Annotated in this window: 61 protein-coding genes; 10 read left to right on the top strand and 51 right to left on the bottom strand. The window is 40.7% G+C overall.

Translation table 11 applies throughout. The annotated features are described in order from the left end of the window. Positions 1-492 precede the first annotated feature (492 nt). From AC4G3L_RS12965 to AC4G3L_RS12950, 4 genes are all read left to right on the top strand, one after another. The gene (locus AC4G3L_RS12965; protein ID WP_491077403.1) at positions 493-1257 is read left to right on the top strand and encodes an SGNH/GDSL hydrolase family protein; all 765 of its coding nucleotides are present in this window, start codon (positions 493-495) and stop codon (positions 1255-1257) included. A 164-nt stretch (positions 1258-1421) separates the two neighbouring features. After that, a complete protein-coding gene (locus tag AC4G3L_RS12960) occupies positions 1422-2006 on the top strand; it encodes a VanZ family protein (RefSeq protein WP_491077402.1) in 585 nt (194 codons plus the stop codon). A gap of 245 nt (positions 2007-2251) precedes the next feature. Further along, a complete protein-coding gene (locus AC4G3L_RS12955) occupies positions 2252-3745 on the top strand; it encodes an N-acetylmuramoyl-L-alanine amidase family protein (RefSeq protein WP_491077401.1) in 1494 nt (497 codons plus the stop codon). A gap of 1052 nt (positions 3746-4797) precedes the next feature. Further along, positions 4798-5478, top strand: a complete 681-nt coding sequence (locus tag AC4G3L_RS12950) for a TcaA second domain-containing protein (RefSeq protein ID WP_491077400.1) — start codon at positions 4798-4800, stop codon at positions 5476-5478. 506 nt (positions 5479-5984) lie between these two features. On the opposite strand, the gene AC4G3L_RS12945 is transcribed toward AC4G3L_RS12950, so the two are convergent. Next, positions 5985-6341, bottom strand: a complete 357-nt coding sequence (locus AC4G3L_RS12945) for a hypothetical protein (protein WP_491077399.1) — start codon at positions 6339-6341, stop codon at positions 5985-5987. A 197-nt stretch (positions 6342-6538) separates the two neighbouring features. Here AC4G3L_RS12945 and AC4G3L_RS12940 point away from each other — a divergent pair, with 197 nt between their 5' ends. Continuing rightward, a complete protein-coding gene (locus AC4G3L_RS12940; protein ID WP_491077398.1) occupies positions 6539-7471 on the top strand; it encodes a helix-turn-helix domain-containing protein in 933 nt (310 codons plus the stop codon). 165 nt (positions 7472-7636) lie between these two features. Here the strand turns inward: AC4G3L_RS12940 and AC4G3L_RS12935 are convergent, their stop codons facing one another. The 4 genes from AC4G3L_RS12935 to AC4G3L_RS12920 form a co-directional block, all read right to left on the bottom strand. Beyond that, complete coding sequence (locus AC4G3L_RS12935; RefSeq protein WP_491077397.1) at positions 7637-8281, bottom strand: M23 family metallopeptidase; 645 nt, start codon at positions 8279-8281, stop codon at positions 7637-7639. Positions 8282-8412: 131 nt separating this feature from the next. Continuing rightward, positions 8413-8913, bottom strand: a complete 501-nt coding sequence (locus AC4G3L_RS12930; RefSeq protein WP_491077396.1) for a VanZ family protein — start codon at positions 8911-8913, stop codon at positions 8413-8415. Positions 8914-9510: 597 nt separating this feature from the next. Next, positions 9511-9840, bottom strand: coding sequence for a hypothetical protein (locus AC4G3L_RS12925; RefSeq protein WP_491077395.1), 330 nt, complete (start codon positions 9838-9840; stop codon positions 9511-9513). Between the two features lie 182 nt (positions 9841-10022). Beyond that, positions 10023-10937 carry an LCP family glycopolymer transferase gene (locus AC4G3L_RS12920; RefSeq protein ID WP_491077394.1) on the bottom strand — a complete coding sequence of 305 codons (915 nt, stop codon included), beginning with the start codon at positions 10935-10937 and terminating at the stop codon, positions 10023-10025. Between the two features lie 128 nt (positions 10938-11065). Between AC4G3L_RS12920 and AC4G3L_RS12915 the strand changes: the two genes are divergently transcribed. From AC4G3L_RS12915 to AC4G3L_RS12905, 3 genes are all read left to right on the top strand, one after another. Further along, the gene (locus tag AC4G3L_RS12915) at positions 11066-12682 is read left to right on the top strand and encodes an SWIM zinc finger family protein (RefSeq protein ID WP_491077393.1); all 1617 of its coding nucleotides are present in this window, start codon (positions 11066-11068) and stop codon (positions 12680-12682) included. Continuing rightward, positions 12669-15485 (top strand): DEAD/DEAH box helicase, encoded by a 2817-nt coding sequence (locus tag AC4G3L_RS12910; RefSeq protein WP_491077392.1) that lies wholly within the window; start codon positions 12669-12671, stop codon positions 15483-15485. Before AC4G3L_RS12915 ends, AC4G3L_RS12910 begins: the two co-directional genes overlap by 14 nt. A 294-nt stretch (positions 15486-15779) precedes the next feature. After that, on the top strand, positions 15780-16394 hold the full coding sequence (locus tag AC4G3L_RS12905) for a DUF3920 family protein (RefSeq protein WP_491077391.1): 615 nt from the start codon (positions 15780-15782) through the stop codon (positions 16392-16394). Between the two features lie 32 nt (positions 16395-16426). Here AC4G3L_RS12905 and AC4G3L_RS12900 read toward each other — a convergent pair whose 3' ends face one another. The 3 genes from AC4G3L_RS12900 to ssb all read right to left on the bottom strand — a co-directional run bounded on the left by AC4G3L_RS12900 (position 16427) and on the right by ssb (position 17645). Next, on the bottom strand, positions 16427-16870 hold the full coding sequence (locus tag AC4G3L_RS12900; protein WP_491077390.1) for a CBS domain-containing protein: 444 nt from the start codon (positions 16868-16870) through the stop codon (positions 16427-16429). 206 nt (positions 16871-17076) lie between these two features. Beyond that, a complete protein-coding gene (locus tag AC4G3L_RS12895) occupies positions 17077-17265 on the bottom strand; it encodes a hypothetical protein (RefSeq protein ID WP_491077389.1) in 189 nt (62 codons plus the stop codon). Next, positions 17262-17645: a single-stranded DNA-binding protein gene (gene ssb / locus AC4G3L_RS12890; protein ID WP_491077388.1), complete on the bottom strand. Its 384-nt coding sequence runs from the start codon at positions 17643-17645 to the stop codon at positions 17262-17264. The genes AC4G3L_RS12895 and ssb overlap by 4 nt, the downstream gene beginning before the upstream one ends. A 258-nt stretch (positions 17646-17903) precedes the next feature. On the opposite strand from ssb, the gene AC4G3L_RS12885 reads away from it, so the two are divergent. Next, positions 17904-18335: a YwpF family protein gene (locus AC4G3L_RS12885; RefSeq protein ID WP_491077387.1), complete on the top strand. Its 432-nt coding sequence runs from the start codon at positions 17904-17906 to the stop codon at positions 18333-18335. A 34-nt stretch (positions 18336-18369) separates the two neighbouring features. Here the strand turns inward: AC4G3L_RS12885 and AC4G3L_RS12880 are convergent, their stop codons facing one another. The 35 genes from AC4G3L_RS12880 to AC4G3L_RS12710 all read right to left on the bottom strand — a co-directional run bounded on the left by AC4G3L_RS12880 (position 18370) and on the right by AC4G3L_RS12710 (position 50567). Continuing rightward, complete coding sequence (locus AC4G3L_RS12880; RefSeq protein ID WP_491077386.1) at positions 18370-18732, bottom strand: hypothetical protein; 363 nt, start codon at positions 18730-18732, stop codon at positions 18370-18372. A gap of 461 nt (positions 18733-19193) precedes the next feature. Further along, the gene (gene fabZ, locus AC4G3L_RS12875) at positions 19194-19625 is read right to left on the bottom strand and encodes a 3-hydroxyacyl-ACP dehydratase FabZ (protein WP_491077385.1); all 432 of its coding nucleotides are present in this window, start codon (positions 19623-19625) and stop codon (positions 19194-19196) included. 523 nt (positions 19626-20148) lie between these two features. Continuing rightward, the gene (locus AC4G3L_RS12870) at positions 20149-20430 is read right to left on the bottom strand and encodes a DNA-directed RNA polymerase subunit beta (RefSeq protein WP_491077384.1); all 282 of its coding nucleotides are present in this window, start codon (positions 20428-20430) and stop codon (positions 20149-20151) included. A gap of 12 nt (positions 20431-20442) precedes the next feature. Beyond that, on the bottom strand, positions 20443-21288 hold the full coding sequence (locus tag AC4G3L_RS12865; RefSeq protein ID WP_491077383.1) for a flagellar hook-basal body protein: 846 nt from the start codon (positions 21286-21288) through the stop codon (positions 20443-20445). A 36-nt stretch (positions 21289-21324) separates the two neighbouring features. Further along, positions 21325-22158, bottom strand: coding sequence for a flagellar hook-basal body protein (locus AC4G3L_RS12860; RefSeq protein WP_491077382.1), 834 nt, complete (start codon positions 22156-22158; stop codon positions 21325-21327). A gap of 168 nt (positions 22159-22326) precedes the next feature. Continuing rightward, entirely contained in the window at positions 22327-23328 is a 1002-nt protein-coding gene (locus AC4G3L_RS12855; protein ID WP_491077381.1) for a rod shape-determining protein, read from the bottom strand. 191 nt (positions 23329-23519) lie between these two features. Next, on the bottom strand, positions 23520-23786 hold the full coding sequence (gene spoIIID, locus AC4G3L_RS12850; protein ID WP_491077380.1) for a sporulation transcriptional regulator SpoIIID: 267 nt from the start codon (positions 23784-23786) through the stop codon (positions 23520-23522). A 347-nt stretch (positions 23787-24133) separates the two neighbouring features. Further along, positions 24134-24940 (bottom strand): stage II sporulation protein SpoIIQ, encoded by an 807-nt coding sequence (gene spoIIQ, locus AC4G3L_RS12845; RefSeq protein WP_491077379.1) that lies wholly within the window; start codon positions 24938-24940, stop codon positions 24134-24136. Between the two features lie 384 nt (positions 24941-25324). Further along, entirely contained in the window at positions 25325-26344 is a 1020-nt protein-coding gene (spoIID, locus tag AC4G3L_RS12840) for a stage II sporulation protein D (RefSeq protein WP_491077378.1), read from the bottom strand. A gap of 105 nt (positions 26345-26449) precedes the next feature. Continuing rightward, positions 26450-26623, bottom strand: a complete 174-nt coding sequence (locus AC4G3L_RS12835; RefSeq protein WP_491077377.1) for a hypothetical protein — start codon at positions 26621-26623, stop codon at positions 26450-26452. Between the two features lie 364 nt (positions 26624-26987). Beyond that, positions 26988-28289 (bottom strand): UDP-N-acetylglucosamine 1-carboxyvinyltransferase, encoded by a 1302-nt coding sequence (gene murA, locus AC4G3L_RS12830; protein ID WP_491077376.1) that lies wholly within the window; start codon positions 28287-28289, stop codon positions 26988-26990. A gap of 32 nt (positions 28290-28321) precedes the next feature. Beyond that, a complete protein-coding gene (locus AC4G3L_RS12825) occupies positions 28322-29032 on the bottom strand; it encodes a YwmB family TATA-box binding protein (protein WP_491077375.1) in 711 nt (236 codons plus the stop codon). 87 nt (positions 29033-29119) lie between these two features. After that, the gene (locus tag AC4G3L_RS12820; RefSeq protein WP_491077374.1) at positions 29120-29353 is read right to left on the bottom strand and encodes a DUF1146 family protein; all 234 of its coding nucleotides are present in this window, start codon (positions 29351-29353) and stop codon (positions 29120-29122) included. Positions 29354-29715: 362 nt separating this feature from the next. After that, positions 29716-31236 (bottom strand): NADH-quinone oxidoreductase subunit NuoN, encoded by a 1521-nt coding sequence (nuoN, locus tag AC4G3L_RS12815; protein WP_491077373.1) that lies wholly within the window; start codon positions 31234-31236, stop codon positions 29716-29718. 7 nt (positions 31237-31243) lie between these two features. Further along, positions 31244-32761, bottom strand: coding sequence for an NADH-quinone oxidoreductase subunit M (locus AC4G3L_RS12810; RefSeq protein WP_491077372.1), 1518 nt, complete (start codon positions 32759-32761; stop codon positions 31244-31246). Beyond that, the gene (gene nuoL, locus AC4G3L_RS12805) at positions 32758-34623 is read right to left on the bottom strand and encodes an NADH-quinone oxidoreductase subunit L (protein WP_491077371.1); all 1866 of its coding nucleotides are present in this window, start codon (positions 34621-34623) and stop codon (positions 32758-32760) included. The genes AC4G3L_RS12810 and nuoL overlap by 4 nt, the downstream gene beginning before the upstream one ends. Before the next feature lie 67 nt (positions 34624-34690). After that, positions 34691-35005, bottom strand: coding sequence for an NADH-quinone oxidoreductase subunit NuoK (gene nuoK, locus AC4G3L_RS12800; protein ID WP_491077370.1), 315 nt, complete (start codon positions 35003-35005; stop codon positions 34691-34693). Then, entirely contained in the window at positions 35002-35544 is a 543-nt protein-coding gene (locus AC4G3L_RS12795) for an NADH-quinone oxidoreductase subunit J (protein WP_491077369.1), read from the bottom strand. The genes nuoK and AC4G3L_RS12795 overlap by 4 nt, the downstream gene beginning before the upstream one ends. Next, positions 35544-35960 carry an NADH-quinone oxidoreductase subunit NuoI gene (gene nuoI / locus AC4G3L_RS12790; protein ID WP_491077368.1) on the bottom strand — a complete coding sequence of 139 codons (417 nt, stop codon included), beginning with the start codon at positions 35958-35960 and terminating at the stop codon, positions 35544-35546. The genes AC4G3L_RS12795 and nuoI overlap by 1 nt, the downstream gene beginning before the upstream one ends. Positions 35961-35995: 35 nt before the next feature. Further along, positions 35996-36991 (bottom strand): NADH-quinone oxidoreductase subunit NuoH, encoded by a 996-nt coding sequence (gene nuoH / locus AC4G3L_RS12785; RefSeq protein ID WP_491077725.1) that lies wholly within the window; start codon positions 36989-36991, stop codon positions 35996-35998. Beyond that, positions 36991-38091, bottom strand: a complete 1101-nt coding sequence (locus AC4G3L_RS12780) for an NADH-quinone oxidoreductase subunit D (protein WP_491077367.1) — start codon at positions 38089-38091, stop codon at positions 36991-36993. Before AC4G3L_RS12780 ends, nuoH begins: the two co-directional genes overlap by 1 nt. Positions 38092-38095: 4 nt before the next feature. Beyond that, positions 38096-39340, bottom strand: a complete 1245-nt coding sequence (locus AC4G3L_RS12775; RefSeq protein WP_491077366.1) for an NADH-quinone oxidoreductase subunit C — start codon at positions 39338-39340, stop codon at positions 38096-38098. Further along, positions 39341-39853, bottom strand: coding sequence for a NuoB/complex I 20 kDa subunit family protein (locus tag AC4G3L_RS12770; protein ID WP_491077365.1), 513 nt, complete (start codon positions 39851-39853; stop codon positions 39341-39343). Then, entirely contained in the window at positions 39844-40224 is a 381-nt protein-coding gene (locus AC4G3L_RS12765) for an NADH-quinone oxidoreductase subunit A (RefSeq protein ID WP_491077364.1), read from the bottom strand. The genes AC4G3L_RS12770 and AC4G3L_RS12765 overlap by 10 nt, the downstream gene beginning before the upstream one ends. 797 nt (positions 40225-41021) lie before the next feature. Continuing rightward, positions 41022-41429 carry a F0F1 ATP synthase subunit epsilon gene (locus tag AC4G3L_RS12760; protein ID WP_491077363.1) on the bottom strand — a complete coding sequence of 136 codons (408 nt, stop codon included), beginning with the start codon at positions 41427-41429 and terminating at the stop codon, positions 41022-41024. Between the two features lie 29 nt (positions 41430-41458). Continuing rightward, positions 41459-42880 (bottom strand): F0F1 ATP synthase subunit beta, encoded by a 1422-nt coding sequence (gene atpD, locus AC4G3L_RS12755; protein WP_491077362.1) that lies wholly within the window; start codon positions 42878-42880, stop codon positions 41459-41461. Between the two features lie 60 nt (positions 42881-42940). Then, positions 42941-43798 (bottom strand): F0F1 ATP synthase subunit gamma, encoded by an 858-nt coding sequence (locus tag AC4G3L_RS12750; RefSeq protein ID WP_491077361.1) that lies wholly within the window; start codon positions 43796-43798, stop codon positions 42941-42943. A 36-nt stretch (positions 43799-43834) separates the two neighbouring features. Beyond that, positions 43835-45343 carry a F0F1 ATP synthase subunit alpha gene (atpA, locus tag AC4G3L_RS12745; protein WP_491077360.1) on the bottom strand — a complete coding sequence of 503 codons (1509 nt, stop codon included), beginning with the start codon at positions 45341-45343 and terminating at the stop codon, positions 43835-43837. 24 nt (positions 45344-45367) lie between these two features. Further along, positions 45368-45904, bottom strand: coding sequence for a F0F1 ATP synthase subunit delta (locus AC4G3L_RS12740; RefSeq protein ID WP_491077359.1), 537 nt, complete (start codon positions 45902-45904; stop codon positions 45368-45370). Then, positions 45901-46425, bottom strand: a complete 525-nt coding sequence (atpF, locus tag AC4G3L_RS12735) for a F0F1 ATP synthase subunit B (RefSeq protein WP_491077358.1) — start codon at positions 46423-46425, stop codon at positions 45901-45903. The genes AC4G3L_RS12740 and atpF overlap by 4 nt, the downstream gene beginning before the upstream one ends. Before the next feature lie 142 nt (positions 46426-46567). Then, positions 46568-46786 carry a F0F1 ATP synthase subunit C gene (gene atpE, locus AC4G3L_RS12730; protein WP_491077357.1) on the bottom strand — a complete coding sequence of 73 codons (219 nt, stop codon included), beginning with the start codon at positions 46784-46786 and terminating at the stop codon, positions 46568-46570. Between the two features lie 52 nt (positions 46787-46838). Next, positions 46839-47549, bottom strand: coding sequence for a F0F1 ATP synthase subunit A (gene atpB, locus AC4G3L_RS12725; RefSeq protein ID WP_491077356.1), 711 nt, complete (start codon positions 47547-47549; stop codon positions 46839-46841). 7 nt (positions 47550-47556) lie between these two features. Further along, a complete protein-coding gene (locus AC4G3L_RS12720) occupies positions 47557-47937 on the bottom strand; it encodes an ATP synthase subunit I (RefSeq protein ID WP_491077355.1) in 381 nt (126 codons plus the stop codon). A 4-nt stretch (positions 47938-47941) separates the two neighbouring features. Then, positions 47942-48163 (bottom strand): AtpZ/AtpI family protein, encoded by a 222-nt coding sequence (locus AC4G3L_RS12715; RefSeq protein ID WP_491077354.1) that lies wholly within the window; start codon positions 48161-48163, stop codon positions 47942-47944. Between the two features lie 214 nt (positions 48164-48377). Continuing rightward, entirely contained in the window at positions 48378-50567 is a 2190-nt protein-coding gene (locus tag AC4G3L_RS12710; RefSeq protein ID WP_491077724.1) for a S8 family serine peptidase, read from the bottom strand. 224 nt (positions 50568-50791) lie between these two features. On the opposite strand from AC4G3L_RS12710, the gene AC4G3L_RS12705 reads away from it, so the two are divergent. Further along, positions 50792-51376, top strand: coding sequence for a hypothetical protein (locus AC4G3L_RS12705; protein ID WP_491077353.1), 585 nt, complete (start codon positions 50792-50794; stop codon positions 51374-51376). A 148-nt stretch (positions 51377-51524) separates the two neighbouring features. Here AC4G3L_RS12705 and upp read toward each other — a convergent pair whose 3' ends face one another. The 8 genes from upp to AC4G3L_RS12665 all read right to left on the bottom strand — a co-directional run bounded on the left by upp (position 51525) and on the right by AC4G3L_RS12665 (position 57623). Beyond that, positions 51525-52154, bottom strand: a complete 630-nt coding sequence (gene upp, locus AC4G3L_RS12700) for a uracil phosphoribosyltransferase (protein WP_491077352.1) — start codon at positions 52152-52154, stop codon at positions 51525-51527. A gap of 244 nt (positions 52155-52398) precedes the next feature. Beyond that, the gene (gene glyA / locus AC4G3L_RS12695; protein WP_491077351.1) at positions 52399-53640 is read right to left on the bottom strand and encodes a serine hydroxymethyltransferase; all 1242 of its coding nucleotides are present in this window, start codon (positions 53638-53640) and stop codon (positions 52399-52401) included. 113 nt (positions 53641-53753) lie between these two features. Further along, on the bottom strand, positions 53754-54317 hold the full coding sequence (locus AC4G3L_RS12690; RefSeq protein WP_491077350.1) for a TIGR01440 family protein: 564 nt from the start codon (positions 54315-54317) through the stop codon (positions 53754-53756). Between the two features lie 21 nt (positions 54318-54338). Next, positions 54339-54776 carry a ribose 5-phosphate isomerase B gene (gene rpiB, locus AC4G3L_RS12685; protein WP_491077349.1) on the bottom strand — a complete coding sequence of 146 codons (438 nt, stop codon included), beginning with the start codon at positions 54774-54776 and terminating at the stop codon, positions 54339-54341. Between the two features lie 50 nt (positions 54777-54826). Next, positions 54827-55270: a low molecular weight protein arginine phosphatase gene (locus AC4G3L_RS12680; protein ID WP_491077348.1), complete on the bottom strand. Its 444-nt coding sequence runs from the start codon at positions 55268-55270 to the stop codon at positions 54827-54829. Positions 55271-55347: 77 nt separating this feature from the next. After that, positions 55348-55908 carry a manganese efflux pump MntP gene (locus tag AC4G3L_RS12675; protein ID WP_491077347.1) on the bottom strand — a complete coding sequence of 187 codons (561 nt, stop codon included), beginning with the start codon at positions 55906-55908 and terminating at the stop codon, positions 55348-55350. 56 nt (positions 55909-55964) lie between these two features. Continuing rightward, on the bottom strand, positions 55965-57017 hold the full coding sequence (locus AC4G3L_RS12670; protein WP_491077346.1) for an L-threonylcarbamoyladenylate synthase: 1053 nt from the start codon (positions 57015-57017) through the stop codon (positions 55965-55967). Between the two features lie 171 nt (positions 57018-57188). Further along, the gene (locus tag AC4G3L_RS12665) at positions 57189-57623 is read right to left on the bottom strand and encodes a GNAT family N-acetyltransferase (protein WP_491077345.1); all 435 of its coding nucleotides are present in this window, start codon (positions 57621-57623) and stop codon (positions 57189-57191) included. Positions 57624-57671 lie beyond the last annotated feature (48 nt).

The raw sequence follows: 57671 nt of genomic DNA, 5'->3' as shown, positions 1-57671 counted from the left end.
TTATCTGTTTTATGGAAATTTTATTTAATTTTTTCTAATAAATTGTAATATGTAATCTATCTTCCATCAATAAACATTGGTTATATCCTCTAAGTGTGGAAAAATCACCTTTTTCAGATTAATATAAAATTAAGTTAAAAGAAAGTGGAAAAATATTCTCTATTTGTACTTATCTAAAATTTAAACAAATACCCACTCTTAGCACTTATACTGGTCAACCCTTTGCTCTACCTGAACATACACAAACTGGAGTGTATAAAAAATCTTATTTTACAGATCTACGAAACGATTTATACAATGGGATCTAAATCAGCATTCAAGTCAGACTCTTCAAAAAAGTAAAAGTCTGCGGTAAACTGTATCTGAGACTTTCTAATCCCTCTTTTTAGTATTCGTATTCCCTTAAATAGTGTTACGAAGAGGAAGTAAATTGACTCCTTTTTCATAAAAACCATAAAATCAAAATCTTAACTATCATCTGGAGGAAGCACAATGAAATATGTCACGATGTTTATAATCACACTATTCACCATCCTTGTTTTAGTTTTTGGACAAACCTACTGGAGCAATCAAATTGAACAAACCGTTGCAATGGAGAACGGAAAACAGCAACCGGAACCAAAAAAAGAGAAGGAAGTCTCCTCACCTTTTGAGAATATTAAAGATAAAGGACTTAAGAACGCGCTCGAAAAAGCTGTCAGCAAGCATGAAAAAGCGAATATTTTGATTGCGGGCTCAGAAGCATTAGGAAATCAGGATAGTGGATTAGGAAAAACAATCAGTCAGGAATTACAGGAAGCATTCGCGCCGGATGTGGCTGCATCGTTCATAGAGTTTACAGGCACGTCCATTCATTTAATCCAGGAAGGTAGAATCAGTGTTTATCAAGATGCAAAACCCGATATTCTTATTCTCGAAGCCCTAACACTAGCTGATAACGGGGAAGTTGCGGTAGAAGATAATCACGAAAATATATCAACAATCATTCAAGAATTGAAAACCATAAATGAAGATCTTTACGTGATTCTAATGCCCACTCACCCTATTCCAAATGCCACTATCTATCCAAAACAAGTAGAAGCATTGAAGGAATATGCAGCCGAAAATGGAATTACATATATAGATCATTGGGAAGCTTGGCCTGATTATATGAATGAACCTGAATTAATGAAGTACATTAATGAGGATAAAAGTGCTCCGAATGAAAAAGGAATTGAGATTTGGAGTAAAGAGGTTTTTAAATTATTTGGGATATAAGAGATAAATCCAGAGAGTAGTGATTATTCCGCTTCATGGAATAATCCGTTTACTGGAGTACCAGATTAACATTTTGTATTATTAGGAGTTCATTTGAAAATCTTCTTCAACTTAGAAAATGTAGCTTGTCGTAAATGGAACAAAGTGGTTTAAGGGGATAATTTATGGATTATACGAACGCTTATACTATTATAAGGCTACTGGTTGCCATAACTTTTATAGTAGCCTTATTATCTTTGAGATCAAAATTCAGGCCTTATATTACTAATAAAAATATAGATGAGTTAGATACAATTGATCGAAATATGGTCCTTAATCAGATACTTATACATATCTTGTTCTTGTTTGCTGTATTATTTATCATAACAATGACGTTATTGTATCCAGCGCCCCCTACTTCACTAAGTATTACTGATCCTATAGAGAATAATTATGTGCCTTTCTTTATGATTAGCGAACTAATAAGAACAAAACCATTTTATGAAATGGCATATAATATTATTGGAAATATAGTATTATTCATTCCTTTTGGATTCTTACTGCTACTAAAATACGAGAGGATGAAGAAATTTACGCAATGCATTATGGTAGGTTTGAGTTTCTCAGTAGGGATTGAATTGTGTCAGTTACTTCTTCCGCTCAGGCAAACTGATATTGATGATGTGTTGTTAAATACATTAGGAACCATTGTGGGGTACTGTTTGTATACAGGTATTATAACTATCAATAAGAATACCGTTATTAATTAATCCTATTATTATACGAGTTAGCACAATCACCCATATTCTGGGTGTTTTTTTATTGCATGTCATTTGTCAAATCTTCTAAGTTGAAATCTACTATTCTTCTATCTTATTGTAGTATAGGGAGCTTATTGCCCTATGAGCTAACCCCTATAAACCATCAGTTTCTTTTCATTTTTACCGAATGACTTTACATTTGATAGATTCATCCGATGAAAAGAACAGAATAAAGAATAAAGAGGTGAAGATCTTTGGGGAAATACTCTATTAAAGCTGTCAGCCTGTTGATAGCCCTATCATTCATCATTACCCTACTGCCGGAGAAAGCAGATGCTGCCAGCTATTCAGCTAAAGTTAACGCCAGTACATTAAATGTCCGCTCAAAGCCATCTACTGCATCCTCTATCATTGGAAAAATTAAGAAAGGCAAAACGGTAACTGTACAATCTGAGCAAAAAAATTGGAGCAAGATTTCGTACGATAAAAAAACAGGCTGGGTTACCACTTCATACCTAACCAAAACAAAGCCTGCTGCTAGTACAGCTGCTCTTGGTACCTATTATGTGACAGCGACCAGTTTAAATGTTCGCGCCAGCGCAAGTTCTTCTTCAAAAGTGATTGCCTCTGTGAAGAAAAACAACGCTGTGACTCTTCAGCAAAAAAGTGGATCCTGGGGGAAAGTGAAAACCTCCAACGGGAATGTTGGCTGGGTTTCTCTATCCTATCTTTCTACTACTAAACCAGCGACCACCACTGCTAATCTTGGTACATACTATGTGACAGCTACCAGTCTAAATGTTCGCGCCAGCGCAAGTTCTTCTTCAAAAGTGATTGCCTCTGTGAAGAAAAACAACGCTGTGACTCTTCAACAAAAAAGTGGATCCTGGGGGAAAATCAAAACCTCCAACGGGAATGTTGGCTGGGTTTCTCTTTCCTATCTTTCTACTACTAAACCAGCGAACACGACTACTAATCTTGGTACCTACTATGTGACGGCTACCAGTCTAAATGTTCGCGCCAGTGCAAGTACTTCTTCCAAAGTAATTACCTCTGTGAAGAAAAACAACGCTGTAACGCTTCAACAAAAAAATGGATCCTGGGGGAAAGTCAAAACCTCCACCGGCAAAGTCGGCTGGGTTGCGATGCAGTATATCTCAACGAAAAAAGCAGCCAGTACAACTCCAGTAGGACCAGTGGCCAAAAGCGTAAAAGGAAAAGTCATTGTCCTTGATGCAGGTCATGGCGGATCTGATTCCGGAGCCCTTGGTGTGAAGTTAAAAACAAAGGAAAAGGCTATTACTCTTAGTGCTGCCAAGCAATTGGAAACCTTACTAAAGAATGCTGGTGCCACAGTCATCATGACACGCAGCCATGACACGTATATTTCGAAAGAAGCTAGGGCACTTCTCAGTAACTCAAAAAAAGCGGATGCGTTTGTGAGTATTCATTACAACTCGGCAACTAATGTACCATCAGCTACTGGTATAGAAACGTTTTATTATCAAAATAGCAGTCTGGCAAGTGCTATACACGGTGAATTAATTAAAGCTACCGGTTTAAATAATCGAAAAGTTAAACAGGATAGTTTTGTAGTCTTAAAGAATAATAAACAACCATCAGCCCTGCTGGAACTCGGATTCCTCTCGAATCAAACCGAAGAAAAAAAGATATCCCAAACCAGCTACCACAAAAAAGCAGCACAGGGAATCTTAAATGGGTTGAATGTGTATTTCAAACAAAAATAAACTACTTTCCATTCAAAGCCTCCACATCGTTGGAGGCTTTTTGTTTTTCCGCAAAATCCAATCATAACCACATCTTTTGAATACACTAGTGCTGTTCTATCTGCCGTCGGTCAACAGCTTGAGGAAGTACAAGAAACACAAGGAGCTGGCGAATAAGAGCATGTCCTCACAAGAGAGGACAATTACATAATAAATTTGATTGGTTGTAATTTATGCAGGAATAAATGCCGGTTTCTCTCCATTTCGCAAACTTGAGGCTTCTATTCTTGAGATTTAATGAATACTCAATGAATCAGGGAGGAAATACAATTGAATGGCATAATTCTTCTTTTAAAACAAGCTTTCTTTCTCCTAATCTAACAATAAACTAATTTTTATAAAAAATTCTATCGACATCTCATGCCTTTCTGATAGCTGTTTTACATGTTTCCCTATCACTTTTACGCACTTGCTGGCTAACTGTTTAGTTAATGAATAGTATTTGTTGGTATTTGTTTTGTTTCATTATCTTTGTTTTACGGTATAAATAGAGTACAACCAATCCAAATTATGTGTAAAAAAGGAGGACGCAGAAATGAGAATCCGAGCAGGCAGTTGGAGAATGCTTTCCAAACAAGAAAAGATCTTTATCCTGAATGCAGTCAGTCAGCGTCGGATATTTTAATCCTCGCCAATCGGTATTCCGTCACCTCTTTGAATGAGGGACAGAAATAGGTTAAGGATCTTTTCCCCCTTTCACCTCAAAACAACTTAATAAATCAGCCATCTTTTATATAAGCCTACCCACTTTTCCTCAATCATTGCATGCAAGTAACCGATCATCCGTACCTTGACGGGTGATTATTTTATTTCTGTTCATTAATCGATTGACTAATTTAACCTTCTAGATAATCTGGCTGTAAATATACTACCTATATAGGTGCAAAGCCGTCTTACATACCATGAAAAAAATTACGGACATATTAGTTGAAAATTCGTTCAAAATGCCGATATAGTTAATGGTAATTGACCATTACTTAATACCCAATCCAAAAAAAGGTGGTGTGAAAATAATGAAGAATCAACAAGGAGCCCCTCTCTATAAAATATCCCTGATTATCCTGCTTTCTATCCTTTTATTCGTTTGCGTTTATTACATAAAAGGCCCCTTTCATAACAAGGATGCTCTAATCAAAGAGGTTGAATCTGCACTTGCCGATCAAGATGCACTTCAGCTTTCCCAAGTTTTGACCTCATCTGATGAAAACCTGGTTATTAACGAACAAAATACGAAAATCCTGCTTGATTATCTCCAAAAAAACCCTGAATACACTCAATCCCTTCTGACTGTTCTAAACGAGCAATCCCGTTACTATGATGACGCAGAAACATCCGAAAATGGAAACGAACCGCCCCGGATTGAAGGATTTTTAACACTGAAAAAGGAAACCCACTCCTGGCTCCCGAACAGCTATACAATTGAAATCGATCCCGTCTATCTGACCGTCAGGACGAATTCCAAACACGCCTCATTAAGGGTGAATGGAGAACAAGTCATAAAAGCTAACGAAGTCATATACAAAAAGAAAGTCGGCCCCCTTCTACCTGGAGAATATAAAGTAGAAGCCACCCTAAAAACAAACGATACAAACATCAACGAAAAAAAACAGGTTGTTTTGTGGAATAGTGATGAAGATATAAGCCTGAATTTAAAAAGCGAGGAAATTGGATTGGAATCAACCTCTGGAGATTAATAAAATCTCCCAAGTAAGCATACTGGATTAAATAATACAAAAGACTCAGATTAAGCAGGAATGATTGTTTCCTGCTTTTTTATATAAACTCAAGTCCAAATTCACTTTTAACAGGCATCATCATTTATATAATTTATGATGAGTCTTCCTCTTCAGTCTCCGATTGAGACGAATCCGTATTTCTCCACCATTTCAATTTCCAATTGAACTCAGAAGTACCGTGATGAGATAAAAACTTCGACCCATAGCTTTCTTTATTCACGAGTAAATACTCATATTTTACTTGTCTGATTCGAATGTATTTATACTTTTTTATTAAAATATTAATCTCTCATAAATAGGCATATGTAATCACGAAAGGATATTAAGGATTAGATATGATTGGTATTAAGTGTAATTTAAAGTCTTCTCTCTGCCAAAATTATTTGTAGTATAAGATCCATTTAATCAATACAGTAAAAACGAAAATACAGAGAGATATTTAATCCCTCTGTATCATAAAAACATTATGTTAATGTAGATTTTGTACTATAAAGAGTCGGTAATTCTGCTACTGTGTTTTTTACTTTGTACAGGGTTGGCAGTTCCGCTACTGTGTTTTTCACTTTATACAGTGTCGGTAATTCCGCTACTGTGTTTTTTACTTTATAAAGAGTAGGCAACTCTGCTACTGTATTTTTCGCTTTATATAATGTTGGCAACTCTGCTACTGTGTTTATTTTGTATAGGGTTGGGAGCTCAGCTACTGTGTTTTTTGTATTATACAAGGTTGGTAGCTCTGCTTCACTCTTAAATGGTAAAACGCTAGATATGATTAATACCACTAACAGACCAATACCAACTAATAAAATGCTCTTTTTCATACATATAATCTCCTTTTCATACTATTTTTTATAAGTGTAATAGATTTCTTTATATCCTTATTAAAACACAGTTCAAATATCTACCAAAATTGTTTAATCAAGGACTTTTGACACATTTTATATAGAATACACGATGAAACATTAACTATTCACAAAAAATATAACTCTAGGAATATTTTAAAGGGGAGGGGAAAAGCTTGGATTTCTCCGCAATTGGACAGAGGATTAGAGAACTTAGGAAATCCTTACAACTTTCACAGGAACAATTAGCTGAGGGCATTTGTACCCAGGCACAGATTAGTAAAATTGAAAAAGGCGATGTATATCCATATGCTAATACGTTATATTTAATCTCCCAAAGATTAGGTGTCGATGTCAACTACTTTTTTGAGATTGGGTCCACACCGAGGCTGGATTATGTGAATGAAGTAGCCAGGCAACTGAAAATAGCCAGAAAAAAATTGAATTATGACGATATGTTTAAAATCATAAAGGCCGAGGAAAACAATCCTCTTTTTACACAAAACGGACGAAATCAGCAAATCATTCTTTGGCATAAAGCCATATGCGAAGATGCTATTCATCAAAATCCAGAGAAAGCAATTGAATTGCTCCAGGCCGCCATTAACATTACACATAAATTAGAAAAAGTGTGGACTGAAAGAGAAATTGAGTATTTATTATCAATGGGAGCTGTCTATTTTAGAAATAATCAAGTTGAAAAAGCACTAGAGATTTTTACAACAGCAAAAAATCACTTAACACACCTGACATTTATAAGCGATAATACCCTTATGCCCCGACTAAATTACAATATTGCCAGAGTATATACACGGCAAAATGAATATGAAAAATCCATATCTATTTGCAAGCAGGGGATACAATTCTGTATTGATAAAGATAACCTCTTTCCGATTGGCGAGCTTCATTACCAAATCAGCTACAATTACGAAAAGCTCGGGGAAGTTCCAAAAGCCTTTTCTTATTTAAATAAAGCTATTATGATATTTGAATTACTTGAACTAGAGACCTATCTGGCCTTTTTAAATGAAAAGAAAACCAGCATGGTTGCTAAGTATGAATTCAATAAAATGACTGATCATGAAACTAATCTTCCAACTATTAAGTAAGTCTGGCTCATTATAAAAAAATTATTCAATTTAAATACAGTATTCCACAGCCTTAGGTTGTTTGCCTTTTTTTAAAGAAACCCAAATAAATAGCCTCTTTGGATAAAACAGAATTTTTTCTGCCATCCGCAAAAGGCTTATTTTTTCCATTTATTCAGTTCACGATTATATCGTAACAATCTTCGCACCTGTTGAAGGTGCTGCGTAAATATTTACTTTTCCAAATGAGCTTGTCTGAATGGTATACACATCTTTTTGGGGATTTCCAATTATTTCATAAGTTAGGCCGCCGTATTTTTTAGGATTAAGAAAGCCAACTTCATTTCCTACAGTTGGTGGTTTAGACAACGGATAAACACGCCATGAGTCTACACCGGATGGTAAAACTACAAACCTCTTCTTCGGAGCCGGCGACACATTTTTATCTATATAGTTTCGTGGATTCACTGCATTTGTTTTATTGCTGTTCCATCGACCTTTATGAATCTCGAAGTGAAGATTCTGGCCAGTGGCATTTCCTGTGGAACCCATATATCCAATTACTGTCCCCTGTTTGACTGTATCACCTACTTTATACTTTCTGGAATTTCGTCGCATATGACCATAAACGGTTTCGAATGTTTGTCCTTGTATATTATGCACAATGAAAATAACTTCTCCATAGGTTGTAGAGGAATACGAACGACTAACCACTCCATCTGCGGAAGCTTTTACAGATACATTGCCAGACATTGCAATATCCACCCCAAAATGCTGACCGGGTATAAACCCCTGTGTATAGCTACCAAGTGACGGTTTAATAAAATCCATTTTTTCCTCTCCTCCTGCTTGTCTACCATATCTTTATGCGGACAAGCAGAGAACGGATTGGGTAGTTGCGTATATACAAGCATAAGATAAGAGCCTGTTTTTCAACTGACATGAAAAACAGGCTCTCTAAATTATTGGGGATTTCGATATCTTTTCCATAAAAAATATAAGGCGATTCCTGTTAATCCCCCGACTGTATCAATGATCACATCCTGAAAGAGCGGAGTTCGTTCACCCGTAAATGACTGGTGCCACTCATCGGAGCAAGCATACAAAAATACGAGTCCCAATGTAATCGCCGTGATTTTTCCTGCCCGCTGCACCCATATCCTAACGATACTTGCCAATACGAAAGCCATCACTAAGTAAACGCTGAAATGGGCACCTTTCCGGATGAAAAACTCAATAAAACCTGGCAATCCGGCTGCTTCCACACTGATCTCTGTACCAGCATACGTAAAGTTAATTTTCGAAAGCAAGGCCACTACCGAATCGGGTAGATTCAAGTTCTCACCTAACAGTGGCTGGATATTTTGTTTAGAATATGGCTGTGAGGAAGAGTAAAATACGACTCCCACAATCACCAATAAAGGTATTAAACGGTATATAATCTTTTTTCTAGTATTATTCATATTCCTATCCTAGCGGAATTCATCGATCAGGTAAATGCTAAAGAATCAAATAATGGCCATTTTCTATTAATCAATCGATTGATTAATAGAAAATTATTGTTAATGGTGTACTTTTTTGTAGCTAATGTCCATAAAAGGGCATTAAAATACTAAAGTTAATAACAATTGGGCTGTAACAAACATTCCAAGGATGACCAGTACCCACCCTATAGGATTAGCTCTTTTAAACGCGATTTCATTCATATAAATGAAATATATAGTAGCTAGGGCTACTGAGACTAAAAGGAACCACATTGATACTTACCCTAATTGTGGGTATGAGTTATGTAAAAGGGTGCCAAAAAACGATAGGAACATCACGACGTTCATGATTGATAAAAAAGTCATGTCTCTTACAAATCGTTTCCTTGCTCGCACATCTTCTCTATTCTTCAAATGATATCACCTCCGTTTCATGCCTATCATTCTACATTCTCAGAGAATTTTCCTTCAAAATAAGGAAGTCATTTTACTTAGCTTTTATAAATAATGATTACTCTATCCCATATAAAAAGGCCAAATCCCGCCTTCTCAAGCGGAATTTGGCCTTTTATGAAATTATGCCATGTTGGCTAGTTGATGATCTTGGTATCGAATTTTTTGAATTCCAATGACGTCCAGGAATTTTTTGATTTCATTGATTGCGGCTGTTTTATGTCCGTCCATGATAACTAGATCCGTGACAAAGGCAATTTTCGGGTAGTTTGTTTCACGCTTTTTTGGGTTTAGCATCGGCTTTTCTTCAATAAGTTGAGCATCCATTTCCTCTTCGCAGGTCAGGATAACCGCTTCACCTATTTTCGTGTTTTCCCGGTCAAACGAGAACGAAAATTCAATAGAACACTCACCGTCTATAAACTTTGGTTGTACTTTTACGTTTAAATCCACTATGCCCAGCCTCCTTCATTGGTTATTTGTTCCCAGTTTAACAGGAGTACCATTGATGGTGGTCTGGCCATTTAGGGGCAAAATATGTATTGGACTGCATGTTCATGCAGTCATGCTCGTTCATTTGTCTTTTTTTATAACTACAGGAATATTCCTAGATGAATATTTTGTCTATCCTAATCCTACTCCTCACCTCCATTATATTCCATATGCTTTCTTAAAATCCTTTTAATTCGTTCTAGTTCATCTGGACTGATTACTTCATAAAAGATCCCATTTATTTTCTCCGCTGTGCCCTCCATATCGATATGACCGATATCCTGTACGGCCTCCTGGTAGTTATTTTTTATTTTAATCATCTCTGCTAAGGTGATATTCGTTTTTACATTATTCATCAGAGTGGTGGCGATTTTATCATAGTTCGTTAAGCTGTGAATATTGGCACCCGTTTGAATGACCTCTTTTATGACCTCACGCTGCCGCTTCTGCCGTCCTTCTTCCCCATTCGGCTCCAGTTGGCGCATACGCATATAGGCCATTGCCTCTTCTCCATTCAGCCGGATTTTACCTGTAGCAAAATGTTGGCCATCATATGTAAATTCCAATTGATTTTCGACCGTAATGCCTCCGATGGCATCAACCAGATCCTCCACTCCACCCGTATTAATGCTTACATAATAATCGATTGGAATGTCTAATAAATCCTCGACCGTCTCCATTGACAGTTCAACTCCACCTGTTTGATACGCATGGCTGATTTTATCCCATGTCCCGGACCTTGCCACTTGCACTCTTGTTTCCTGCGGTATACCAAGCATTTTAATCGTATGTTTCCCTGGATTAACGGTTATGACCATCGTCGTGTCTGTTCGGCCATTCGGTTCAATCCCAAGCAGCAATATTGAAAAGGGGTCTTTTTGGGTTAAATTGACCTGTTCTTTTCTCAGGGATGATTTGCGTTCTTCCAATGGATCTGATATCGCTTGAAATGCTCGATAAATGGGGTATCCCACAATCAGTATAATGATCATTACGAGCCCGGTGATCCATATCCATCTGTATTTCTTTCGCTTTTCTGTACCTCTATTTACATTCATCGCATTCTCTTCTTTTGATTTTTATCTTTAGTCTTCTACTTCCTGCTCCCTTTTCATACGTTTTTTTGGCCAGTTTTGTTACAATTAAGAATAAACTTGGTTAAACTGTCTCGTAAGGAGAATGATGTATGCAGGAGCAACTAAAATTCTATGGGGAGCGTATTTCGGACATTCTCTCCCCAAAATCAATTAATGACGTTAATTTAGTTTCGAAGGGATTGGTTCTTTATCGTCAGGGGGCGGTTGGGAAGCTATCGGTTGATGGGGATCTCATTCATGGTATCGTACAGGACGTAACAAAGGTAAACGTCACATTGGATTTGAGTTTTCCCAGCAATAGCTCGTGTTCGTGCCCGGCCATTGACCTTTGTCGGCATCAGCTTGCTGTTTTCTTCGCTGCCTACAGTAAGGAAGCCAGTGTAACCGAATGGGTGGATAACTGGAAGAACAAGGAGAATCCTTTGTACCGTTTAAATAAATCACTTGAAAATGGGCCTGTCTTTAAGGATAAAAGCCTACCTGCTAAACCGGATCATCAGTACAGTTCCTGGAAGGAATTCTTTATCCGTTCTGCGCGGGAAGAGTTGATGATTCCACCTTTCTTTATGGCCGGGATGAACCGATCTGCGTCTAATTATCAACGTGTGATTCAGCGCAGCGAGCCATCCAACCGTCAGTGGGTGCCTTTATATCGCAGTATTGCGTATTACATAGGCTTAATTCATTTATTTGATCTTCAGGGTGACATAAAGGATCATTTCCAGGAAGAGACGCTGGATACGATGATTCACGAACTATTTTTAGCCTTTAAGGATGAGGTCCATCGGTTCGAGTCGTCCATACGGCCATTTGATTCTGAGGAGTTTATCCAATCCTGGATTGCTGAAACGAAACAGCTGACATCAGGAGATATTAAAGGCGGATATTATCGCTGGGAGATCTATCGCCTAGTATGGTCCACGATCATCACGACAAAAGAAGAGCGTACGGCTGAACTTGAACGTTTATCTGCCAAACTTCCAACTCTCAACAACTCTTTTCAGATTGAGTTAACCTATTGGATGATGATTCATTTATATATGATTGATGGTAAGGATGAGCATGCCTTAGCATGTCTGAATAAACAGGGGTCCATCGCATGCTATTTCCTTCTCTTTACATTGGAAGAAATGCTGGATGCTAAGGAACATGCGCGAATGATTCCTTTTGTTGAATTCTTTTCGAAAAATATCAGGTCCTATTTATATGACTATCAGACTCAGGAGTATAAGCGAACGCGCTTTTTATATAATGCCCTGCAGATTATTCGTCCATTTTGCTCTGCTGTGAAACGTTTCGATTTACTCGAGCGTATACTCAGGGAAACGATTCCTTATTCCCTTATCCCTTATTCACATTACTTATATGAGAAAAAGGAGTATAAAAAATGGGTCGAGCTCCAGGTTGCCGAACGAGTCGACGTCCTGTATGAATGGGCCAATCAAACGAAGGTCATTCAAAAGGAACAGCCTGAAGTCCTCCTTCCCATTTTTCATGTGCAGGTGATCAACCTGATTGCGGCTAAAAATCGTTCCTCCTACCGGGAAGCGGTCCGTTATTTAAAAAAACTGCGGACGATTTATAAAAAAATGAAGCAAGTGAACATGTGGGATTCCTATATTCACTATATTAGTGATACGAATAAGCGATTACGTGCTTTTCAGGAAGAACTAAAGAAAGGAAAGTTAATTGATGCAGCTGATTGAGACTCTTCACATTCAAATTGAATTACTTGAAGGCGGACGCGTCTTTATTTACGGAACGGATGAGGGTGAGCCTGTTCCTGCCGAATTATGGGCGACTAGCTTCTTTCTTTGGGACGCGGATAGTTTCTATGGAACGAAAGTGAATATTGAAACGCTTGATGGCAAAAGCGGCGTCCTGCTCTCCGCACATAAATGGATGAAGGTGCTCGCAGAAGAGCCTTTCAACAGCTTTATCAATTGGTCCTGGTCCAATTGGGCCTCCATCTGTTTAGCCTTGGCGCAATCCTTATATGAAACGGTAGAAAATGACACGGTTATGCCTGATTTTAGCGCTACCAATCCAGGGGCCATCACATTCCCTCTCCCTCAGGAAATCCTTGAGGACTTTCAGGACTCCTTCTGGGAACAGGAAATGGCCAGACATGAGGGTGACGGCACGACAACCATCACAGTTCGAAGCTTTGCAGAGGAATGGTTAAATGAAGCGATTAAAGATCGTCCCGGCAATCATCGGGTAGGTGATTTACTACATCTATTTGCCGAGAAAAATATTTCCACAGTGGCTCTCAGCCGCTTTTTTGACAGGGACCGCTGGGAAATCTGGACCGGTGCCAAAGAAAATGAATTACCTTTTACGCTCGGTATGCGCCTGAGCGAGCCTGATTTTGCCGCGGGGGATGAGGTTGACCAGTGGAAGCTTGAACCGTTTATACGCGGTAAGCGAAATGAAGACCATTTTTTCCTTTGGGAAGATCGCACTAAAATTCCGTTTGCCTGGAGGAAGTATTTGGAGAAAGCTGAAGAGGAAATCGCCCGCTGGAAGGACCTGTTCCCGTGGATTAACGATATCGTCACAGAGGATCAGGCCTGGGATTTCTTAACGGATGCCTCAGAAGTCTTGCATATGCTCGGTGTTGAAATATTATTACCATCGTGGTGGCAAGCGATTAAGGATGCCAAAATATCCATGAAAGCGAAAGTGAAAAACTCACCAAGCCGGAGAAAATCATTTGTGGGCATGAACGCTCTGCTCGACTATAATTGGCGTTTCTCCGTTAATGGCGACGAGGTTTCTGAAGAGGAATTCAACAAGCTGGTCGAGGAAAAGCGGAAGCTCGTCTATATACAGGGCCGCTGGGTGAAACTGGACCCTGCCCTGATGAGACGGATGCAGGAGTTAAAGAGGGAAGCAGATGAGCGCGGACTGCGCATTAATGATTTACTTCAGCAGGAACTTGCACAGGATGAAGACCTTGAGGATGAAAATGAAGCAGATTATGCACGAATCCAATTCGAACTGAACAGTGACCTAAGGCGCTTTATGACACGAATTAACTCGCTGAAGGATATCCCGCTCATTCAGGTACCGTCGGCCTTCCAAGGCGAATTACGGCCGTATCAGCAACAGGGAATGAGCTGGTTGATGTTCTTACGTGAATATGGATTTGGCGCCTGTCTGGCCGATGATATGGGTCTAGGGAAGACAATTCAGCTTATCGGCTACTTGTTAGCAGTCGAGGCGAAGAATGGACCGGCGAAATCTCCTTCCTTAATTGTCTGTCCCACTTCCGTACTTGGGAACTGGCAGAAGGAAATTGAAAAATTCGCTCCATCCATGAACGTCCACTTGCACTACGGACCTTCCCGCATGAAGGGTGAACAGTTTAAGGAAGGGCTTGGCAATGCCGATGTGGTCCTGACTAGCTTTGGACTGATTCATCAGGATGAGGAAGACTTTTTATCCATGCACTGGAATGCGGTAGTGCTTGATGAAGCTCAAAATATCAAGAATTCCCATACCAAGCAATCCCGCTCAGCCCGTAAGCTTGAAGGGAACCATCATATTGCCTTAACAGGGACTCCGATGGAAAATAGGCTGAGTGAGCTGTGGTCTATTTTTGATTTTACCAATAAAGGGTATTTAGGCTCTCAAACGCAATTTGATAAAACCTTTGCCGGGCCAATTGAACGGAATGGCGATAAGAAAAAGATTGTCACCTTACAGAAGCTGATTCAGCCATTCCTGTTGCGGAGAACGAAAAAGGATGAAGAGGTCGCCCTTAATCTGCCTGATAAATTGGAGCAAAAGGAATTTATCAGTCTGACAACCGAGCAGGCCGCTTTATACGAACAGCTTGTTAAAGATACGCTCGAGAAAGTTGAAAGCTTAAGCGGATTTGAACGGAAAGGACTTATTTTGCAAATGCTGACCAAGCTGAAGCAAATCTGTAACCATCCCGCCCTTTATTTAAAAGAAGAAGCACCAAAACATATTCTCCATCGCTCCGGCAAAATGGAGAAGCTAATCGAATTGCTTGATATCATTTACGAACAAGACGAGAGTGTGCTCATTTTCACCCAGTATATTGAAATGGGCAACATGATTAAACAAATTGCAGAACGCCGTTACGGCCATGTCGTCCCATTCCTGAACGGCAGCTCCGGTAAGAAACAACGGGATACGATGGTGGCAGATTTTCAGGAGGGCAAGTTCCCGATTCTTCTGCTTTCCCTGAAAGCCGGTGGAACCGGACTTAACCTAACCGCGGCCAACCATGTTATCCACTATGATCGCTGGTGGAATCCAGCCGTTGAAAATCAGGCCACCGACCGCGCCTACCGGATTGGGCAAACCCGTTTTGTGCACGTGCATAAGATGGTCTCCTCCGGCACACTCGAGGAAAAAATCGACGTCATGCTCGAGAAAAAACAATCGCTTAACGACGAAATTGTCCAAAGTGACAACTGGATCACTGAGCTATCCTCAGATGAATTAAAGGATTTACTCGTGTTAGAAAGATAAGTTACGGAGATAAAAATGAATACAGGTGGAGATAAACTAAACTCGTTTTTCTCCACCTGTTTTTTGTTTTGTGGATTGGTGAGGAGCGCTGGCCTATGAGATCATCCCACTTCGTTCAATAGGAGGTTCTCTCTCCTTTCAGCCCACTTTTACGGGATATTAATCCTTACATTTTCTTCGTTTTTCTCAACATTTTTTGACGTACTGTAATGTGAATGTTTAGTCAGGGCTTGGCATATACTGAAATACACTAGGGTTGACAGCCAGATTAATGAACAGGAGGTGCTTGTATTCATGATAGCTGAAGAAAAACCATCTCTTGAACGTACAGTAAGTCACCCTGCCAAATTGGCCAAGACCATTTTACGTAACCATTCAAAGATCCTTTCAGATTTTCAGCTGAAGCAAATCCTCCACTTACTTCATGACGATTATACCTATTTAGGAATGACGGTTTCCATTTACGATCATCCAGATCAAGTTATCACCGATCGCAGGAATTATGGGAAGGAATTTATGGATGATGGGTGTTATGAGGATGCATTAAACGGCACATTGGGCGGATATCATAAACATGGAAAGATTGCTTTGTTCCCCTTTAACCACACGGTGAAAAACAAAAAATATGAGTGCGGCCTTATGCAGCTTTTTTTACTGCAGGATCTCTTTCATGAAATACGCCATGCTTACCAGCGTGTCCATATGAAAAAGCACTATAATAGGCCCTATATTAATACGGACAGCAATGGCTATCAATCACAATGGGTTGAACGTGATGCCAATATGTTTGCTCAAAGAATGATGGAAAAGTATCGGGATACTATTAATACTCTATTGAACATAGTCTTCTTATGGCAAAGCTGCTGGGGACGTTTTTATGTAACCAACATCCATCCATCATGCATATGAAAAGGAGACCTATAAAAAGGCCTCCTTATTTTTTAGATTTTATCAAGCATTAACTCGCCTAATTTACGAATCATGTCTCCACGGCTGATTACACCAACAACTTCACGATTATCATTGATGACGGGTATTTTTTTAAAGTGGTGGGTTGCGAGCAGTTTAAGGATATCCTCGAGTTCATCTTCTTCGCGTACAAAGATTACTTTTTTAGTCATAATTGCTTTGGCTGGAGATTCACTTTTTGATTTTAAGGTTTCATCCAACTCCTCTATGTAGGTCACATAATAAGAAATGAATGCTTTCGGATTCAAATATCTCAGGACATCCCCATCTGAAATAATCCCTAACAGTTTATTATTCTGATCTACTAGAGGAAGTCCTCCGATTTTATGTTTCATCAGTACTTCCAGCAATGTTTTTACACTTGCATCTTCATTTAAGCTAATCACGTCTTTAATCATAAAATCTTTTGCTTTCACCTTAAAACCCTCCAGGCTGTAAATCTAGATTATGTATCTTTATTATTTTACCAATAATTTCATATGAATTTCTAATAGAAATTTACCCTGAATCTTATAAATTATCCCAAATCCTGAAAAAAGCCGCGCATTGGCGGCTATCGAGAGGGTGTACTTCATTATTTGTATTGGAGGTATTTTGCCTGTAGGTTATGTTAATGGAGGAATTAATGTTCATGGAGCTGATACGTTTGTTCACATAATTGATATTGCAATTCCTTCATACTCGATAATTCTTTCATGAGTATTTGGAGGGTTTGTTCAATTCTCCTTAAATCCGATTCATTGCTGGATACTCGGCTATTCACACTGCCAACGATTCTGATTAAATCTGCGATTAACTCACGCTCATTCATAGGATAGGTGCTGTGTCTGCTTCCAGATTGCTTTCTGGATTCACATGATTATCTTCCACTCGTTTACGATCTAAGAAATTTACACTTTCCACGATAACTTCTGTTACATACGTACGTTTCCCTTCAGGATTTTCATAGTTACGTGTATGAATCCTGCCAACAATACTGATTACAGAGCCTTTTTGACAATAAGAAGCTGTATTTTCGGCCGCTCGATTCCAAATCGTGCAGTTTACAAAATCCACTCCGTATACTCCATCTGCATTCTTAAAATTCCGGGTAACGGCCAAGGTAATATTGGATACAGCTTTTCCTTCCGGTGTATAGCGCAGATCAGGTTCTTTAGTGAGCCTGCCTACGAGCGCAACTTGATTCAACATCCTCTTCACCTCTCTTTTAGGTAGCTTACAGGGGTATCATAAAAGATTCGCCGCTAAAAGTAAAAAAGAGAATTTGGGACTTTGAAAGAATATTCTAGATTATTTTTCCTCTTTCCCTATGTAAATGTTGTATTCTTACTGGCTTTTTTTGATTTGTGATTTATTTAACAAACTTTTCGACAAACACAATATGTATTATTTCTTATTTTTACCATGTTATACTTAAGTTACTTTAAATTAATCATTGGAGGTAAGTTGATGAAAACCTTTAAACTCGTTTCCTTGCAGTTACTTCCAGAAAATCAGATTCCGGCAGATTTACGTCTTTTGGATGGATTAATTATTAATAAAGAAAATGAAGCCAGCACTTGGCTTATTGAGGTACTGGTTAATTATGATCAGTTCCATCTTTTTGAAACAGTCACCGCTGATCTTGATGAGTTTACAGTCAGCTGTGTTATCACAAAGAAAGAAAACATCCCCGCCTATTTTAACGCTACCATCGCCGCTGTCCGCAAAATGGATCAATTCGTCAGCATATTACTACGAGCAAAAATTAGAAATCGCAGAAGGGAAATGGCTGAATTCCTGCTGGATACGTTAGTTGATGAGGGATACAACGGAGAAGAACTAAAACTAGCCTTTAAAGAAAGTTTACGCGAACAAGGTACTTTATATAAAAAGAAATAAAAACTGGCGGGTTCAACCCGCCAGCTCTTCAGTCTTAATTGTTTCTGTCGTCCTTTTTATTGTTATTATTATCAAGGATGTCATTCGCATCTCGATCTGCATCATCAAGAATGTCATCGCCACCATCTCTTATGTCTGTATCTATGCTGTTATTACCCAAATCCGAACCATCTCTTCCACTATTATGGTTGGTTCCATTATTACCGTTGGTACCTTGACCACTATTCATTCCATTTCCATCCGTGCCTTTATTTGTATCTACACCATTATTGTTATTTTCCTCTTGGTTCATATTGTTATCTTCAGGAGGAGGGTTATTATTGTCGTTATTATTACAACCCACCATTAACACGGATGCCAAGGCAACCCCCATAATCGCTTTAAAAAACTTCTGCATTCGGCATGCTCCTTTCATACTTTTGTGGACCTCAATAGGTCTTTTTTAGAGTACCCAGAAGAAGCCAGATTATGAAGGTACAAAAAAAGCAGGCCCAAGCAAAAGGACCTGTCTAAAAAGGGAGAAGTGATATGGATATCCACGTGCCGGCGTTTTCCACCAGCTAATACTCTTTTAATAGCACATTCAGGTAAATTCTAAACATTTTTCTGGAAATTCCCTTTTATTTAGCCTTGCATCGAATCAGATCTAAACGAGAGGAACTTCTCATTAATGAAAATATCACAAGTTGAACATATTAAAGATATAACCGATTGGCAGCATGCAGCAAAAAATAAAAAAGAACACAAAAAAGCAGAGACCTGCTCTGAATTGAACCCTAAAAATTAACATTTATTGGTACAGTCCATTCAAATTAGTCATCTGCTTATGATTTATTCTTTTTTGAAAAGGAGTAAACGTTACTGTTGATCACCTAAAGCAAACGTAATTTCAGCTTCACAAGCCAATTCACCATTAACCGTCGCTCTCCCTATCCCTTTACCAATCGGACCGCGTACTCTGGTTAATTCCACTTCCAGATGCAGCTGATCGCCCGGACGCACCTGTCTTTTAAAACGGCATTTATCGATTCCCGCAAAAAAAGCAAGCCTTCCCTTATTCTCCTCTTTAATCAGAACAGCGACCGCTCCCACCTGAGCCAATGCCTCCACAATCAGCACGCCAGGCATAACCGGATAATCCGGAAAATGCCCATTAAAAAACTCCTCATTCCCCGTCACATTCTTCACACCCACTGCCCGTTTCCCTTCCTCAACCTCCAAAATCCGATCCACCAACAAAAACGGATACCGATGCGGAATAATCTCCTTAATCTGCTGAATATCTAACATAAAAATTCCCCCTTATAATTAAAAAGCTGAGACGACTGTTCAGGAGCGACAAGCATAAGACGAATACTCGGAAGGAGGGTTCTTCTCCTGCAGAGTATTTGCTTATGACTCGAGCTCCTAGGAGTCGAAGCTAGATTGCATAAGAAGCTGAAGGGCCTTGCTCAGGAGTGAGGAGCATAAGACAAAGGCATGGAGGGATGCTCTCCCCCGCAGTGGCTTTGCTTATGTCCCGAACTCCTAGGCCCTGAAGCTAGATTGCATAGAAAATCTGAAGGGCCTCGTTCAGGAGCGACAAGCATAAGAGGAAATGCATAGGGAGTGCTCTTTCTCTCCCACAGCAGCTACACTTATGTCTCGAGCGACTAGGCCCAGAAGCTAGTTTCCGTAAAAAGTTGTAACGGCGGTAGTCCCATCCCTACTTGTGGCATGACCACTATTTCCAAACCCATTTTGTCCCTCGAACCATTCAACATCCCATCTAAATAAAAAAACAGGAAGGGGACTTTTTGCCTTCCTGCCCGTATTATTTACCTTGGTCCGGAGTATCTTTATTAACAAGATCTCCGATATGGGTCCATGTAGATTTCTTGAATACATCCAATGCTTTCCCATCACCCATGACGGAATATCCTACCATGGCTCCTCCAGCGAGTGCCATGAACACAAGCACAAGGACAATTATAATACGAGCCCAAAGTGGCACTAACCGGATTCTGACCTTTTGGTCTTTATCCAAGTTTTTTTTCTCTATCTGACTATTAGGTTCAGACGCCGCCTGCTCACTCTTATTTTCCAACACTTGCATTCTTTTGCTCCTTTAACGAATCCCGTTGACCAATCCCATCATCTGATCGGCCATGCTAACTGTGCGCGATTGAAACTGGTAAAGCCTTTGAGTTTGCATCATTTCTGTCATCTCTGTACTCATATCGACATTAGATTGCTCCAGATTTCCTTGCATTAGGGAAATCTGACCTCTCGTAGCACCCGTTAGCTGGGTATAGATGTCATTTTCTGTTACATTTAATTGTGCCATATTTTTCGGAAGAGCGAAAGTATTATTATTTTTCATCTCCATAAATTGAGGTTTTTCCATAGAAATGATACCTAAATTAAATGATTGCATCCCGTTTTCAGTCGAGACATTAAGCTGGCCATTCTCGGTAAACTTTATGTCGGTCGGTTTGCCGTTTATCCTAATTTCCTGGTTATTCTCGTCTAATACCAAATGGCCATTGGAAGTGACTAAACGCATTTGGTCAGAACCTGGAGTGACTGGGCTCAGATTAAAAGCTCCATCTTTTGTAAAGCGAAGCTCTCTGCTATTTCCGTCTGTGGCACGAATGGAGAAAAACAAATTTTCATTTGTAAGGGCGACATCTAAATCACGTTCCGTTTTTTGCAGATTCCCTTGTGCCAAATTCAACTGAGACTGGCTCATTTTAGCCCCTACTCCTACACGGATTCCATTTGGTGTTAATCGTCCTTTTTCTTTTTCCACGCGCTCCTGATTATTGAATTCCTGAGCCAGCATGTCTGAAAAATATGTTTCCTTCTTTTTAAAGCCCGTCGTCGATGAGTTCGAGATATTATCGGAAACTGTCTCCAGTTTCTTTTGCAGCTGCCCCATCGTATTGGACGAGGTGATCATCATTCGATTCATTCTCTTTAGCCTCCTATTCAATGAGCTAAGGAAACGTCAAAGCTTTCCTATTTCATTCACTGTTTTTTGCATGCTCTGATCATAAGCTTGTACCATTTTTTGATTGGCTTCAAATGTACGATAGGCAGCCATCATATCCGTCATCGTTTTAGATGAATCTACATTGGACTGTTCAATAGATCCCTGTTGAATAGCAAATTGAACATCATTTACTGTATAGGCAGAAGGTAGTTCCCCTTCATTGAATCGGAATAATCCATCGCCTTCTTTTATCAGCTGTGCAGATGGGTTCGAGCTAAAGCTCATTCCAATCCGTCCGTTTGCTACCGTTCCCTCTGAAATCTCACCTTCAGAGCTGATCGCAAAGTTTTCGGAGTTTAAAAGGATACGCTCCCCGTTTTCATTCAGAACATAGTACCCATTCGACGTTGTTAAATGCCCTGAGCCGTCAAGCGTAAAATTACCGTTTCTCGTATATCTCAATCCCTCGGGAGTTTCAATTGTATATAAAACAGTACCTGTCTGATTCGTTTCAGGATCAGTTGGCATGGATTGATCCACAATCGCCATGTCAGTACTATTATCCGTTGTTTTCAAATCCCCTTGTGAAAAGGATGGAATGGTCTCTTGTAAATAAACTCCTGTATTCAGGGAGCCCACATATTTCGATTTTTGGACCGATAATGACTCTTCAATGGGAAGATTCACTTTCTCATAACTACTAAGCAACATAGCTGGAAAGGCGCGTACGCTTGATTGATCTTCTTTATACCCGACTGTATTGGCATTGGCTAAATTATTGGAAAGAAGCTCCGTTCTCCGTTGCTGCGCGAGCATACCGGATGCTGCCGTGTAAAATCCTTTAAACATTCCCCCACCTCCAAAAAGGCTAATAAACACCCATATTACCATTATATAGGTAATAACTTTATTAGATACGGACTTTATTCCTAAAAATCACGATCTCATCATGATTAGTGAATATATATACAAAAAGACCGGCTTTATTTAAAGCCAGCCTTTCCCTCTTGTATGTTGTTAGATTAATTTACGGCGAGTCATGCGATCAATATTATCCAGCATCATACCTGTACCAATCGCAACGCAGTCCATTGGATTTTCTGCTATTAAAACAGGCACCTTTAATTCTTCGGCCAATAGCATATCCATTCCGTGAAGTAAGGCACCGCCGCCAGTCAAAATCACTCCGCGGTCAATAATATCAGCAGATAATTCTGGAGGTGTTTGCTCTAATACAGATTTTGCTGCATGAATTATGACTTGTATCGATTCACGCAATGCCTCTTCGATCTCTTTTGAACCAACCGTGATCGTTTTTGGAAGACCTGTAACCATGTCACGTCCGCGAATATCAATCGTTTCATTACGGGAATCTTTAAACACAGTTGCTACTTTTATTTTAATATCCTCAGATGTGCGCTCTCCGATTAAAAGTTTATATGTACGTTTAATATAATTCAGGATTTCTGCATCAAATTTGTCACCAGCCATTTTTATGGATGCTGATGTCACAATATCGCCCATTGACAATACTGCGATATCCGTTGTTCCTCCACCTATGTCAATGACCATGTTCCCGCTTGGCTGGAAGATATCCATGCCTGCGCCAATCGCTGCCACCTTTGGCTCTTCCTCAAGGTAGACCTTTTTACCGCCGCTCTTCTCTGCTGCTTCACGAATTGCCTTTTGTTCCACGCTTGTAATATTAGTTGGACAGCAAATCATGATGCGTGGCTTTGATAAAAATCCTTTTACGTCCAATTTGTTAATAAAGTACTTTAGCATAGATTCCGTTACATCAAAGTCAGCAATTACGCCATCTTTCAACGGACGAATGGCTATAATATGCCCTGGAGTACGCCCAACCATACGACGGGCCTCTTCTCCAACAGCTAATACACGGTTCGTATTTTTATCCAGAGCTACAACGGACGGCTCATTCAGCACTATTCCCTTGCCCTTTACATATATAAGTACGTTTGCCGTACCCAAATCGATTCCAATATCTTTCGAAAACATAAACTTAAATCCTCCTCAAGGAACACGACTGTTTCCTTCTACTGTACTAATTAAAAATTTTATCATATTTTGTAGAACAAAAGGAACTATGTTACCAAAAAAATTGGGATATATAGGAACCACATGAGTAATATGACATAAATTTAAAAGGCCGTTGATTATTCTCCGGCCCCTCCCTACTCCTTATTCCATTACTTAACCGGTTCTTCCTCTGTTTTTTTGTATTTCTGCTTTGTTGCTTCTCCGCCTCGTAAATGCCTGATTGATTTATGATAATCAAGTATCTCCTTAACCTCATTAGCCAATTCCGGATTTATATCTGGCAGTCGCTCAGTCAGATCTTTATGGACAGTACTTTTGGAGACACCAAACTCCTTCGCTATTACACGAACTGTTTTTCTCGTTTCCACGATATACTTTCCAATCTTGATAGTTCTTTCTTTGATGTAATCGTGCAATTCCCTCGCCCTCCCTATTTTTTTGAGAAGTACGAGATGGAGATTCGCTGTGCTGAAGCCATAAGTATGATTTTTTTTATATAAATGAGTAATTTCTCTTCATCGATTCCTGATATGATTTAACGAGTCCTCACCTCTGGCATTCTCTATGTGTCAGGTTTTTAAAAGTTTATTAGCTTGGTTCCACTTTTATGCACGAAACCTACATTAAGGACGAGTCTTTTACGTTTTTTATTGAATGTATATATATTCGACAAACAATTTTTCCTCATTATTTCCCGAGAAATAACTCTCATTACGTCGAAAAAAATACCTCCAGACGAAATGGTCTGAAGGCATTTTGATAATTAATTACCTGATTCTTGATTTTTTTCCGGGTCTTCAGTTTTCTCTGGATCTTCAGTTGTTTCTTCGTTTGGATCCTCTTGATCAGCTGAATCTTTAGCCTTTGTATCAGCTTTTATTTTCTCATCTTTCAGTGAATTGATCGGTTTATCCAAATACTCTAATGGATTAACAGCCACATTATCTTTTCTTACTTCAAAATGGACATGAGTTCCGGCATCTTCGTTAATGGCACTAGTTCCTCCGGTAGCAACGGTTTCACCTTGTTTAACGGTGTCTCCTTCTTTTACCTTAATATCTTTTACAGAGGAATAATGGGTTTCTACCCCTTTTTCATGCTCAATCACTACTAGATTACCCAACAATGCGTCTTCTTGCACCATTTTTACCTTCCCGCTCATAGATGCGACAACATCAAAGCCTTTCCCATCTTTCATGGCGTAATCGATCCCTGTGTTAGGTTGATACGTGTTATTATAGACAACCAGGGATGCTTCCTGTTGCTTCGTATCTCCATTCACATCATAGAATTCCTTTTTGATGACCGCAGAATCAGCTTCGGCCATTGGAATAGAGAACGTTTCCAGCGAATTGTTTACTTCAATGGATGGCTCATTATTTTCAGACGTAATATTTTGTTTGTTCTCAGATGGATCTTGCGTAAAATCATTATTGCTTGCTTGATACACTAAAATGCCTGTCAAAAGAATAGCTGCACTTAAAATGTAGACTGCCGGTAGGAACCAACGCTTTTTCACCATGCTTTTCAATTTTGACTGAGAAGATCGTTTCTTTTCTTCCTCTCTCATTTTCATCACCTCTGCCATCATTCTGAACACTTTTCAGAAAATATATACATGGATGACGAAAAAATTTATATCTTTTGTTAAATAGGCGAAAATTATGCATGAACTAAAGTTTTATTTTCTCGAAAATCTATTGTACGGCATCTCTTTTATAATAGAAGCATATTCGATTTAAGGTGAATTCACCTTTCAGCTGAGTACTATCGTATACTTCATTCATATTGGTCTTTCTGCTTTTATCAACACGTCCACCCCGGCATAAAAGAAAGCACTTCAATAATGATAGACACAAAAAATCTCCACTCACACCCAATAAAAAACATAGGGAGAAAACGGAATCGTTTTCTCGTTTTCTCCCTATGTCTTACTGGACTGACCAGCCGAACTTCATTTCTTTGCAGTATATGTAGGCAAGTAGGCTGTCGCTTCTGAAATTTTTACATCTTTATAGTAATACGAAATAATGTCCTTATAGGATTTGCCGGCCTCTGCCATTCCATTTGCCCCATATTGGCTCATTCCCACTCCATGGCCGTATCCTTTTGTCGTTATGATGACCTGGTCGCCTTTTTTGTACCAGGAAAAGTCACTTGATTTTAGTCCGAGTAACTCTCGCACATTTTTCCCTGTCAGGCGTTTACCGCCTATTTCAATCTCTCCAATTCGGTTTCCATCTGTACGGCTAATAATTTTTCCTACATCCTTATTGCTGCCAATTGTAACATTCAGGAGACGTTCAAACTCCGATACAGGGATGGTCGTTTCGCTCAAATATTTTGGGGATTCCGCGTCCCAGGGACTGGCCACACTGCGCAGGTAAGGAAGTGCATTCGGCCAATAATCTTCTGAGTTCTCTGTAAACCCGTTACTGGTAGAGAAGAAGGATGGAGTAATTAATTCTTGATTATAAGTCAAAAGCTGCCCTTTCGTTGCAGAAACGGCCTCTTCAATCTTTTTCATATTCATTTGATATTTATTTCCCCAGGAAGCTTTTAACTCCTTAGCATTCAAATAAACCTGATCATTCACGGTGTCCGTTATATCTGCACCCTCTGGTATATCCTTTTTTGTTTTGGATGTTAGTGCCTTTACGATGAAGGTTCGGGCTGTGAGTGCTTGAGCCTTTAATGCTTCCAGTTCAAAATTGGCAGGCATTTCAGCCGCTACTACACCGGCTACGTAATCCTCCAGAGCAACCGTTTCTATTCTTTTTTGACTATGTCTGTATACTTGAATGGTCGTTTGCAGATCCGCTTTATTCTCCGGCTGCTGTTTCGGTTCTTTTAACACCTGCTGTTCAGCCTCCACTCCTTCTTCCTTAAAAGGCGCGACCATGATGGTGGGAATGATAATAGTAACAGCTGCTACAAGACTAATGGCAAAAATAATCGGTTTCCAATGCTTCATATAGTAGTCTCCCCTCTACTTCAGTTAACTGTCCAACACTCTTCAGTGTATGAACGTAATCTTCTGAATATGTGTATACCTTATAGAGGGAATGAATTTTTTCTGTCAGGAATGGTTTTTCTTTTTCTTTTCATAGTTTCTGTAGAGATTAAATAAAATGTATAGAATAATGCCAAAAAGCAAAAGGTCCAGCAAAATTTTAGCCACTTTAAAAATTAAAATCGCCAAACAAACGATTAAAATGATTTTGATGATGGTTGACCCATTTATCTCTTTCATTCTCGTACTCTCCTTTCGATTTCATTATCAACAGTCTACCAAACTTTCAAACTATTTAGTGAGTTTTCCCCAAAATCCACGAAATGTGGATAAGTCTGTGCATAACTTGTGATTGATTATTTTTTTTCTAAAAATTCTCTTAAAAACTTGATAAATATGGTTTTATATGTTTAAGACTGGTTTTTAATGTTCTTACTGTGGGTATATATGTGGATAAGCATATCCTTTCTGTGTATAACTTGTTGTTAATTTGTTTATATGTCTGTGGATAAGTTGGTGAGTGAAGGATTTTACGTAAAGTATCCACATGTTATGAAAACGTAAAAAAGCCAGACAATTATGCCTGGCTTTTAAAATCTACAATTTAGGCGTTTTCAGCAATAACAGTTGTTTCTTCTTGATCAGAAGATTCTTTAATTCGCTCGATATCCGCACCTAGTGCAGCAAGTTTACCATGGAAATTCACATATCCACGATCCAAATGCTTAAGCTCCGTAACACGAGTTACACCTTCAGCAACAAGGCCGGATAAAATCAAGGCTGCTGCTGCACGTAAATCTGTAGCTGCTACTTCAGCTCCCTGAAGATTTGCTCCTCCGGAAATAATGACAGAACGGCCGTCAATTTTGATATCAGCATTCATGCGGCGGAACTCTTCCACATGCATGAAGCGGTTTTCGAAGACCGTTTCAGTGATCATGCTAGTTCCATTGGCACGCAACAGCAATGCCATCATTTGAGATTGCATATCCGTTGGGAATCCTGGATGCGGCATTGTTTTAATATCCACTGCTTTCAAGGATGATGGCCCAATTACTCGCAGTCCGTCTTTTTCTTCTTTGATTATAATGCCCATTTCTTCCATTTTGGCAACTAGAGAAGATAAGTGCTCCATTAAAGCACCTTGTACCAATACGTTACCACCAGTAATGGCAGCAGCAACCATGAAAGTACCTGCTTCAATACGGTCTGGAATAATATGATGTTCTGTGCCGTAAAGTTTTTCTACACCTTCAATACGGATAGTAGCTGTTCCTGCACCTTTAACTTTAGCACCCATTTTATTCAAATAGTTAGCCAGGTCAACGATTTCCGGTTCTTTTGCACAGTTATCCAAAATAGTGACACCATCAGCTAATGCTGCAGCCATCATGATGTTTTCAGTCGCACCAACACTTGGGAAATCCAAATAGATTTTTGCGCCTTTAAGACGACCTTCAACCTCAGCTTCAATAAAGCCATTACCAACTTTAACGTCAGCACCCATTGCTTCAAATCCTTTTAAATGCTGATCGATCGGACGTGAACCAATTGCGCAGCCGCCTGGTAAAGCTACGCGAGCTTTTCCGTTTCTAGCCAATAATGAGCCCATGACAAGAACTGAAGCACGCATTTTACGAACGTACTCAAACGGTGCTTCTTCTGCTAATGGTTTAGAAGCATCCACTGTTACAGTATTATTGCTAAATTCAACTTCTGTATTTAAATTACGAAGTACTTCATTTATTGTATATACATCGGATAGCTCCGGAACGTCTTTAAGAACGCTTTTTCCTTCACTTGCTAATAATGTTGCAGCTAATACAGGTAAAACGGCGTTTTTAGCACCTTCAACTCGAACTGTACCTTCTAACCTGTTTCCGCCGCGGACAATGATTTTTTCCAAAGTTATTCCCCTCCGCGTTCAATATCTCTATATTAGTATTCAAATGCTATTATCGGTGTGCCAATGGTAAACTGTATCCCATTGTCCATTCGATCGTCTTTCTGTTCTCGAAAGGCCAATTGGAGGTTGACTCCATTGGTCAGATTATTTGTAAATTGTTTGCTTTTTGCAGCAACAGAAATAAAATTGCTTTCTATTGCACGCTCCATTGACTTAGCTTCAAATTCATTCATCCAGTTTTTTAGTAAGACCTTATCCATATTAGCACCGGTTATCCCTTTGATACAAGAGAAATATTGGGGCTTGTCCTTAAATATGCCCTTAGTACCAGTTTTGAGCCAGTTCTGAATAAAGTCCACGTGTCCACGTGTCCACTCAGTTCCCTCAATGCTAAAAATCAGAACTGTTTTTTGTGAATCACTGGACATGATTTTAATAGTAGACGTAGTATTCAACTTTTCATCCAGATATGTACCAACCAATGTTTTTCCATTGCTGCTTTTATCTTCGTTCCAAACATAATTGGTATATTTATTCTGTATGTCAGCTGTTACGACAGGGAATTGATCATCCACATTTGCACGAGCTAAAACAATCCAATCCGTTATTTCTGCTGCTGGATCTACATGTTTTATGCCCTCTGCCATTAGTATCAAATCGTGTTTAGACAAAGCTTCTGTCGTCTTATTCCCTACATATAAAACCATCAAACCAACAATTATTGAAAGAATCACTTTTTTCACGTATACCACTCTCCCCTATTGCTTTAGTCTTACCTTGGGGATTCATAAGCATACCGTAATCTGTTCGTCACTTTCTGACAACTTCGATTAATTAAAGAGATTCGTTAATTGCTGAGCATAACTCCAGTACTCAAGAAAAAATCCACTGACAGCTGAACCAATCGTGATGGTCAGCAAGATATACAGCACTCTTGCCTGAACCACTCTTCCCGCTCTCAGCAACTTATCAAAGTGTAAGGCTTGTAATGCCCACCATGTCACCGCTATAAAAAACAAATGGCTCACTATGCTGAGTAAAGCTTGCATTCCGAATGAATTCATGACCTTTTTCCTTTCATACAAAAAGATATACTTTTACAGTGTAACATATTTAAAAGGAAGGTTCCTCTTTTAAGACAAATAATCGACTATTTCTAACAAAAAAGTCAGCATCGGACAAAAAACGCGAATTTTTGTCATTTCATCTGCATGATTTGCCTATCGAATTCAGCTACCTATTATTTTACAAAAAATAAACATAGATATCTATGTTCACTTTTTCACAATTTTACAGGTATTTATTGGGTATCACTGTTCACCAACAACTATTCAGGAGAATCTTTTCTACCATTACACTATGTCAGGCTCATTTATTCTCCCTGATAAAAAACCAAGAGGCTCATTCACCTCCTGGTTATGTAGATCTATTTCAGCATTTTGTATATATCCGTAAAATTCTGGTGGAAGAAATCGAGCAAGTAATGAGGGAATAATCCAAATAGGATCGATCCTACTGCGCAAAGACCAATTATATAATGAACGATAGATATGTTCCTGCTGGCTTTCCCTTCTTCACCAGACCTCATAAATAACTGAACCATGATGTTAAAATAATACATATACGAGATCACTGTGGTTATTAACATAATTCCTGCCAGCAGATAATGACCATTTTCTTTTGCAAAAAGGGTCATGAATATATTCAGCTTTGCGATGAATCCCGCCGTACCTGGAATTCCTGCCATGGATAGGATGAAAATACTCATCGAGACAGCTAAAAATGGCGCTTTTTTATACAAACCGGCGAGCATATATTGATCCTCGTCTCCAATCTCCCGGTCTTCCGCGATCAATTGAATGACGGCAAATGCACCTGTCATCATTAACATATAAGCGGCAAAATAGTACCAGACAGATTCAATCGTATATTCTCCAAAGGCCGCAACTGCGGCAAGCAAGTATCCCGCATGAGCAATACTTGAATAAGCAAGCATCCTTTTAAGATTCTTTTGCCTTAATGCAATCACATTTCCGGCAATCATCGTGAAGGCGGCAAGAACAGCCAGATAATTTTGATTGGCCGTAAAAATCGATAAGAATCCGATATCATCCATTGTCGCTGTTAAATAGACCGTAACCACGATACGTATTAAGAGCGCAAAGCCTGCTGCTTTAGAAACGGTACTTAAAAAGGTAGTGACCGGTGTTGGTGATCCCTCGTATACATCCGGAGCCCACATATGGAATGGCACGGTAGCCAGTTTAAAGGATATTCCAATCACAAATATCAGGAAGGATAGTCCGGCAATATATTGAAGCTGGGAATTATCCTGTGTGGCGAATATAGTACCGATTTCAAAAATATTAGTCGTTCCGCTCACGCCATACAAGTAACTCAGAGCAAACAGGATAATCGCCGTTGAAATCCCGCCATTGACTACATATTTCATGGCAGCCTCAGCAGATTTCAGGTTATTCTTCTGCATTCCCGCAAGGATATAGGACGAGACGGACAATAGTTCAAGCCCAACAAACAATGTAATTAAATCTCCGCTTGATGTCATCATCATCGCACCCAATAAAGCAGTTAAGAATAAATAATAAAATTCAGCCTGGTATGGCTGCATTCCGGCTCTCGGCTTATGCTCAATAGCCAACATCATAACGAACGCAGACCCTGCCAGAAGAATGAGTTTAAACGCTTTGGCAAAGGAATCCAGGCGGAACGTATCATATAATATGGATTCTGCCTCCATTGGTATCAAACCCAATAAGGTAATGATAGCCAAAAGGATACTGCCAAACGCAAACCAGCCAAGTATCTTTCGTGCAAACTGTTTAGGCATGCAAAGATCCATTACCGAGAGAATGACCGCCGCACCAAGAATGATAAATTCCGGTATTAATAAATTCCAGTTCATTGACATTAACGTATCCATATCCATATGGCGATCACCTCCCTATCCCTGTCATCAAGTCAGCAATTTCAGCCTGCAGCGGTCCTTCCAGGATAGCCGGGCTGATGCCAATCAAGATAATGAAACTAAGTAATACAAATGCCGGTACTGCTTCTGCCGCTCTTAAATCGGCCAGAGGCAGCGTATCCTTTTTGGTACCAAATGTAATAGTCAGAACGGCGCGTAATACATAAACAGCTGTTAACACAATTCCAAGCGTACCAATGGCAGCAAGGATTGGTTCGTTTTGAAATAATCCCATGAACGCCATAAATTCACTGATAAACCCGGACATTCCCGGCAAGCCAAGTGATGCCATCCCGCCTGCCAATAAAATACCGGAAAAAATCGGAATGGATTTAGCTAATCCACCAAGCTGATTCAAATCCGTCGTTCCGGTTCTTTCATAAAGGAAACCGACCAGCAAGAATAGCAAAGCGGCAATCAATCCATGAGAAACCACTTGAAACAGAGCTCCCTCTATCCCCGCAGCATTTAACGCACCCAGTCCAATCAGGACAATCCCCATATGAGAGATAGAGGAATAGGCAAGCACGAGCTTGAAATCCGTCTGGAGTAAAGCAAGCCATGCCCCGTACAGGAGATTAATGACGCCAAGCAAGGCAATCAGGAAGGAAAACTCCTTAAATTCTTCCGGAAACAATCCCATTCCAAACCTGATTAGCCCATAGGCACCAATTTTTAATAATACACCGGCATGCAGCATGACAATCGCCGGCGGAGCCTGCACATGGACACGCAGCATCCAGGAGTGGAACGGAAAAATCGGCAGCTTGATGCCAAAGGCAAGGATGATTCCGGCAAAGAGGACATATTTTAATTCCTGGCTGATTGGAGCGAGCAGCGTCTGCCCGCCAACCGATAAGATTTTCCCCAATATCTCCATATTGGCTGTACCAGTTCTCGCAAAAAGAACCATAATCACAAACAGGAGAAAACCAGAACCTAACCCGTTATAGATCAAGAAGCTAAAGGCAGCCTTCTCTTTGTCAAAATACCCCCATCTCCCTATTAAAAAGAACATCGCCACCAACGTAACCTCGAAGAATAGGAAGAATAAAATTAAATTCTCTGCCAGGAAGACACCAAGCATGCCAACCTCTAATAAGAGGAAAAGGAGAAAATAGCCCTTCCATTCGTTTTTAATTTGAAGAACAGAAGCAATGGCTGCGAGCGTACACAGAATGGCCGTCAATAGGACCATGACAAGTGAAATCCCATTGAGACCTAACTCAAAAGGCACCGCATACAGTTGACTTTGTCTGATTCCCCCATCTCCTAATTGAAACCATTTGTGAAAAACCGCAAAGGCTGAAAATTTCACACCGGATAGATACTGGCTATATAAATAGAAGCTAAGGAGCAGTGGAGGAATAGTTCCCAAGACCCCTAATCGTTTCAACGCTTTTTCATTATCTTTTGATACAAACAGCAATCCCGCTATCCCTATGAATGGAGAGAAAACTAGCAAACTAAGAATATATGAATTCATCTGACGTACCCTCCTGTCCATGCAAAGATCACAAGCACAGCAGCCAGGCCAAGCAGAGCAATCGTTCCGTATAGTTGTATTTGGCCATTATGGGCTTCAGATCCCTTGACCGAACCGAAATGGACTACGTATTGAATCGCTGCCAATATTCCCTGGAGGATATATTTTTCAATCCAGAAGAGGAGAACGCCGAAGGATTTTACGCTACGTACAATTGTATACTGATAAAATTCATCGACATAAAACTTATTGGCTACCATTTGATACAACGGTCCAGGCACTTCCTCCTCCAAACGGACATGGCCTCCTCTTCGATAAAGCAAGTAGGCAGTTCCGCTCCCAATCAAAAAGGCAAATGCGGCCGCGATGGGGATCCATATGGGCCCGTCTGCATGTACATGGCCAATGTATTGATTTCCCTCCACCAGCCAGTCTCCAAGAAATGTGCCAAACCAAGGAGTGTTCACGTAACCTGCGAAGATTGAAAGGATGCCAAGGATCATCATCGGAACCATCATGGAACCAGGTGACTCCTGCACGTCCTTTGTTTCATATCGGGAAGGCCCGGTAAAGACGAGAAAGAAAAGGCGGAACATATAGAAGGCTGTTAATATAGCAGTTAAGAAAGCGAGAATAAATAGGACGTAATGGCCGCTCTCCCATACAGATACAAGAATCTCATCCTTACTAAAAAATCCTGAGAAGAACGGAAATCCGGTAATGGCCAATGTTCCAATTAAAAATAGTGGCCCGGTACGCTTTAATTTTTTCCACAAACCACCCATCTCGTGGATATTCTGGGTGTGAACGGCATGAATGACACTGCCGGCTGCCAGGAATAAGAGGGCTTTAAAAAAGGCATGTGTTGTTAAATGAAAGACACCGGCTACATAGCCTGCTGTCCCGAGTGCGAGCATCATATAGCCAAGCTGGCTAATGGTTGAATAGGCCAAAATTCGCTTAATATCCTTTTGGACCGTAGCAATGACGGCAGCAAAGATGGCTGTAAAAGCACCGATAATCGCTACTGTCAGCAAGGCTGTTTCACTCGCCGCAAACAGAGGATACATGGTCGCTACCAAATAGACTCCGGCTGCCACCATTGTAGCGGCATGGATCAAGGCTGAGACAGGAGTCGGGCCTTCCATTGCATCAGGAAGCCATGTGTGTAAGGGGAATTGACCGGATTTCCCGATGGCGCCAATAAAGATCAGCAATGCAGTGGCCGTAATCCAGCCTGGTGAAAGGTTACCATTTTCTACGGCTGCAAAAATGACGGCGTACTCAAAGCTTCCCGTTTTCCAGAATAAGAGGATGATGCCAATAAAAAGACCTACATCGCCAATTCTGGTCATAATGAACGCTTTTTTAGCTGCGCGCCGTGCCGCATCCTTGTAAAAATAAAACCCGATCAAAAGGAAGGATCCCAACCCGACCAATTCCCAGAATATATAGAGCTGCAGGAGATTCGGTGAAACAACCAAACCCAGCATGGCAAACGTAAACAGTCCCAAATAAGCAAAGAAAACGGGTACTCTTTGCTCACCATGCATATACCCAATTGAATAAATATGTACTAATAAGCTGACCAGTGAAACAATGACCAGCATTAAAGCATTTAGCTGGCTTACCTCTACTCCCATGGTCACTTGTACGTCTCCGATTTTCAGCCAATCCACCACAGAGCGATAATCAGGTGTTTGAAAACGGGCAAAGAGTACCAGCAGAGAGCTAAGGAAGGTAAGAAACGTGAAGCCAATCCCTATATACGCGCTCGATGCCTTCAGCCTCTTTCCAACCACAAGCAAAAGAACGAATGACAGGAGCGGGAAAAGAGGGATGACCCATACAAGTTTCATCATAGTAACATTTCCCCTTACGATTGAAGAACGGCATTTCCCCTCTTCAATTCGAGATTATCCATTGACGTTAATTTTTCAATGTATCCATTTCATCTATATGGACGGTCTTACGATTCCGATAAAGCGAGAATAAAATCGCTAGTCCCACTGCAGCTTCAGCAGCTGCCACCGCGATAGCAAACAGGGCGAATACTTGCCCTGTAATCGCAGGGGCCGGTCCAAGCTTACTAAAAGCAACCAAATTAATATTCACCGCATTGAGCATTAATTCAATAGATACAAGAACAATGATTATATTACGCTTTGTTAAAGCTCCATAAAGCCCTATGCAAAATAACGTTAACGCCAGCGTTAAATAAGCAGGAAGCGGAACAGAATTCATTTTTCCTCCTCCTTTTGATCGTCTTTTCTTGCCAGTACTACAGCACCAACTAAGGCAACCAGCAGCAATACAGAAACCAGCTCAAATGGAATCACAAATTTCGTAAAGATTGCGAGTCCAATTTTCTCCGTATTATTGATATGCAAGGTGCTCGGTTGATTCGAATCATTGGTGCCTGTATGGACTGACTCTGTAAAGTTTAAATTATAGATACCGGCATAGACTGCACCCGCAAAGCCCAAGATCCCGACTATGACAAAGGCTTTCCTCCATATGCCTGCCTTCGATACACTGGGGTCACGATGATTGGTCAGCATAATCCCAAAAAGCATAATGATTGTGATGGCCCCAGAATAAATCATGATCTGGACGACCGCTACGAATTCTGCTGACAGTAAAACATAAATTCCGGCGATGCTGATAAAGGTAAACACGAGCGCCACCATCATATGCATCACCTTTGTTAAATGGATCATCAGCACAGCCCCGCAGATTGCTATTAACCCCAGCACACTGAATGCCGCCATTTCTCCGCTCATTATTGATTCACCTTTCGAATATTTTCATCATTTTCGTCGAGCCATTCCAGGTTCTTAAATAACTCGTCCCGGCTGTATTCTGCCAGTTCAAAGTTATTGGTCATGACAATGGCGTCTGTCGGACAAACCTCTGTACATAAATCACATAAAATACATATCTCAAAATTGATATCATAGGTGTCGATGATTTTGCCTTTTTTAGTAGGGTCAGGATGTTTTTTACCTGTTAAATGGATACAGTCTGTAGGACAAATATTCATACATTGATTGCATACAATACATTTTTCGGGATAAAATTTTTGAATGCCGCGGAAACGATCAGGTACCATAATCGACTCGTTTGGATAATCATAGGTTACTTTTTCACGAGCTAAATTCTTCAGTGTGTACTTCAGTCCCTTAGCTAAACCGAACATTTCTCTCCCTCCCTCTATTCATCTCACTATCCAGGCTATAATTTTATGACTAATGCTGTTATGAAAATATTAAGTAAAGCAATCGGCAGTAACACTTTCCAGCCAAACTCCATTAAATGATCTGCCCGTAACCTCGGAAACGTGACACGAACCCATATAAGAAAAAAGATGATTACAAACCATTTTAAGCTGAACCAAACAGCACCCGGGATCCACTCAAGGAACGGAAGCGGCTGCCATCCTCCAAAAAACAGGACTACGGACAAAGTGGCCATCGCAAACATATACACATATTCTGAAAGCATAAAGAATGCCCATCTGAATCCCGAGTATTCAACATGAAAACCGGCGACAAGCTCCGATTCAGCCTCTGACAAATCAAAAGGAACGCGATTTAATTCCGCTACTGCGGCTATAAAAAAGACAACAAACGCAATCGGCTGGCGGATAATATTCCATACACCGGATTGACCTTCCACAATGTCATTTAAATTCAAGCTGCCTGATAAAAGAATAATCCCGATAACCGACATGACAAGCGGAACTTCATAAGAAATCATTTGGGCGCCTGCACGCATCCCGCCAAGGAGGGAATATTTATTATTCGACGCCCAGCCGGCGGCTAAAATCCCGACTGTGCTAACTCCTGACACCGCAATATAGTAGAGCAATCCCACACCAAGATCCGCAAATTGTAGAGCCTCTGTAAAGGGCAATACGGCGACAACTGCCATGGCCGGTGCGAAAGCAATAAAGGGAGCCAATTTAAATAATGGTTTATCTGCCTGATTCGGAATCGTATCTTCTTTAAGGAGCAATTTGAGGACATCTGCTACAGTCTGGAGCAAACCCCATTTTCCCCCAAGCTGATTGGGACCATGGCGCAGTTGCATATAGCCCATTACCTTCCGCTCCGCCAAAATGGCAAATGTCACAAATCCCAGAATGACAAACATTAGAACAATCGCCGAACCTGCAAATATAGCTACGGAGCTCCAGCTTGGAGTTGAGGTAAGTAAATCTTGAATCATCACCCATCAACCTCCCCAAGGACGATATCAATCGCACCCAATATGGCAACCAGATTGGCTATGTTTTCTCCCTTTAATAATTTCGGCAGAATTTGCAAATTGTAAAAAGAAGGGCGTCTGAATTTAAGCCGATACGGTTCTTTTTTACCGTCGCTTGCTATGTAACAGCCAATTTCTCCACGCGGTGATTCAATGCGTACAAACCCTTCTCCTTTTGGAGGTTTAATAATTTTAGGAACCTTCGCCAGCACCGGTCCATTAGACGGAAATTGCTCGATACATTGCTCCAAAATTTTTAAGGATTCTTCAATTTCATCCAGCCGAATTTCATATCTCGATAACACATCGCCTGTTTCACGTGTAACAATTCTGAAATCAAATCGTTCATATATGGAGTAGGGAGCTGTCTTGCGTAAATCCTGTTTTACACCCGTACAGCGTAAATTTGGTCCGCTCAACGAATAGGCAATGGCATCTTCAGCTGAGTAAATTCCAATTCCTTTTACCCTGGTTAAAAATATCTCATTTCCGCTTACCAGCTCCCGATATCCCTCAAGCTGTTCACGCATATACGGAATAAATTCTGCAACCTTTTGAATCCAGCCTTCCGGGGCATCCCATTTCACCCCGCCTATACGCATATAATTAAAGGTCAGTCGGGCTCCTGATAGCTCGTTTAAGAAATTAAGAATCATTTCTCTTTCCCTGAATGCGTAGATAAATGGACTGGTCGCTCCCAAATCCAGCACGAATGTCCCCCATGCCACAAGATGGCTCGAAATCCGGCCCAGTTCCATGGCCATAACCCTTAAATATTCAGCTCGTTCAGGCACTTCAATCTTCATCATCGTTTCGACCGCATAACAAAGCACATAATTATTGGTCATCGCTGATAAATAATCTAGCCGGTCCGTGTAGGGGATAATCTGAGTGTATTGAAGATCTTCCGCCAGCTTTTCAGTTCCTCTATGTAAATAACCAATAACCGGTTTTGCTTCTGTTATGATTTCCCCATCAATTTTTACAACAATCCGCAGAACACCATGTGTACTTGGATGCTGAGGTCCTACATTCAAAAGCATTTCTTCCGTTCGAATCATACCCCTACACCTCCACATCGTCGTACTGCTCATAATCCTTACGCAGTGGATGACCAACCCAATCTTCCCCGAGAAGGATACGCTGTAAATCCGGGTGACCAGTAAATGTTATCCCGAGTAGATCATATATTTCAGACTCGGCCCAATTCGCACCCTTCCATAACGGTACGACAGATTCCAATTCTGGCTGATCACGATTCAGCTTCACTTTAATGACAATATCACGCTGATATGGAAAAGAATACAAATATAAATATACCTCGAAATGGGTGATAAAGTCAGTTCCGTGAATTTCAGATAAATAGTTAAACTTCAATTGTTCATTTTTGCGTAAAAACGCAAGCGTTTGAAAGTACGCCTCTCTTTTCACAACAATTGTCGGCACATCCTTGGAAAGCGTATTAATATAGGCATCTTCTAAACTATCAGGGCCTATATTCCCTTCCAGTATCGTTTTATATGAATCTAGTAGGGATTGATTTGGAGATGGAACTTCTTCTGGTTCTGGTGTGGATCGTTTTTCAGTCGGTTGTGCTTTAGCTTTAGCTTTAGCTGCTGCAGCGGCCTTTGCCTTAGCAAGGGCAATTGCTTTTGCCTTAGCTTTTTCTTTGTCTGATTCATCTTTTGGTGTGGCGGATTCGGATTCTCTATCTGTTCGCTTTTGTTTGGCCAGTGCGGCGGCCTTTGCTTTGGCTGCTGCAGCTGCTTTTGCTTTCGCAAGGGCGATTGCTTTTTCTTTGTCCGATTCGTCTTGTGGTGCGGTGGATTTGGATTCTCCCTCTGTTCGCTTTTGCTTGGCCAGCTCGGCGGCCTTTGCTTTGGCTGCTGCAGCTGCTTTTGCTTTCGCAAGGGCGATTGCTTTTTCTTTGTCCGTTTCGTCTTGTGGTGTGGTGGATTTGGATTCTCCCTCTGTTCGCTTTTGCTTCGCCAGTGCGGTGGCCTTTGCTTTGGCTGCTGCCGCTGCTTTTGCTTTCGCGAGGGCGATCGCTTTTTCTTTGTCCGTTTCGTCTTGTGGTGCAGCGGATCTGGATTCTCCCTCTGTTCGTTTTTGCTTGGCCAGTGCTGCGGCCTTCGCTTTGGCTGCTGCCGCTGCTTTCGCTTTCGCGAGGGAAATTTCATCTTTTTCTTTTTGGAAATCTGCTTGTGTAGATGGTTCTGAGGATTGTCTTTCAGCAAGCTTTCTTTTTGCTGCTTCTTTTGCCTTTTCAGCCGCCTCTTTCTTTTGCTGGGATAAGTCTTTCTCGCTCAACTACAACACCTTCTTCCCAGTTTTCGCCTCATATTTAATCTTTTCTTTTAATTTATTGATGCCATATATCAGCGCAGCAGGATTGGGGGGACAACCGGGTATATAAACATCGACGGGCACAATTTGGTCGACACCCTTCACGACACTGTAGGAGCGTACATATGGACCTCCCGCAGTAGCACACGAACCCATAGCAATTACCCATTTCGGTTCAGGCATTTGATCATATAGCCTTCTTAGAATAGGAGCCATTTTCTTTGTTACTGTGCCAGAGACAATCATAACGTCTGATTGACGAGGAGATGTCCGAAAAAATGAACCAAACCGGTCCACATCATAATGCGAGGAACCTACTGCCATCATTTCAATTGCACAGCATGCCAGTCCAAAAGTAAGCGGCCATAAGGAGTTTCCTCTCGCCCATCCCTTGACTTGCTCCAATGTCGCCATAAATATCGTTCGTTGAAGTTCATCCACTTCTCGAGGAGACAGATCATCCATTTTTAATTCCATTTAAGCACCTTCTTTTTCCAGGCATAGAGTAATCCAATTACAAGCATCACTACAAAAATAAACATCTCAATCAATGCAAATACACCTAATTTGTCATAGGCTACAGCCCATGGATATAAAAATACAGTCTCCACATCAAATAAAACAAACAACAGTGCAAAAATATAATATCGTACATTAAATTGAACCCGTGAATCATGAAAGGGTTCCAGCCCACTTTCATATGTTGTACCTTTTTCGTTGGTGGGTTTGTAAGGTCTTAATAACTTTCCCAAAGACAGTGCAACGATCGGAAGTAAGATACCAAGGCATAAAAAAACCAGAACGATTATATAATTGTTCTGATACCAATGTAGTGATGCCACTCTCATCCCCCATTCTTCGTCTTAAATTGTCTGAATATTCAAATGTAACCGTATACATTATATCATCGTGAAATATACATGTCGATACTATATGGATAATTTTGGTCATACCACTTCTATATCATTTATTTTTATAGAATGGGGTAATGCTTGTTTATTACTGGATTTCGCTGCTTTTTTGCATCTTTGTTGCACCTTTATCCCGTCAAAGCTCTAGCATAGGTGGAGGATAGGTGTTTTCCCTCACCTTTCACACACCTTTGCTGCACCTTTACCCCGTCATAGCTGTGGCATAGGTGGAGGATAGGTGTTTTATCACAGCTTTCACACACCCTTCCTGCACCTTTACCCCCTCATAGCTGTCGCATAGGTGCAGGGTAGGTGTTTTTCCTCAGCTTTCATACACCTTTGCTGAACCTTTACCCCGTCATAGCTGTAGCATAAGTGGAGAATAGGTGTTTTCCCTCACCTTTCACATACCCTTGTTGCACCTTTATCCCCTCATAGCTGTAGCATAGGTGCAGGGTAGGTGTTTTCCCTCACCTTTCACACACCCTTGCTGCACCTTTACCCCGTCATAGGTGCATCAAAGGTGTAGCAAGAGTGTGCCATAGCTGACTGCTTTCATAATCAAACACCATCCATTTCACAGCCCAATCTCACAATTACGCAAATCTCTCATTCCCATACACTTACCGGTAACTACATCCCCTCATACTTTATATATATTTCTCGAATGCGAAGTTATGTACAAAAAAACTCCAGGGGTCTCATCCCTGGAGTTTTATATAGTCTTTAAACGTTTAACGTCGGTTATGTTCAGCAATATCTAGACGGTTTAAAGCACGCTTAAGTGCCAGTTCTGCACGGTGTGCATCGATTTCAACTTGTCTGTCTTGAAGTCGTCTTTCGGCACGTGCTTTAGCCTGTTTGGCGCGAGCAGTATCAATATCTTCAGCACGTTCAGCTGACTGCGCGAGTATGGTTACTTCTTCTCCGTTTACTTCCATAAATCCTCCGGATACAGCAACCCATTCTGTATTGTTACCCGTTTTTAAACGAACGGAACCGATATCAAGTGGAGCTACCATTGGAATATGGCCGGCAAGGATACCAAGTTCCCCCGTTTTTGCTTTTGTACTGACCATTTCTACTTCTTCTTCCAATACAGGACCGCCAGGAGTAACTACAGAAACTTTAATCGTTCTCATATATGTGCCCTCCTATAAGATCCTTTTGGTTAAGCCTCAACGCCCATTTGCTTAGCTTTTTCAACAACGTCTTCAATGCGTCCAACAAGACGGAATGCATCTTCAGGAAGGTTGTCGTATTTGCCTTCAAGGATTTCTTTGAAGCCTCTAACTGTTTCTTTAACTGGTACGTAAGAACCTTTTTGACCAGTAAACTGTTCAGCTACGTGGAAGTTTTGAGATAAGAAGTTTTGAATGCGTCGTGCACGGGCAACAACTAATTTATCGTCTTCTCCCAATTCGTCCATACCCAGAATGGCAATGATATCTTGTAACTCTCTGTAACGTTGCAATGTAGATTGAACGCTACGAGCCACTTCATAGTGTTCTTCTCCAACAATCGCAGGAGAAAGCGCACGAGATGTAGATGCCAATGGATCCACCGCTGGGTAAATACCCATTTCTGATAGTTTACGCTCTAAGTTTGTTGTTGCATCTAAGTGGGCAAATGTTGTAGCCGGAGCCGGATCCGTGTAGTCATCGGCTGGTACGTAGATTGCTTGAATAGATGTAACAGATCCCACGTTAGTGGATGTGATACGCTCTTGTAATTGACCCATTTCTGTAGCCAATGTTGGTTGGTAACCAACGGCAGAAGGCATACGTCCAAGAAGGGCGGATACTTCTGAACCGGCTTGTGTGAAACGGAAGATATTATCGATGAAGAATAGTACGTCCTGACCTTGTACATCACGGAAATACTCAGCCATTGTCAAACCAGTCAAGGCAACACGCATACGTGCACCAGGTGGTTCGTTCATTTGTCCAAATACCATGGCTGTTTTCTTGATAACACCGGAGTCAGTCATTTCGTGGTAAAGGTCATTTCCTTCACGAGTACGTTCTCCTACACCTGCGAATACGGAGATACCACCGTGTTCTTGGGCGATATTATTAATTAATTCCTGGATTAATACAGTTTTACCTACACCGGCACCACCGAATAATCCGATTTTTCCACCTTTAATATAAGGGGCTAGTAGGTCTACTACTTTGATACCTGTTTCAAGGATCTCAACTTCAGTAGATAACTCATCAAATTTCGGAGCTTCTCTGTGAATTGGATCTTTTTGATAGTTTCCTTCTAAAGGAGCATCCAAATCGATTTTTTCACCTAACACGTTGAATACACGACCAAGTGTTATGTCTCCAACCGGTACAGAAATCGGTGCTCCTGTATCAATAACCTCTGCATTACGGACTAATCCGTCTGTAGAAGCCATTGCAATCGTACGAACCGTATCATCGCCTAAGTGAAGAGCAACTTCCAAAGTAAGGTATTCTGCTTCATCAGCAGGTGCTCCTTTGGAAATGTTGATCTTCAGGGCGTTATAGATCTCAGGTAGTTTGCCGTTTTCAAATCTAACGTCAACAACTGGACCCATGACTTGAGTAACGCGTCCTATGTTCATTCCATTCCCTCCTATTTACTCTATGCCGTGTGAATGTTCGAATCTATAGTTCCATTTTATCTATTCGAGAGCAGCGGCTCCGCCGACAATCTCGGTAATTTCTTGTGTAATTGCAGCCTGGCGAGCACGGTTGTATGTCAATGTGAGAGACCCGATAAGCTCAGAGGCATTATCAGTGGCACTCTTCATTGCCGTCATCCGTGAAGCATGTTCGCTTGCCTTACCATCCAGCAATGCGCCATAGATTAAGCTCTCGGCATATTGCGGCAGTAACACTTCTAGAATCTCATCCTGATTAGGTTCGAATTCATAAAGTTTTGTTGCTGCTTGTCCTTCTACACTTCCAAGAGGTAAAAGTTTAGTTTCCGTTACTTCTTGGGAAATAGCACTAATAAAGTGGTTATAGTACATATAGATTTCGTCAACAGTTTCGTCTGCGAATAATTTTACCGTACTGGCTGTGATTTCTTTAATGTCATCAAAGCTTGGTTGGTCAGACAATCCGACCATCTCCTGAATGACGTTCATTCCGCGGACACGGAAAAACTCGCTTCCCACGCGTCCTAGAACGATAATGCCGTATTCATCCGGGGATTGATGGCGTTCATTGATTGTCTGATAAACTTTACGTAAGACACTGCTGTTATAGGCTCCAGCTAATCCGCGATCGGAAGTGATAACCAAATATCCGGTTCTTTTCACAGGACGTGAGACCAGCATCGGATGAGATGCATCCGTGCTTCCATTCGCAATGCTCGCTACGACCTCTTGGATTTTTTCCATGTACGGTACAAAAGCTTTCGCGTTCGCTTCGGCACGATTCAATTTGGAGGCGGAAACCATTTGCATGGCTTTTGTGATTTGGCTCGTCTTTTTAGTTGATTTTATACGCGCATCTATATCACGTAATGATGCCATTCATTCTCACCATCCTAGTATTTAATGCCTATCCTGTTATTCCGATACAACAAATTGTTTTTTAAATTCATTAACAGCTGCATTCATATCGTCTTCTTTTGGCAGGTCGCCAGTTGTGCGAATATGTTCATACAACTCATTGTGGTTGCGTGCAGTCCATTCGATGATTTCAGCTTCGAAACGTCTGATATCAGCAAGTGGAATATCATCAAGGAATCCACGAGTTAAGCAGTATAGAATCAATACTTGCTGTTCTACACGAAGCGGTTTGTGAAGATCCTGTTTTAATACTTCTACTGTGCGTTGACCACGATTTAATTTTGCTTGTGTGGCTTTATCCAAGTCAGATCCGAATTGGGAGAAAGCTTCAAGCTCACGGAAAGATGCCAAGTCCAAACGAAGAGTACCGGCAACTTTTTTCATTGCTTTAATTTGCGCGGATCCACCTACACGGGATACGGATAGACCTGCGTTGATTGCAGGACGTACGCCGGAGAAGAAAAGATCAGATTGTAAGAAAATTTGTCCATCTGTGATGGAGATAACGTTTGTTGGAATATAAGCGGAGATATCTCCTGCTTGTGTTTCAACGAACGGTAAAGCTGTAATTGAACCGGCGCCAAGTGCGTCGCTCAATTTTGCAGCACGCTCTAATAAACGGGAGTGCAAGTAGAATACATCCCCTGGGAATGCTTCACGGCCTGGAGGACGTTTTAGCAATAAGGAAAGCTCACGATAAGCTGCTGCTTGCTTGGATAAATCATCATATACAACAAGGACATGTTTGCCTTGAAGCATAAAGTATTCACCCATTGTTACACCACTGTATGGAGCAAGGTATAACACTGGTGCTGGTTGTGATGCAGATGCAGAAACGACGATTGTGTAATCCAAAGCGCCATGCTTACGGAAAGTCTCAACTGTTCCACGAACGGTTGATTCCTTTTGTCCGATTGCCACATAGATACAAATCATGTTCTCATCTTTTTGGTTCAAGATCGTATCGATCGCCACAGATGTTTTACCTGTTTGACGGTCACCAATGATTAATTCACGTTGTCCACGTCCGATTGGAACTAGGGCATCGATCGCTTTAAGTCCTGTTTGTAAAGGCTCATGAACAGATTTACGATCCATTACACCCGGTGCATTATTTTCAATTGCACGCGTTTCAGATGTAACGATTGGACCCATTCCATCAAGTGGTTGTCCAAGAGGGTTAACGACACGTCCGATTAAAGCCTCACCTACTGGTACTTCCATAATGCGGCCTGTACGGCGTACTTCGTCTCCTTCTTTAATGTCGCGGAAAGGACCCAGGATAATAACACCAACGTTATTTTCTTCCAAGTTTTGCGCCATACCAACTACACCGTTGGAGAACTCCAACAGCTCTCCGGACATGACGTTGTCCAATCCATGAACACGCGCGATACCGTCACCAACAACGATTACGGTGCCGACTTCACTCATTTCTATATCAGTTTGATAGCCTTCAATTTGTTTCTTAATCAGCGCGCTGATTTCTTCAGCTCTGATGCTCATGAATTTCACCCCTAACTTCTAATATTAACTCAACAATTGACGTTCCAAGCGTTCTAGCTTACCTAAGACCGTACCATCAAAAATACGGTTACCGATTCGCAGCTTGATTCCGCCCAGAAGACTGCTGTCTACGATATTTTCAATGCGCAGTGCCTGTTTTCCAATTTTTTGGGCAAAAGCCTTTGAAATGCCTTCTTGTTCCTGCTTCGATAAAGCACGGACAGAATAAACTTTAGCATCGACTACACCTGTGTATTCGTTTACCAAAAGAATAAATTCATCTGCCAGAGTCGTCACGATATTTTCGCGATGACGGTCTACAAGAATCATTAATAGGTTTTGAATAGATGGAGACATAGTAGCAAAAGCCGTTTTTATAGCGTCTTTCTTACTCTCCAACGTAACCTTTGGATGCTCAAGGAATGTAGTAAGTTCCTTATTTGACAGGAATACTTCCTTCAAAGTCCGCATTTCGCCTTCCAAACGGTCAATTTGATTATCTTCCTTGGCAATTTGGAAAAGAGCATCTGCATAGCGTTTTGCTACAACCGTATTACTCATCGCTCTTCTCCTGCCTCTTGAATGTAATCGTTAATTAATTTTTGTTGATCAGCTTCACTAAGTTCTTTTTCAATCACTTTGGACGCAATTAGAACGGACAAGGATGCAACCTGCTCACGAAGGGCAACCATTGCTTGCTCTTTTTGCTGTTCAATTTCGCGTTTCGCTGACTCTTTCACACGTTCAGCTTCCTGACGGGCAACAACGATGATTTCTTCGCGTTGTTGTTCACCATGTTTCTTAGCATCTTCAATAAGAGACAAAGATTCCTGGCGTGCTTCTTTCAGCATAGTACGTTGTTCTTCTAACAAAGCAGCTGCTTCTGCACGATTCTTTTCTGCTACTTCAATTTCACTTGCAACATGTGATTCACGTTCTTTCATAATGCCCATTAGAGGACCGAATGCGAATTTTTTCAGTAAAAGCATCAAGATAATAAAAGAGACTAATTGGAAAATGATATCTCCCGTATTTAGCCCGCTATGTGCTGCAGCTCCAAGTACCAAATTATTAAATAACACCCCTATTTCACTCCCTTCAGAAGTCTTTACGGCTTACTTTTTAGTGCATATACGTTTAAACCGTACAAGGACGGCTAGATTTTAGTAAACATAAAGGAATGGCGAAGATTATCAATTGATTCTCCGCCATCAATATTGTCAATTACTTGTTCAATACCATGAACGCGATAACAACCGCGATGATAGGAATCGCCTCTACTAACGCTACCCCGATGAACATAGTTGTTTGAAGCATACCACGTGCTTCCGGTTGACGTGCGATACCTTCTACTGTACGAGATACGATCAAACCATTACCAATACCTGCTCCAAGAGCGGCTAAACCGATTGCGATTGCTGCTGCTATAACTCCCAAACTCATTATGAAGTTCCTCCTTTAAATTGTATAACTTAAATTAGATTTTTTTATATTATTAATGGTCTTCGCTGACCTTGTGGGCCATGTAAACCATCGTTAACATCGTAAAGATAAATGCCTGAATTGCTCCGATAAACAAACTGAAACCTTGCCAAATAATAGTTGGCACAATGGCTAAAACATTGCCCCAGATTCCTGTAGCAAGAGATCCTGCTAAAAGGCTGAGTAAAATTTCACCCGCATAAATATTACCGAATAGACGCAAGCCCAGTGTTAGGGTATTTGCAAACTCCTCAATAATCTTTAAGGGAAATAAGAACGGCATTGGTGATACAAAGTTTTTACTGTATCCTTTTAAACCGCGCATTTTCAGACCATAGAAGTTTGTCAAAACTATGATCATCACTGCAAGGGTTAAAGCGACTACTGGATCGGCTGTCGGTGACTTCCACCATAGGTCTCCATCATACGTAACTGAGAAAGGAAGACCAAGCATATTTGAAACAAATATGTACATGATGAGCGTCGTTCCAAGAACTAAAAAGCGTCCGCCTGTGTTCCAGTCCATATTGCTATTAATAATGTTTCTGACAAAGTCTATGACCCACTCCATAAAGTTCTGCATACCTGATGGCTTCACTGCCAATTTTCTTGTCGACAGTACAGCGATTAAAAATACAATCACACTTGCGACCGTAATCATCAGAACGTTACCAAGATTAAAAGTAAGGCCCATTAATTCGACTGTTGGTGCTCCATGATTCAATCTATATTCACCTCTTTTCCCCCCGCCTTATGTTATGGATTGTTAAATCTATCATAATGACAAGGTAACCCGTCATTAATCCCAATACTACAAAAAAGACATTAAATCGATCTGGGTATTGCATGGCGATAGCTACAGCCAGAACAGCTGCGGCCATTCTCGAGATTGTCCCAATTGATTTCATACTGCGGCCATTCTGCACCATTTCTCCCAATTGAGCAGTTTTTTTGGATAAAAGCCAGATATTATAAATACCTATAATACTACCAAGTGCCATTCCCAATGCTTCTGCTTTATATGGGGTTACCCCCCATAGGATAACATAAATGGATAATAAGGTGAACGTGAATTTAAGATAGCGTTTGAAAACAATGTGGACTTCTAGCATTTGATTAGGTTTCTCCATTAAAGTAGTTATTTATCGAACGGATGGCAGCATAGACTCCTGTTGCCAGTCCGGTCAGGAGACAAAGGATTAAAAAAAGGGGTTCCAATTGATATCGATTATCGAGCCACCTACCAAAAAATATTCCTATTAGCGTAGGACCGACAATTTGTGATAAAATCGCAGACATTAAACCCATTGCATGAAAAGCACCGCGATTATTTTTCATTGTATCTCCTCTGCTATGAATAGGTGGGGAGGATATAATAATAATCTCACATTGACAAGATAAATGGAAATATGTCTGTCAATTTGAAAACCCTACCATTTATACCCTATGTAAGAATACAATAGGCAAAAATGATTGTCAATTCAGATAGGTGTTGAATCCATTACCTATACTAGAATATAATATAAATTCTGTAAAAATTAGTGTATAACTTTCATTCTAACTGAAAATGCAAGAAATTTGTATCGTTTATTACGACTTTTTGGTGATTTTTCTCTACTTCTGCCACAATTTCGTAATAATTTGAAAGAATAGATTCCGGTAAAGTAACCCTTTGTTTTAAAACTCCTCTTTTAACATTTTTTATTTCTGCTAAATCTTTCGTATTTATGAGCGAATCCGCATCATACAGGGAAAACCTTACAGCATCTGCTCCAAACGGCAAATAAATGCTTATATCCATTTGGTGTTTGCCTTTAATTTGGTCAATCTCTAACCCTTCGGCAATTGGATATTCAGGCTTCTGCATCGCAAAAATATAAGGAATCTGCCTTACTTTAGATCGTCCCGTTTCATTGAGGTACAAATATCCATCTTCAAGATCACTCTTCTCCTTCCAATCATCCAATTCAAGCTGCATCTCCAGTGTCTTTTTCTGACCTCCTTCAAGTGTAAAAGCCAGAGGTAGCTTCCAGGACTTAAATCTTTCCTTACGAGGAATTGAAAAATAAAATTGCTTTTTGTACTTGCTTCTATTTTCTACTACTATATTTGCTTTATACGTACGGCCATTAGATGCCATGCCGAAAGTAACAGATGATGGGGCTAAAAATGTATCCTCTTGAAGGGCTTCTCTCCCATTTATCCGGCCTGCCCCCTGTTCAAATGTGTGATACATTTCTTGTTTTTCGTTTTTTAACAGATTGGCACTGGTCATTAAAGCAGATTTAAATTGTTCAGGGGCCCAGTCCGGATGAGCTTCTTTTAGCAAAGCACAAACGCCTGCGACATATGGAGCTGCCATACTTGTCCCCTGCAAAGATAGATAGCCGCCACCAGGAATCGTGCTTTCAATGTTTACACCGGGGGCGACCACATCAGGTTTTATTCCAATGGTATGAATGACTGGTCCACGAGAACTAAAGGGAGCCATTTTTTCTCTTTCAACAATTTCTTTCGTACTGCAGGCAATCGGCCCCGTTTTCATGGCCCGTTTCATTTTCAATCCATCTTTTTGCGTGACGGTTATGACAGGAATTTCTGAATTCATTTCAAGTGAAGCATTTAATTCCCCGTCTTCATTATTAAAAATGATTACCCCCAAAGCCCCAGCCTTCGTTGCATTAATCACCTTATCTTTAAAGGATATGACTCCCCTTTCCACCAATACGATTTTATTCTCCACTTCAATTTTATGGTAATCCTTCTCTTTGCCCAGGCCTGCATCACTCAGTAACATAGAATGTGGAAAATTCCATTCAGGTGAGCCTACAACAGATTGAACCTTTATATCTGCCCAGTTTTTCGTAAAATTCAATCGTTTCACTTTACCTGCATCTGCACTGGCTCCGACACTTATAGCTCCTCCTGATGTCCCTGGTGAGCCAACCGACCATATCGCCGGTCCATCATTTCCATTTGCCACCACAGCCACAATTCCCTTTTTAACTGCCTTATCAAGGGCTTTACACGTGGGCAGATCAGGGCCATTCATGGTATCTCCCAATGACAGATTGATAATGTCCATCTTATCGTTTACCGCTTTCTCGATTGACGCGATCACTTGATCAGTTGTTCCATATCCGCCTGGTCCCAACGCTCTGTATGCATAAATATTGGCCTCAGGAGCCATTCCTTTCATTTTCCCATTAGCTCCGATAATCCCCGCCACATGCGTACCATGCAGGGTTGCATTTTTCTGGTTCCCCAGAGTTTCCATCGGGTCTGAATCTTTATCAACCACATCGTAGCCGCCTTTGTAGTTAGCCTGAAGATCAGGATGCGTGTAGTCAATCCCCGTATCAATAACCCCTACTTTCACTCCTTTACCGGTAGCCTGTAAGGGCTGGTTGAATTTCAAGTGCGACGGCTGGCTTTTTGGTCGTGAGTCTTTTTTAATAAAGGCTTTAAATGAACCTGTTTGATAAATAGCAGTAATTGATTTCTCCTTCTTTAAACTTGATAGAAGCGCGGAAGGAATATTTGCCGAAAAACCGTTGTATACAACATGATAAAAATAGCGCGGTTTAATCGCTGGATACTTTGCAGTTAGCTTTGCCGCCACTTCCTTAGGTGCTTCATCTTTCACTGTTTCAATCACAACTACCTCTGTACCCTCAGCATAACTATGCGGGATATATACGAAAAATTGAATAAACATGAAGAATCCTATCAAAATTCGCATCAATGAGTATCATCACCATCCTTATTTTTTTAGAATGGTTTAACTGCCATCACTTATACATGTAAAAAATAATTCCTCTCCTTTAAATAAGAAATCGAACCCTTTCCCTATCGACTTCTTATTGTTTGGATGATGCTGCTCTCTTAAAAAATTCGTTTAGTTTACATTCGGGAGAGGGTATGAATGTCAGGATACAAGTTTTTTCGTTAGGATGTGCATACAACATGTTTGGACTTTACGACCTCTTGTCATTAGTGATATCCGCCTTTATTATCTTGCCTATCGTCGTATTTCTTCGGGAGATGGGGTACCTGATTGTCAGCGGGTTATTTGGTGTTATTAATCCGAGATTGACGATAGGATCAGGTCCGCGCCTCATTAAATTGGGAATGTTTGATTTCCGCAAATATTATCATTTGTACAGCTGGTTTTCATATGATGATTTAAAGCGCAAGAGCAAGTTCGCTTACATTTGCGTCTACTTGGGACCCATTTTAATGAACCTGGCCATCGCTCTCATCATTAATTTTTCAATTGCTAACGGCTGGATCGTGGATTATAAAACATTTTGGGACCGGTTTGCTTTCTACTCTATCTATTATGTGCTATTTGATGTTGTACCGATGCATACGTTCAACGGAAAGCCCAACAATGGGATGATCATTTATGAAATGCTTCGTTACGGAAAACGGATTGATTATAATAATGAGTCCTTCCTTCCGGAAACCTGGAAGGTGGAAGAAGAATATCAGGCAGAAATGAAGAGAATTGAAGAGTTAAGAAAAGAACGCGAAAAAATTAAAAGATAAAAGCTTCTGGATCTTATTTGATTGCTTTCAATAGGCAGACAGATTAAGACGAAAGATATTTTTACGTTTATCAATTACTAGCTCACCCTATTAAAAAAAAGAGATGTCCATCAGCCAAAAAAGCTGATGAACATCTCTTTTATCTTTATTATTTTGTTCCGAATAAGCGATCGCCTGCGTCACCAAGTCCTGGAACGATATAGCCGTGATCATTTAATTTTTCATCAAGTGCAGCGATGAAAATATCAACATCCGGATGGGCTTCTTCCACTGCTTTAACGCCTTCAGGAGCCGCAACCAGACAAACAAATTTAATATTTTTTGCTCCACGCTTTTTGATTGCGCTAATAGCATCGACAGCAGATCCACCTGTAGCAAGCATTGGATCAACTACGATAAATTCTCTTTCTTCTACATCAGCCGGAAGTTTTACATAATACTCAACTGGTTTCAATGTTTCAGGATCTCTGTATAATCCCACATGGCCAACTTTTGCAGCTGGTATAATTTTAATCATGCCATCAACCATGCCGAGACCCGCACGTAAAATAGGGATAATAGCCACTTTTTTACCTGCGATGGTTTTGGATGTTGATTTGCTGACTGGCGTTTCAATTTCGACTTCTTCTAACGGGAGATCTCGGGTAATTTCAAAAGCCATCAAAGTAGCTACTTCATCCACTAGTTCTCTGAATTCTTTTGTGCCCGTATTTTTATCACGGATAAATGTTAACTTATGTTGAATTAACGGGTGGTCAAATACATAAACTTTTCCCAATTGGATCTCTCCTCACTTTAAGTTCCTTTTTTAACACTCGTTTTATTGTACAGAAAATTCTCGATTTGTTCAATTAAGTTCAGATTACCAAAATATACTATTTAGAGCCCGTTTAGAGCCCTTGTTTAACTTAACAATCATAACTGCTTTAGTTTTTTAATAATCCCTTATTTTATACGGTATTCCCAAAAAGGGGGTATCAATAAGCCTTTAACGGACTCATCAACACCCCATTTGCACATCCTTAATAATCAGGATACAATTCATATTTGCTGGATAGCTTTGTCACTCGTTCTGCTGCTTCTTTCAGCTTCTCTTCATCCTCATGGTTTTTGAGGGCAAGACTGATAATGGAAGCAATTTCATCCATATCCTCCAATTGGAATCCACGACTGGTGACGGCTGCTGTACCAATACGGATACCGCTTGTCACGAAAGGACTTTCCGGATCATATGGAATCGTATTTTTATTAGCCGTAATACCGATATCATCCAATACCTTTTCAGCTACTTTACCTGTTAGATGAATGGAGCGAACATCAATCAGCAATAAGTGATTGTCTGTTCCGCCTGAGACAATTGTAAGTCCTTCCTTCTGCAGACTTTCGCCAAGGCGTTTGGCATTCTCTATAATATCCTTTGCATAACCTTTAAAGGAATCCTGAAGCGCTTCGCCGAATGCCACAGCTTTTGCGGCAATTACATGCATAAGGGGTCCGCCCTGAATACCAGGGAATATGGATTTGTCTATTTTCTTGGCAAACTCATCTTTACAAAGAATCATGCCGCCACGTGGTCCGCGCAATGTTTTGTGAGTTGTCGTTGTGACGAATTCTGCATAAGGAATCGGGCTTGGGTGCAATCCAGCTGCAACAAGTCCTGCAATATGAGCCATATCTACCATCAAGTAAGCGCCCACTTCATCCGCAATTTCACGGAACTTCTTGAAATCAATTGTCCTCGGGTATGCACTTGCTCCGGCAACAATTAATTTCGGCTTACTTTGAATCGCTTTCTCTCTGACGTCCTCGTAATTTATAAGATGAGTTTTTTCATCAACACCGTATTCAACAAAATTGTACTGGATTCCGCTGAAATTTACAGGACTGCCATGGGTTAAGTGTCCTCCATGGGATAAGTTCATCCCCAGCACTGTATCTCCTGGATTCAAAATTGTAAAATAAACAGCCATATTTGCCTGAGCACCTGAATGCGGTTGCACGTTCACATGCTCTGCTCCAAATATCTTTTTAGCACGTTCTCTTGCTAAATCCTCCACAATATCCACATACTCACAGCCGCCGTAATAACGTCTTCCCGGATACCCTTCGGCATACTTATTCGTCAGAACGGATCCTTGCGCTTCCATCACTGCTTCGCTGACAAAGTTTTCAGAAGCGATCAGTTCAATCTTTCCGCGTTGTCTGCCCAGTTCTTGTTGAATTGCATCAAATACTTGTGAGTCTTGCTCTTGCAAATACCTCATCTTATAGCTTCCTCCCTTTTCGTCAAAACGGACAATTCTTCACTTTAGTCCCTTCAATTCTAGCACGATAAAGGGCAATAGTCATTTATTCCATTGACGTATCATTCTTACATTTACTTCCCGTTAAACCTATTATATTGAGCCCTCGGCCCGCCTATCAGTTTCGGTCTTGTCATGGCCAATGTCACATGTGCCTGGCCAATCTCTCTTACCGCGGAACGCAACGGAACCGCCACATGCTTTAGGTGCATACCGATCATTGTATCGCCAATATCTATGCCTGCATCCGCTTTAATATGCTCGACCACGACCGCATCCTCGAGATTCGTAAATGCATAGGCGGCCATTGCCCCTCCGGCTTGGCGGGCAGGTACAACCGATACTTCGTCCAATCCATATTGAATGGCTGTTTTTCTTTCAATAATTAAAGCTCTGTTAATATGCTCACAGCCTTGGAAAGCCAAGTAGGCTCCCTTTTGCTTAGAAAATTCATCTACAGCTTCAAAAATAGCCTTCGCTACTTCCAGCGTCCCGCCCGTACCGATCCGTTTGCCAATCACTTCACTGGTGCTGCAGCCAATCACCAACAAACGGCCATTCATTGGAAAAGCAGCTTCCAGATCATTCAGAATAGCAGTTACTTGAGTTCTTATATCCACTACATTTAGCTCACTCATTTGCATACTGCCTTTCTTCGTTTATTTTTCCGATTCAGCTATTTTTCCGATTCGTGTTTGATGGCGACCGCCTTCAAACTCCGTTGTCAGCCAAATACGGGCGATTTCTCTAGCTAAGCCAGGACCAATCACACGCTCTCCCATGGTTAAAATATTACTGTTATTGTGCGCTCTTGTCGCTTGGGCACTAAACATATCATGAACAAGTGCTGCCCGAATTCCTTTTACTTTATTTGCTGCAATGCTCATGCCAATCCCTGTACCGCAAATTAAAATCCCTCTGTCAAATTCTCCATTTGCCACTCGTTCTGCTACCGGCAGGGCATAATCAGGATAATCGACAGATGTTTCGCAATCACATCCAATGTCTTCGTACTGAATCTCAAGCTCGTCCATTAAGTTCATAATTTCTTTTCTTAAATTAATTCCGCCGTGATCTGATGCAATGATAACTTTCATGTTAATACGGCTCCCTTCCATTTTTAAACTGCCTTTTCTCTATCCTAATTCTAGTCTCTCAATTTTTCCACAAGCTTTTTAATCCAGTGGGATAATTCATGGAAAGTTTGTTCATATATTTGTTCATTTCCCCCAAATGGATCCGAAATATCCCTGTCTGCCGGATCCTCTTTTACAAATTCCTTTAAGGTAAAGGTCTTTTCAATAGCTTGAGGGTAATTCATAGCAATTAACTGTTTGTGGCTTTCCGTCATTGTAAATATATAGGTTGCCCACTCGATGTCTTCGCCTTTTAAAGGAGATGATGCATGTTCATGGACCACTTGGTGCCGATCAAGAACCTTCGCGGCGTACTCAGAAGCTGCTTGCCCTCTGGACGCATAAACCCCTGCTGATTTCACTTCCAAATCAGCTTGTTTATAATTTCGCAAAATGGCTTCTGCCATGGGACTACGGCATGTATTTCCCGTACACACAAATAAAATTTTCTTCAACTTCATTCCCTCCTGTCCCCATTATAGAATATTTACGGACAATAAAAAAATGTACCAGATCGATCTGATACACATCTTTATCCATGCAGGTGCAGGATGATCTTTAAACCAACCGCAAACATGATACTTCCTCCAAAAACCAAGCTGTATTTACCTAGAAATGTATGTACTCTCCTCCCTAACAGCAAGCCTGCCACTGTCAAAAAAAAGGCAGCAAACCCAAAGCAGAGAATGGTCATCAACGCTCGGGAGCCAAGCATCCCCAAACTCAGTCCAACAGAGAAACTATCCAGACTGACACTTGTTGCAAATAGAATTAATCCTGTTCCAACCGGGGCTACAATGGTTTCACTTTTCCCTTGAATTCCGGAGAGGAGCATTTGTAAGCCAAGAAACAGCAATAAACCCGCACCGGCATAAGATGCAAATAATCCAAATTGAGCGGACAATAACTTCCCTGAAAAAATTCCTAAAAGCGGCATCCACATATGAAAAATACCAACCGTCGACCCAATGATGAGTACTTGCCTAAGCCTCAGCTTATACGAACCCATTCCCAATCCAATTGAGAAGGCATCCATTCCGAGTGCCAAAGCCATAAAAAGCAGGCCAAATAATTCAACCATCTTTTGTTCCATTAATAGTTACCTCCCGGGACCAGCTCTTTAGTAAACATATGCCTGTCCCGGATCAATTAGAACTTGTCTTGCTGGATGATTCTCCCTCCGGCTGCCTTCTTCAATCTATTCATAATGGCTTGCCCGATGCCTTTTTCCGGAAATACTTCTCCAAAAATAAGATCCGGCTGTTCTTTATCAAATTGGCGCAGCACCCCATACATTTTTTCGGCTACAGAATCCAATTCCTCGCGAGTTCCTCCGGTAACAATGACATCCGCCTTATAGAGATGGGCATGCTCATCAACCGTATATACGCCCACTTTTTTACCGGTGGCACGCTCTTGATCAATCAATGTTTGAATGAATTGAGGGGTGCCGTCCACGAGAGTCAGCGGTGCTTTAGGCGCATAATGTTTGTATTTCATTCCCGGCGCTTTTGGGGCGTCACTATCCTTCAGCAGACCAGGGTCAACAGATACTTCACCGATTACTTCTTCGAGCTGTTCACGCGTAATCCCGCCAGGTCTGAGAATTTGCGGTATTTCCCCCGTCACATCAAGCACAGTCGATTCGAGACCGACCCCAGTTGGCCCTCCGTCAACAATTCCGGCAATTTTTCCGTCCAAATCCTCACGGACATGTTCTGCCGTTGTTGGACTCGGTTTCCCAGATAGATTTGCACTCGGTGCCGCAGTTGGACATCCCGCTTCCTTTAGTAACTCAAGCGCAACCGGATGATCAGGCATTCGAATGGCTACCGAAGAAAGCCCTGCTGTCACTACATCCGAGAAGACTCCCTCTTTCTTTTGGAAAATTAACGTCAAAGGACCCGGCCAAAATCGATCCATTAGTTTCTCCGCAACTGCAGGTATCTCTTTCACAAGGCCATGCAATTGTTCTTTGTCTCCAATATGAACAATTAATGGGTTATCGCTCGGTCTTCCCTTCGCTTGATAAATAGCTGCTACTGACGCTCCAATCAAGGCATTCGCTCCAAGTCCATAAACCGTTTCAGTCGGAAATGCAATCAGTTCTCCCATCTTCAATTTTTGGGCTGCATCCACAATTTGTGGATAACTATTGTTTTTATCCACATTTTTATCCACTGTCCACAATTTCGTTTTCACTGTTATCACCTGCCACCAATCTACATCATTCTCTATATATTACTTATAAATTAAGGATTCTTCGACATTTTTCACAAATTTACTTTGCAAGTATAAAAGAATTTAATTAATAAAACAAGCTTTATCCACAGTATGTGAATAAAGCTGGCAAAACCGTGGATAATTTCATCCTTATAGGGCTCTTTCCATAAAATACGCTTCCTTCATTGTCCACACTTTGTCCACAACCTCAGAATTCTTCACCAAATCAGGAATCTCCCGGTCATTCACCCGCTCAAATTGAAGAGCCTCAAAAAAACCTAATGCCTGAAGTTTATTCGAGATCAGAAATATTTTTTTCAACCCTTTTTCTTTTGCCAAAGCTAATACAGTCGCAAAGAGAGCCGGTACCTGTGCTTGAGCCTCCGGTACAAACAAAAACGATCTGAGCACCCCATATTCTCCACAAGGCTCCAGGCCAATCATTCCTTTTAATGAATCTTCTTCTTTTAAAAGGATAAACTTTCCGGAACAAATATCCGTATGATTCAGCTCAAGCCCCTGTGTTTTAATAAACTGCTCCATTGCCTCAATATCGACGCTTTTTGATATAGATATATAATACACGTTCTATTCTCCCTTCACTACCAAATGTTACTCTACTCTATGATTATG

The organism is Bacillus sp. z33 (assembly GCF_058313615.1).
This window is presented reverse-complemented; position numbering and strand designations above follow the sequence as displayed.

Bases quoted from the DNA above. Each gene is read 5' to 3' on its own strand.
- AC4G3L_RS12965 (WP_491077403.1), top strand. From the start codon at position 493: ATGAAATATGTCACGATGTTTATAATCACACTATTCACCATCCTTGTT.
- AC4G3L_RS12960 (WP_491077402.1), top strand. From the start codon at position 1,422: ATGGATTATACGAACGCTTATACTATTATAAGGCTACTGGTTGCCATA.
- AC4G3L_RS12950 (WP_491077400.1), top strand. From the start codon at position 4,798: ATGAAGAATCAACAAGGAGCCCCTCTCTATAAAATATCCCTGATTATC.
- AC4G3L_RS12945 (WP_491077399.1), bottom strand. From the start codon at position 6,341: ATGAAAAAGAGCATTTTATTAGTTGGTATTGGTCTGTTAGTGGTATTA.
- AC4G3L_RS12935 (WP_491077397.1), bottom strand. From the start codon at position 8,281: ATGGATTTTATTAAACCGTCACTTGGTAGCTATACACAGGGGTTTATA.
- AC4G3L_RS12930 (WP_491077396.1), bottom strand. From the start codon at position 8,913: ATGAATAATACTAGAAAAAAGATTATATACCGTTTAATACCTTTATTG.
- AC4G3L_RS12920 (WP_491077394.1), bottom strand. From the start codon at position 10,937: ATGAATGTAAATAGAGGTACAGAAAAGCGAAAGAAATACAGATGGATA.
- AC4G3L_RS12915 (WP_491077393.1), top strand. From the start codon at position 11,066: ATGCAGGAGCAACTAAAATTCTATGGGGAGCGTATTTCGGACATTCTC.
- AC4G3L_RS12910 (WP_491077392.1), top strand. From the start codon at position 12,669: ATGCAGCTGATTGAGACTCTTCACATTCAAATTGAATTACTTGAAGGC.
- AC4G3L_RS12905 (WP_491077391.1), top strand. From the start codon at position 15,780: ATGATAGCTGAAGAAAAACCATCTCTTGAACGTACAGTAAGTCACCCT.
- AC4G3L_RS12895 (WP_491077389.1), bottom strand. From the start codon at position 17,265: ATGAATGAGCGTGAGTTAATCGCAGATTTAATCAGAATCGTTGGCAGT.
- ssb (WP_491077388.1), bottom strand. From the start codon at position 17,645: ATGTTGAATCAAGTTGCGCTCGTAGGCAGGCTCACTAAAGAACCTGAT.
- AC4G3L_RS12885 (WP_491077387.1), top strand. From the start codon at position 17,904: ATGAAAACCTTTAAACTCGTTTCCTTGCAGTTACTTCCAGAAAATCAG.
- AC4G3L_RS12880 (WP_491077386.1), bottom strand. From the start codon at position 18,732: ATGCAGAAGTTTTTTAAAGCGATTATGGGGGTTGCCTTGGCATCCGTG.
- fabZ (WP_491077385.1), bottom strand. From the start codon at position 19,625: ATGTTAGATATTCAGCAGATTAAGGAGATTATTCCGCATCGGTATCCG.
- AC4G3L_RS12870 (WP_491077384.1), bottom strand. From the start codon at position 20,430: ATGCAAGTGTTGGAAAATAAGAGTGAGCAGGCGGCGTCTGAACCTAAT.
- AC4G3L_RS12865 (WP_491077383.1), bottom strand. From the start codon at position 21,288: ATGAATCGAATGATGATCACCTCGTCCAATACGATGGGGCAGCTGCAA.
- AC4G3L_RS12860 (WP_491077382.1), bottom strand. From the start codon at position 22,158: ATGTTTAAAGGATTTTACACGGCAGCATCCGGTATGCTCGCGCAGCAA.
- AC4G3L_RS12855 (WP_491077381.1), bottom strand. From the start codon at position 23,328: ATGTTTTCGAAAGATATTGGAATCGATTTGGGTACGGCAAACGTACTT.
- spoIIQ (WP_491077379.1), bottom strand. From the start codon at position 24,940: ATGAGAGAGGAAGAAAAGAAACGATCTTCTCAGTCAAAATTGAAAAGC.
- spoIID (WP_491077378.1), bottom strand. From the start codon at position 26,344: ATGAAGCATTGGAAACCGATTATTTTTGCCATTAGTCTTGTAGCAGCT.
- AC4G3L_RS12835 (WP_491077377.1), bottom strand. From the start codon at position 26,623: ATGAAAGAGATAAATGGGTCAACCATCATCAAAATCATTTTAATCGTT.
- AC4G3L_RS12820 (WP_491077374.1), bottom strand. From the start codon at position 29,353: ATGAATTCATTCGGAATGCAAGCTTTACTCAGCATAGTGAGCCATTTG.
- nuoN (WP_491077373.1), bottom strand. From the start codon at position 31,236: ATGGATATGGATACGTTAATGTCAATGAACTGGAATTTATTAATACCG.
- AC4G3L_RS12810 (WP_491077372.1), bottom strand. From the start codon at position 32,761: ATGAATTCATATATTCTTAGTTTGCTAGTTTTCTCTCCATTCATAGGG.
- nuoL (WP_491077371.1), bottom strand. From the start codon at position 34,623: ATGATGAAACTTGTATGGGTCATCCCTCTTTTCCCGCTCCTGTCATTC.
- nuoK (WP_491077370.1), bottom strand. From the start codon at position 35,005: ATGAATTCTGTTCCGCTTCCTGCTTATTTAACGCTGGCGTTAACGTTA.
- AC4G3L_RS12795 (WP_491077369.1), bottom strand. From the start codon at position 35,544: ATGAGCGGAGAAATGGCGGCATTCAGTGTGCTGGGGTTAATAGCAATC.
- nuoI (WP_491077368.1), bottom strand. From the start codon at position 35,960: ATGTTCGGTTTAGCTAAGGGACTGAAGTACACACTGAAGAATTTAGCT.
- nuoH (WP_491077725.1), bottom strand. From the start codon at position 36,991: ATGATTCAAGATTTACTTACCTCAACTCCAAGCTGGAGCTCCGTAGCT.
- AC4G3L_RS12780 (WP_491077367.1), bottom strand. From the start codon at position 38,091: ATGATTCGAACGGAAGAAATGCTTTTGAATGTAGGACCTCAGCATCCA.
- AC4G3L_RS12770 (WP_491077365.1), bottom strand. From the start codon at position 39,853: ATGGAATTAAAAATGGATGATCTGTCTCCTCGAGAAGTGGATGAACTT.
- AC4G3L_RS12765 (WP_491077364.1), bottom strand. From the start codon at position 40,224: ATGAGAGTGGCATCACTACATTGGTATCAGAACAATTATATAATCGTT.
- AC4G3L_RS12760 (WP_491077363.1), bottom strand. From the start codon at position 41,429: ATGAGAACGATTAAAGTTTCTGTAGTTACTCCTGGCGGTCCTGTATTG.
- atpD (WP_491077362.1), bottom strand. From the start codon at position 42,880: ATGAACATAGGACGCGTTACTCAAGTCATGGGTCCAGTTGTTGACGTT.
- AC4G3L_RS12750 (WP_491077361.1), bottom strand. From the start codon at position 43,798: ATGGCATCATTACGTGATATAGATGCGCGTATAAAATCAACTAAAAAG.
- atpA (WP_491077360.1), bottom strand. From the start codon at position 45,343: ATGAGCATCAGAGCTGAAGAAATCAGCGCGCTGATTAAGAAACAAATT.
- AC4G3L_RS12740 (WP_491077359.1), bottom strand. From the start codon at position 45,904: ATGAGTAATACGGTTGTAGCAAAACGCTATGCAGATGCTCTTTTCCAA.
- atpE (WP_491077357.1), bottom strand. From the start codon at position 46,786: ATGAGTTTGGGAGTTATAGCAGCAGCAATCGCAATCGGTTTAGCCGCT.
- AC4G3L_RS12720 (WP_491077355.1), bottom strand. From the start codon at position 47,937: ATGCTAGAAGTCCACATTGTTTTCAAACGCTATCTTAAATTCACGTTC.
- AC4G3L_RS12715 (WP_491077354.1), bottom strand. From the start codon at position 48,163: ATGAAAAATAATCGCGGTGCTTTTCATGCAATGGGTTTAATGTCTGCG.
- AC4G3L_RS12710 (WP_491077724.1), bottom strand. From the start codon at position 50,567: ATGCGAATTTTGATAGGATTCTTCATGTTTATTCAATTTTTCGTATAT.
- AC4G3L_RS12705 (WP_491077353.1), top strand. From the start codon at position 50,792: ATGTTTGGACTTTACGACCTCTTGTCATTAGTGATATCCGCCTTTATT.
- glyA (WP_491077351.1), bottom strand. From the start codon at position 53,640: ATGAGGTATTTGCAAGAGCAAGACTCACAAGTATTTGATGCAATTCAA.
- AC4G3L_RS12690 (WP_491077350.1), bottom strand. From the start codon at position 54,317: ATGAGTGAGCTAAATGTAGTGGATATAAGAACTCAAGTAACTGCTATT.
- rpiB (WP_491077349.1), bottom strand. From the start codon at position 54,776: ATGAAAGTTATCATTGCATCAGATCACGGCGGAATTAATTTAAGAAAA.
- AC4G3L_RS12675 (WP_491077347.1), bottom strand. From the start codon at position 55,908: ATGGAACAAAAGATGGTTGAATTATTTGGCCTGCTTTTTATGGCTTTG.